This window comes from Algoriphagus sp. A40, assembly GCF_002002735.1.
Classification (GTDB): Bacteria; Bacteroidota; Bacteroidia; order Cytophagales; family Cyclobacteriaceae; genus Algoriphagus.
In genome coordinates, this window is sequence record NZ_MUNY01000042.1 from 173015 (window position 1) to 230685 (window position 57671).

Below are 57671 nucleotides of genomic sequence, written 5' to 3' on the forward strand. Positions count from 1 at the left end.
CAAAAAACCATGATTTCTCCCTTAAGCAATCAATCGGGTCAAGTGGTAGATTGGTGGTTTAGCTACAAGTTACCGGTTAACATCGGCCCTAAAAAAAACACCACCGGGTATGAATTTTTATATTCCGATTCGATTGCTGAGAATGGACTTTCCCAATCCCCTATTTCGCTGGATCATCCGGAATCCGCTTTGGGATTGACACTTGATCAGATATTTTCCCCTGAATCCGGCTATGGCTACATCCTTTGGAATGATGAAATCCCTCCCACCCCAGAAAATCCAAATCCCAAAAACAAAGGAACGAAGGGACATACAAAGGGCGTTTTGGCTTTTTCAAAAAAGACAAACAGCGGGTTTTACCTGCTTCACTCCACTCCCAGATTTCCAACAGAGGGAGCAAAAGTACTTCCCGACTATGAGCGAAAGTTTGGACAAACCTATTTGTGTGTAAGCCTCAAGGATTACGACACCGCAAATCAACTTGCAGAAATCCTGAATGCACAGCATGAAGCACAGGTTTATGCTAGTCATTTACCGGAAACTGGAACTGAGGAAGCCCTATTCAAATTTGCCAATGGTGTACCAACTCCCAAACCAACAGCACCTGTTCACTTTCAATTTGAAACTCACAATGGTGTCCAATTTAGCCTGATCGCAAAAAATAAATCTTGGAGCATGCCTCCCAAAGGAACCAAGATCGGTAAGGACTTTTGGAAAGATCTAGTAGGGCCTACCCTGAAATGTGATATCGATGTGGAATCCTGGAGAAGAGGAGTCGTTTTTGCAGACTTGGATGCTGGAATCTCGGATATCACCGAAGATATTGTAGACGTAGATCTGAGCCAAATTGGAATGAAAGGCTTCACTTGGGCTTTTGAAAAAGACCATGCCAAATGGGGTATCGCTATCAACCTACAACCTGGATTCATCATCATCTCGGACATCAACAGGCAAATCAGTCAGGCGAATCGTGGCGGTGGAGGACTTGCTTTTCAGGCGCCCGAACTTTGGAATTTGCTGGACCAAATTCAGATCAAAGAGAAAAACGTAGAAACCGATCCACACAAAGACCAATCCTAAAACCGAATTTTTTGATAATTCATGGAGAAACCTATTGAAAAACTAAGCCCAGAAATATGTCGGAATTACATTGAAAAGGTGCTTTTTGAACCGACTCCTTCCCAAAACAAAAACTCAAAAGGACCGGGGTTTGTGGGGATAGAATTGGAGGTATTTCCGGTTCGATTCACGGAAAACAGTCAAAATAAAGTCCTTCCCGTGCCGCTTCTGGGCAATCCATTCTCACTTTTTGAAGAGCTAGTAAACACTTCAAAAGGATTTGGAGGCACTGCAAAATCAGCAGAAAAAAAGTGTGTTTCTGACATCGAATTCCCAAACGGAAACTCATTTCAGTTTGAACCGGGAGGACAGGTAGAAATCGTCACAGCAGCCTGTGGCTCTTTACAGGAATTAGTTTCCCACCTCCAGTTCAGCCAAAATATTTTGGATCTCATCTCGGAAAAAAGTCAGATCAGTTTCGCTCAATTGGGCACAAATCCCTGGTTTGATGCTGATCAAATCGGACTTCAACTCGATAAACCCCGATATCGGGCATTGCAAAGGTATTTTTCAGGAATCAGCCCATACGGCATCCAAATGATGCGTCAAACCTGCTCCCTTCATGTCAACCTTGACGTAGGCAAGGATCAGGAAACAAGGGTCAAACGAATGACGGCGGCTAATCTGTTGGTGCCATTTGCGACAGCGATTTTCGCAAACTCAGGAATAATTCAGGGGAAAGTAATGGAGAGAAAATCCCATCGCAGCTTTATCTGGCAAAACCTGGATCCAAGCAGATCGGGGATTTTGGACTGGGGGAAAAGTTCTGGATTTCCAACCCAAGAAAACCTGATCGATGCATATTTGGACTTGGCCATGAAGGCTCCAATTATTCATATTTTAAGTTTGGGGGATCGGGTTTTTCCAGCAAATATTACCTGGGATTATTGGTTGAAAAATCCAACTGAAGGAATTTCCCCCACTTTGGAAGACCTTGACAACCACCTTTCTTTGCTTTATCCCGAGGTGAGACCCAAAGGCTTTCTGGAAATCAGAACTGCGGACGCACTTCCCAGAGATTGGCAATTGGTACCGGCATTTTTCTACACTGGCCTTCTCTATTCGGAGAAATCACTTGACAAGACGCTTGAATTGCTCTTGCCTTTGTCAAATGAAATCAACACGCTTTACAGGGAAGCTTCTTTTGGATTTGAATCAGCCCAGATTTTGAGCCTTTCCAAAACTTTAATGAGCATTGCTTTGGAGGGACTTTCGGGCTTGCCTGAGGAATTTGTCGGGGCAAAACCTCTTGTAAACCTCAACTCATTTTATGAAAAATTCACGGCACAGGGCAAAACTGTAGCTGAGGAAACAAACGCCAGGTTTTCCAAGGGCAAGTCATTGATTTATTGAGAGATTCACTTATCTTCTTTTCTTTTTTAAAACCCATTAAACAACCAAAAAACCATGAGTGATTTTTCACAACTTCAAAAAGTTATTCCTGCCATCAAATCCCAATCCCTTTTGCCAATTGTAGTTTTTGACCTTGACGACACCCTGTTCTCAACTGCGCGGAGAAACCTGATCATCATTCAAAACTTTGCCGCAGATCAGGGCGATGAATACCCGGATTTTGCAAAAGTCGCTGCCAATCTGAAGCTTTCAGACATGAATTGGAGCGTCAGCTATGCGCTTACCCAAGCTGGTTTGGATCCGAATAGCGCTTCTCTGAAACCTTTTATCACCTATTGGGGCAATACGTTTTTTACAGACGACTATGCCTCGATTGATCTTCCAAACCCCGGAGCAGTCGATTTCGCCAATGCCTGTTATGATGCCGGGGCAATGCTTTTTTACCTCACGGGAAGACATATAGGCGATCCAGGACTCAAAAACGGGATGGGTTTGGGAACTGCACTGGACATGACAAACAGGGGATTTCCCTATTGGAAAGGCCGATGTGAGCTCAAACTGAAGAAAGTAAAAACCCAAACTGATGTAGACTACAAATCCGAGGCACTGGCTGAGATCAACTCCTTGAAGGGAAAAGTGGTGGCCACTTTTGACAACGAACCCGGAAATTGCCATCTCTACTTGCAGCATTACCCGGATGCAATGAATTTTTGGGTGAAAACCACCTGGAATCCCAATGACAAAGTCAGCACAGACGGGCTTTTTGTGATTCCTGATTTTTCTGAATGGAAATCTCCGAGCACCAATCCAAACTGCTGAATTATGACCACTCACCGATATTCATTGGGTCCGGTTCGGGCCATGAACGAGCTTTTTCCCGCGGCAAAATTTGCCAACAAAGACCTGAACTTCAAGACTAGAGCCGATGTCATTCGCCATTACACCCAAAACTCCCTAAAAGCAGACCGCATTTCCGGAGTGGATCAGGTCAAGGTCATCAAAGAAAATGAGGAATATTTCATCGAACTCTCCGGCTCAGCATCGGTAGCCATTTTGAAGACCTTTGGCGATCGACATAGCCAGATTTTCAATTCAAAAAATGCCAGAAAAGCCATCCGGGGCAAACGGCTGATGGAGCGTTTTGGAGTTTGGAATCCCCTGAACAACTATTCGGTCAACAAAAACCCATACGACGGCACCTCCAAATGGACGCTTTTTCCGCCTTTGGGACTGAATGTAATCGGTCAAAAAGGGCTTCTCTTGCTTCATTATCCGCCCTGGGCTGTGCTTCAGGCAGGGACTTTTGAAAACGCCATGACCATGCAGCGCTGGGGCAGGATGCTCTCGGCTGCAGGGGTTCCGGCTGACGAGGTGGATCTGTACAAGACCTTTATCGATGTGAATCCGGTTGCCGCTCCGGGATCGGGTGAAAGCGAATACCCGAACGACTACATGCCTATTATGATGGCTTCGGCTTTTTTTGACGGGCCTGAGGACCGGGACTATATCAAATCAATGCTGGAGCTGTACCTAACTCCTCCGGGTTGGCCCGAGGATAGCAAGTACACGCTGCCCCTGCTGATCTGCGGTTCTCCGCTTTATGATCCTCAGGCACCGGGTTGGTTTCGGACAGCATACACAGATATTCTTCCGACGCTGAAAGGAGAAAGCAGCGGCGTCCCCTACTCCATTCCCCTGGTGGATGTGATGCAGACAGGCAAATTTAAAGTTCGGCCTGACTCCAAGCGGGAAACCCCCTATTTCATCGGAAACCACATGATTGCAGCCGGAGTGACTGGAAAATGCACCAAAGATGCTTCCCAAATACCGGACATACGCCAGTATGAAGCTCAGGATCTGGTTGCAGCGACTTTTCTGAAGCTCTACACCGAAAACCCCAATTTGGAACCGGAAGATGCCAAAGCTCAGGCTTGCAAAAGATGGTATGGAAATGAATCCGGAACCGGCGTCCCCGCTCCTCCCGATCCAAATGATGCGCTGACTTTGTGTGCGCTGGCCCAGATGGATTTGTTTTTCAAACCAAATCCGCCCAGTCCACTTTACAATTTTGAAGAAGCTTGCAAGCGATGTCAGGAGGCAAAAGAAAAGAACAATCCCTGCGGAAGCCCGATCGGGCCGACTGATCCGAATAAACTTTCTTGTTGATCCCGTAATGGATTAGTTGAAGGCAAAAATATGGGAAACCCGTCTCCAGAACAGCATAATGAGCAGGGGAAAGCTTAGAAGTCATGATTGAAATTCCAGGCCATTTTCAAAATGCCAGTCGTTACGCCCTAGCGGTTCGAGAATATGACTTTTGTCGGTTTTCGATGCACTTTCTTGTCGGCTTGTACCAAATTTACTTAAATGCACTAAGCGCTTGAATTTACCACCTTATTATATACACTGTTAGGCGGTCAGCTTTCTATTATTTCTTTATTTTAGATATTGTCTGTCCAATAGATTTAGTGGGTTTGTCCATATCTTTTATTGCAAATTCGATTGCTTCTTTTATCAATTCAGTCACTTTAGGGTTTCGATAGTCACTTGGTTTTTTTACATCTATATGTCGTATTAAATTTCCTGTTCCGGTCAATAGTTGATTCGGGTCTTTTAGAAGTGTCCCTTTGTTAAAACCCAAGTTCAAATGGTTTGTGTAAATCGGCAACATACAAAATGCATCTGATAGCCTATCAGAAATTGAAAAAACTGCCGTCAAGGCGTGAGTGTGATAAAGCAGTTCATTACTATTTGGGTACAATTCCAAAATAAGTTCTCTCAAATCTTTAAACAAGTCTATGACTTCCTGATCTTTAAAGTCCAACAAGAATTGAAAGTCTGGGGGTATCGGTCTTGACTTTGTCATCTTGCCCTGTTGTCATTTTGGATTGCACAAATCAGGTTTCCTTCTGTGTCCAAAAATTTCACAATCCAACCCACAAAAGGAATGGCTGTTTTAGGGATTAGAAGTTGTCCACCGTTGTTATTTACACTTTCAACAATATCATCAACGTTCTCAACGCCAATGGTACATTCCAAACCAATTAGATTTTCAGGAACAGGTGAATAATTCCTTGATTGCAAGGCTCCGATGAGTTCTCCGTTCTCTGTCTTATCGGTTTTTATCTGTAAAAAGTCTGATTCTCCGTAAGAGTTGAAACCCCAATCAAAAACTCCATCATAAAAACTTTTTGCCCGTTCAATGCCATCAATGTGAATGGCAAAATGGGTCAATCTATTTTTCATATCTCTGAATTTAAATTGTTACCATGTCGTTTTTTTAGCCATCGCATAACGTCAGACTGTGATAAAACTAGTCTATTTCGGTAAAAAACCCATTTCTAAGCCGTTTAGACGGGTTCCGTAAATTGAAAACTTGATCTTATTCAAGATAGTATTTAGTATTAATACTTTTTATCTATGCCAAAACAGTCCAAATAATCCGTAATTGGCTCTGTTAGGTGTGATTTGACATAGCAAGACCAACTGCGAAAAAGCCGAAGCACACGGAAAGTAAAGTTGTAATCTCCCAAAAAATAGACATCAAGGGATGATCTAATTTCTTTTTCAAAGCATCCGAGTCTTCCAAAGATGGCTTTCACTCTCCTTTAAGCACATCCAAGACAAATTGATCGTCATTTGAAACAGCCATCCCAAATAGTTAAACTTTCAATTACAGAAAAAATCATGAATCAAATTAGCCCGTCAGAATCAAATTAGAGAACTGGGAAACCGATATAATCAGCGCATTTGGAAATAAAACCTCTTGCTTTGAAATCTTCCGGATACACACCCCAATGAACTTTTGACCACTTAAAATTTCATTGCTTATTCAACCTGCCCAGATTGAATCGGATAGCCACGCTGCGCCCAGACCAGAACACCCTCGTCCAGGATTGCAGTATGCTTGTAACCAAAACGTTTCAGTGTATTTACCACCCGCTGCGATGCTGCATGGGGACAAGCGCAGTAGACAACGATCATTGTACTGTCATTGGGAAGATGCTCGATAAATGTATCCGGCTCTTCGTAATAGGGAACAGAAACAGCCCCCGGAATATGTGTCTGGTGCCACGCCGCCTTGGAACGTGCGTCCAGCATGACGAATCGCGCACTGTCCTGCAGAGCTTTCAGAAGTTGCTCAGAAGATACATAAAGCCCTTCACGAAGTGTAAATTCTGGAGTCTTGTTCTCTGGGTTCAATACATAATCTTCGGGAAGCGGTTCCGTCACAGTAATCGCCCCGGGAGCATTCCATCCTGAGGCCCGGCTTCGGAGATAGGCAGTGAGTGCATCTATTTCTGCGGATTTTAGACTGTCCTTGAAAGCGACCATCGGTGTGCCTTCTCTTCCTTCGGAGATCGCGTACCGCAAAAACGCATCGCTTGCCGTCGCCAGCAGCATGGGATTCCCCAGTGCTGGAGCGTTGATTCCCTCACCTTTTTCACCATGGCAACTTGCACAGTATTGCGTATAAAGTTCCTTTCCGATTGCCAAGTCTCCGGTTACAGATTCTGTCGACAACTCAACGGCCTTCTCCACCCCGCTCAATTCATAAAGCCATTGCAACAAAAGGTCTATGTCAACTTCGTTCAAGGGGCCACCCTGACTTTTGGCATAGCCTGCCATGGCGGTTCCCTGGCGTCCGTAAGAGACTGCATGCCGGAGGTAATTGGAGTTTTGCGTGGTGGCCATCAATGAAGGTGAACGCAGCGAAGGGGCAAAATCTGCCGCATAGCCTTCCCTGTCTTTGCCATGGCAGAGCGAACAATATTTTATGTACATGTTGGACGCAAATTCTATCGAAACACTGTCAAGCTTCTTACCTTTTTCGAAAGTGTAGATCCGGGCCATGGCAGCCTGCTCCTTGGATTCTTCAACAAATTCAAGCTGAACTCCCCGAGCGTATTCCTTCAACACCACCAAACGCTCCGGTAAGGTTTCCATACGCAGCGCTTCTGCCGGCAGGTTTTTCTTCAGAAACTCCCTGGTCTCTGTCAGATTCTTCACTTCAAATCGCAAAGCAAACACACCCTGCCCGCGTGTCTTCAAGAATGTATCAATTCCGTGTTCAGGGGTTTGGGAAGTCATTAGATGCAGTTCCTGGTTATGGGCGATCTTAAAGCGCGCCAAATGCTGAGCTTCAGTGAATTCCAGTTCGGTCAATCCGAATTTTTTGAACTCTTTGCGAGCTTCCTTCAGATTGGTCACCGCAACACGTACGGCTGACATGCCTACTACGCCATTGGGATGATTGTAGTATTGACGCCACGAACTATGAACGGACTCCCATTGATCTTCGAATTCAAAATACGGAAACCCAACGTATTCCATAAAGTTGGGAAGGTGCGCGGAAGGATCTTTATGGTCAAAATCCGCACTGCGCCACTCAGGCCCACCGCTATCCCAATCCCATCCTTTTGGCAGTTCTGCCTTGGTGCGACCTGATTGGAGCGAGTCCATCGCAAAACCCACCGAACTGAGCCAATGTCGTGTCTCTTCTGCTGAAGAAGTGGAAAGTGAATACGTCCGAACGCCTTCCTGCAGTTTCAAAAACGACTTGATGAACGACGGGGCAGAAACGGCGGCAGAATCGCTGATACCAAGAAGTTCGAAAGAGGACATATCTGCAAATCCAACAGAGGCACTGCGTGTACCGGGATAAATCCCGTTTTGAAATCTCTCAGGCGGAGGCATATCAAATCCAAGAACAGCCGCATAGAAATTTCTGGCACTGTCCAAGTCTTCGACCAGAATAGTCGCATTGCTTATACCAAATCCCAGTCCAAGCAGCCGCTTGCCGGGATCCTCTTTGTCCTGATTCGAAGTGCAGGATGAGATCAATCCAAGCAGGAGCATCCCTGCAAAAGTTGAAGTAAAAAGTGTTTTCATAAGGATGTGTTGAGGTGTTTTGGATTCTGAAATAACTATTAAAAAGTTTGCGGCACGGCTATAAACGGGTTACTTGAGCATTGACCTTCCTGCGTACATGACTGAAATCATTCGATTCTTCCAGGAATAGCACTTTGGTAAAAGTTTGACTTATCCATGGAATATAGATCAAAAAAATTAAATCTTGGAGTCTGGAGAACAGCAAGTTGAACATTTTCGCCTAGTGTATTAATTGATAAGCATTAATCTGATGTCCGAATGCAAAATCAGGGAAATAGAAGATGGATGTTCAAATCTCAAGCTCAACTGTAGTCAAGTTGGATCCTGCTGGAGAAACCAATAGCCGAAAGAGACACCATCCCGAAAAGTGTGTAAATAGATTTTAGGGTTAGTTAGAGTTTTAAGCCTACTCAAATCCCACCAAAAATCCCGACTCAATCCCCATAAGAACTTCACGGTTTCCCCGAAAGAATCGGGGCAGGCAGTGCAACAGCGGTTTCAATGTTCGTGCTTCGCACACAACGAAAGCTTAGTTGTTGGCAACTGGTGTTGTGTCAATCGTCCTTGCAAACCATTGTCAGTGTTGGGTTTGAGTGTCATTGTTCGTTTGATTTTTTGTCTTTCTGTAACGGGTTGTGCGTTGCGTTTTTTATTTTTTTTAAGGGTCTGGAAATTTTTTAAAAGCAATTTTGTCCAGCGTTGGCTTTGCAAGTTCTTTGACAAAGCTTTGATCTTTGCGTGGGCTTGCGGGGCTTTGGCAATGTGCCTGCAAATTGGGTAGGTTTTATTTATTAACTCTCATTTTTTAATTTTCCAAATATTCTTCCATCTTTAGTATGTTTAACTTTACCAAAATAAACCGCCTCAAAATATTTGTTTCTTTTGTTGAAAACAAACTTCAAATTTTCTCTTAATTTCTTTTCAAAGAATTCAGACTCAGTAAATCTCATTAAAACTTGAATGTTTTCATTTATGAAATCTGGGTTATATTCATAATTCAAAATTGATTCAAAGTCTTGTTTTATTATTAAACGCATAATCGATTTTGGAAATGCCAATAGGTATGGAACGATTCTTTGTTCCTCCTCTACAAGAAAAATTCGTCCAAATGCCTCGCTTGTGTAAACAATTGCTAATACATTTCCTTCCATATAAAGATAATAACCACTTTTTACTGGAAACTTGTCGTCTAGTTTTTTGAAGTTGAATTGATTGTAGTCTTTTGAAGTTTCAATTTCCTTAATTCTTAACTCCAATGCATCAGTTATTTTCTTCTTTACGCCAATGTTTCTGAATTCGTCAAGATAGTACCTAAGTCGAGCCAATAGCTTGTATTTTCTTGGTTCCATCTCGATTTCAAATGCAGGAGGGTCAACTAGCCAAATTTTTGCATTGCTATTGGGTCTATTGTCTAAAACTCCAATTGTTCCATAATACAAGTTTTGATGAATAGGAATTTGCAATTGTGCTTCTTGTTCCCTAACATATCTTTTCTTTCTATTGATACTTGAATAATGTGCTTCAATTGAATTATTCTGAATAGAGTTGTCTGTAACTGCACTTCCTTTGTTTTCACCTTGGATAAAATTATTGCCAGTTGATGCAATTGGAAGGTCAAAATCAAATGTTGGGTGTCCGTTTCTTCCGGGAACTGTTGGGATTTTTTTCCAATCAGCCGCTGTTAAGTTGTGGATTTTGTTTAATAAGCATAAACCAAGTGAAACTCCAATTCGTTCGGTATATCCAGTTTGCATTAAATCGTTGCCAATTACTCTTGCTTGTATGCTACCATTATTAAACGATAAAAGTTGATTAACAGCACCTAGATTGTCTTGCACCAACGCACTTAACTCGGCATATGTTCTAAATCCATTAACATCCATTTGCCATGTAAACATCATATAGGCAAGAAACTCATCATCAGTTATTGTAAGTCCATTTTCAACAATTTGATTTAAAGCATTAGCATTAGGAAAACCTTGAAACAAATTTTTTTGCTCTTCATTGTAATATGCTATTTCAAGATGCAAATTAGGCATACTTACAATTCTCCTTTAAAGGCTTTGTCCAACAAACTCGGCATTAGTTCGGTTAATTCTTGCTCTGTTTGTTTGTGATGTTCTTTGATACCGTTTGTTTTTTCAAGCAGCTCAACAAATTCTCTTTGTTGTTCAAGTGATGGAACTGGAACTGATAATTTCATCAACTTATCTAAGCCAAGAGTTTTATTTCTACCAGCACCGCCTGGACTGCAAGCATTAATTTCTTCTAATCCTTTTTGAGATAGAAAATGATAACACAAAAATTCCGCTATTGCTTTTTCTTCGTCTGCTATACACGAAATAAAACGATGTGAACCGTAACGGTCGTTATCATCTTCTTTTGCAACTGCAATTCCTCCTTCCCAAGCGAATACATTACTAAAAACTAAATCGCCTGTTTTTATTTGGAAAATCTTTTTTGTAGCTACTTCTGTTCCTGTTAATGCAGGTTTATGAAATGTGCCTTTCCCAAAACAGCGAATACCCAATTCAGGATATAATGCTTCATCTTTTAAAACAACTGGTCTGCGAACAATTGGGGCGACATCTTTCATTGGTAGCCATTCCGAATTTTCTATTAGGTCGGTGTATTTGCTAAAAAGTAAATTGTTTATGTCTTTGGTTTGTTGGGTAGTCAAATCAAAAATTTTGTTTCGTTTATTTCTTATGGTTTCAATCTTCGAAACAATTTGTTTTTGCGTCTGAAGGTCAGGAAGATTAATCGGAAAGTCTAAAAAGAACTTTTCTTTAAATCTATTTCGACTTGCTTTAGTTACACCAATGCAAAACTGTTCAACGGCTTTCCAAGTTTTGGCTTGATTAAAATAGTAATGCAGAAACTGAACATCTGCTTTTTTATCATCTACTTTAAATGTGGGATATTCATCTGATACAAAAAATCCTTCAAATTCATCTTTTACAAAGTCAAATGCACCTTTCCAAGCAAAAAGGCGACTGTATATAAAATTGCCTGATTGTAATTTATTTAATGTTTTACTTCCAATTTCAGAACCTTTTTTCTGTTCACGGACAAATAAGCCTCTACCTTCTAAACTCATACCCAACAAAGTGTATGTTTCAGTAGGAATAAGCGAAATTGTATTATTGACTTGTTCTACAAAATCGCCAACTGTAGTTTGCTTCCAATTACCCTTCATAGCTCAAAGCGATTTTTATTTCTTTTTCAATTTCTTTCATTAAACTGAAAATTTCCTTTTCTCTTTCAATGATTGATTTAGCTAATTCGGCTGGTTCACGATACTCAAATTCGCCTTTTCTGTTCGGGTTTTTGATATCAAGGTTTACGTTAGTCAGTTTTCCATTTTCATCATTCTGAATAATGTCTGCTATTTTAACCTTCCAAGCATTATCATTTTCTTTTCGCTTGTTCCACCATTTTTTTAGCTCGTCAAATTCTTCAAACTGTATGGGTTTTGTTTTACTGTATTTCTTTTTATCAGCAGGGGGCAACAATTCGTAATACCAAATTTGTTTAGTTGGTTCGCCTTGCTGAAAGAATAAAAGGTTGCAAGGTATGTCTGTGTAGGGAGCAAAAATTCCTTCGCCTAATCTTACAATGGTGTGCAAATTAAAATCTTCAACCAATTGTTTCTTAACTCTTGCAGCAATTCCGGGAGCAAACAAAGTGCCGTGAGGCACAACTATAGCGGCTCTGCCGCCTTCCTGTGTTGGCTTTTTGCGTTTTAGTTTTCGCATTATCAATTGCAAAAAGAGTAACGCAGTTTCAGTGGTTTGCCTGTCGTCAGGAAAGTTGTTCAAAATTCCTTTTTCTTCTTCGCCTCCAAATGGTGGATTGGCTAATACAATGTCAACTCTTTCACTGTCGCCAATATCTTTTAAAGGAAAACGCAAGCTGTTACCGCTATCAATTTTCGGATAGTTTAATCCGTGAAGCAACAAGTTCATTTGTGATAGCAAATAGGGAAGTGGCTTTGCTTCACCACCTATGATTGACCTTTCTTGCAGTAGTTTTTTATGCTCTACGGTTTTGGCTTGTTTCTTTAAATGTTCAAATGCTTCAACCAAGAAACCACCTGTTCCGCAAGCTGGGTCTAAAACTGTTTCGCCAATTTTTGGGTCAAGCATTTCAACCATAAATTTTACAACAGGACGAGGCGTATAAAATTCTCCTGCATCACCGCTGGCATCTCTCATTTCTTTTAAGATGCTTTCATACAAGTGTGAAAGTGAGTTTAGTTCTTCGTTGCTTGTAAAATGGATTTCATCAATTTTGTTGATGATGTCACGTAGCAAATAACCGTTAATCATTCGGTTTGTAACGCCTTTAAAAACCGTTGCTATTACGTCTTTGCGTTCTGCACCTGTTTCACTTTGCAAGGCTCGTAAATAGTAGAACAAACCTGTTCTTTCTTTTCCATCGGCAAACTTTACTTTTTCATTACTTACAAAGGCCAATAAATCATCACCTGTCAAATTTTTGTCTTTTGCCCAATCTCTCCAACGGTATGGTTCTTCAATGGCTGATTTGTATTTCTTTCCTTCCAGTTGTGCGTTTACTTCTTGCAAGTTTTCGTTGTCATCCAAGAATTTCAAAAACATTATCCAAGTCAACATTGGCAAACGGTCGCCATCACCGTTCATTCCTTTGTCCTTTCGCATGATGTTTCTGCACGTTTTTATAATGCCACTTAAACGCTGTGCAGGTGTTTCAATAACAACTGGTTTCGCTGCTTTCTTTGGTGCTTTTTCTTTTTTGGTCTTTGCCATTTTCTAGTTATGCTGCCTCTGCGTATAGCAGGGTTTGTAATTCTTCAATCGCTTTTTTGAATTCGTCTATTCCGCCAAATTCATTTACTATTTCTATAGGGTTTCCTTGCTGTGCAATAGGTTCAACCGAAATGATGTCGGGGCTGATTTGATTTAAACCATAGTCCACATATTTTTCTAAAATCAAATTCAATACTTCTTTGGCTCTTTCGCTGTAATTGGAGAAAAGGTCAGGTTTGTTCTTTTTTAATAATTCAGCTCTTTGTTTTCTTGTTAATGGCTTTAAATCAAAGGCGATAAAGCAAATCAAGTCAAAGGGGTCTGCATCTTGTTGCTTCGTTATCTCCATCAATTGATCAATAGAAATTCCGTTGTTTTCCAAGTCTTCCAGAATACCTTTCCTCTCTTGCAAGTCATTCCATTTGCCACGGAAATCATTCAAAGAGGGAAATATTGTCGTGATTTGCTCTTTTGCATACTGAGTAAACTGTATGGTTCTTAGTTTTCCATATGCATCAAGAATCTGAACATTTTCAGCAACAATTGAAACTGTTCCTTCGCTGATATAATATTTTTTTCTTGGGTCCCCTTCGGTTCCGCCTGTGGGTGGATCGTCTGAATCGTCCTCATCTTCCCAATCTTCAGGTTCGTGTATTGATGGGTCTGGTATCCATTCATCACCGTCAATAATGTTCCCGTCTCCGTCAATTTCATCCTCGGTTATCAATGGTGGTTCTCCATCAAAGTCAGGGTCGGCAAAATTTCTTGTTGCACTCCCCGTGTAGTCTAAAATGGTGAAAAAGAGTTTTTCTTTATCTTCTCTTACTCTCGTTCCTCTACCCACAATCTGTTTGAATTCGGTCATCGAATTGACCATCCTAAAAATCACAATGTTTTTGCAAGTAGGAACATCAACACCAGTGCTCAATAATTTGGAAGTGGTTACAATTACTGGAATAAGTTCGTCAATGTCCATAAACCTACCCAAATGCCCTTTTCCAATGTCGCCTTCTTCTGAAACAATACGAACAACATAGTCGGGATATTGCTGAACTAAGTCAGAATTTAGGTTGCTTATTTCTCTGCGGAATTGGTCAGCGTGTTCTTGGTTTACGCAAAACACGATGGTTTTATCAAACCTGCCGTATTTTACCATAAAGTTGTAAAGGTGCTTTACAACTGCTTTTGTTCTTGGCAAATAGGAAAGAGTATTTTCAAAATCGGGAGTTGTATAAATGCCGTCGGGAATTAATTCTCCATTGTCATCCAGTTGTCCTTCTTCCGGTCTGAAACCTGTTGCATCAGTTTCGGTTACTACACGATGAACCAAATAAGGAGCTAAAAATCCGTCCTCAATCCCTTGCTTTAAACTGTAGATGTATAGAGGGTTTCCAAAGTACGCGTAAGTGTCTTTGTTGTCGTCCCGTAAGGGTGTTGCAGTTAACCCAATTTGCACCGAAGTATTGAAATAATTTAAGATTATTCTCCAATTGCTGTCGTCTGAAGCACTTCCTCTGTGGCACTCGTCAATTACAATAAGGTCAAAAAAGTCTCTCGGTAATTTCCTAAAGGCTCCCGGACGGTTGCTGTCCTCTGCCAAAGAGTGATAAGTTGAAAAATATACTTCTCTGCTACTTGGCAAACCTTCTTCGGTAACCAAGCATCTTGCATCTCCAAAAACTGCAAAGTCTTTGGCGTGTGGATCCGTAACTAATATACTTCTATCGGCTATGAATAAAACTTTTGGTCTGCGGTGTTCACCTTTGGTGTTCCACCGGTTATTCCAAAGTTTATAAATGATTTGAAAAGCAATTGTTGTTTTTCCTGTTCCAGTTGCAAGAGTTAATAAAGCTCTTTTTTTTCCTTCCAAAACTGCTTTAACTGCTCGGTTAATTGCAATGCGTTGATAGTATCTGACTTCTTTGCCACTTGTGGCAAAGAATGGTTTTAAAAATGTTTCTTGGATTTCGGGCTTGATAGGTTCGGCTTGGTTAAGTCTAAGCCAAAGCTCTGTCGGTGTTGGATATTTTGAAATTTTCCTTTCAAGTCCAGTGATAAAATCAAATTCTAAAATTTCAGTTCCATTTGTCGAGTAGGCAAATTTAAGTCCGAGTATTTGGGCATAGTCTTTTGCTTGTTGGATTCCGTCCGCAGCTAACTTATATTTTTTCTTTGCCTCAACAATTGCAATCGGGAAGTTTTGTGAATAGCGAAGCAAGTAGTCAAAGCGTTTCGCTTTTTTTCTTCTTGCCTTTCTTCCTATCACAATAATTTTTCCGTCAGTAAAAGTCCGTTGTTCAAGGATTAAATCGTCTGTCCATTGGCTGCCATACAGTTTGGGCAACACTTCCTTTCGGCAAGTGTCCGCTTCACTGTCGTGAGCTTCAATATGTATGGTTTTATCACTCATTTATTCGTTATAAAATTATTGGCAAAATACAGTTTTTATTTAGTGCCATGGCATATAATGGCTCTTTTGGCTTGGCGAAGTGTGGGCTTTGTACGGTGAGGCAAACCAAATGTACCACTTGTGCATCTAGCGAAAAGGAATTTTAAAAAATGCAAAGTGGGGGCTTTTTCATTTTTTCTGCCACCTGTCCCAATAGCAAAACACGGTCAGTTTGTAAGTCAGTCCGCTTGATCGATAAAGTATGTATGTCGAGTCCATTTTCAGTCATTTTATTGCTGTGTTGTCTGTCTTTTTAGCATTGGTGGTAAGGCCAGTATACCCGCAATCTCGCCTATTTCTCTTATCTCCCCCACTCCTCTTGCTCAACCTACTAAATTCTATTGAATTAAAAAATAGCCTCTATCTTCTCCAATCGCATTTTACCCGACAACAAACGACTACAATCGAATACAAACGACTAGCTACCGACTTTTTCTTTTCCCTCCTCCCAACTTTGGTTCATCAACAAGCCTCTGGCGAAAATCTTTATCAAATCTTTCACATCTAATCTTTTAAAACCATGAACGCGCTAAGAAACAAAGTTCAACTCATCGGCCACCTAGGTGCCAAAGTCGAAATCAAAAACCTCGAATCCGGCAAATCTATGGGCCGCGTCACACTCGCTACCAACGAAGTGTACAAAAACGCCAAGGGTGAAAAAGTCACCGAAACCACCTGGCACAACCTGGTCATCTGGGGTAAAAACGCCGAGATCCTCGACAAGTACACCGACAAAGGTTCTGAAATCGCCATCGAAGGCAAGCTCAGCAACCGCTCCTATACCGACAAAAACGGGGAGAAAAAGTTCATCACTGAAGTGGTGGTCAATGAAATCCTCCTGATGGGCGGAGGAAAAGCTGAAAAGAAAGCCATGGCGGAAGCTGACCTTCCCTTTTGACAAACCAAGCTTCCTTCAATAATTCCCAAAAAAAACAGGCGCCGAAAGACGCCTGTTTTTGTAAGAAAAGGACTCAGATTTAGTTGATTAATTGATATAAACAGTAATTCTGCCGTCGCCTTCTGAACTGACGATCAACAGTGGCCGGCCGTTTGGACTTTCCTCAGCCGGAATAAAAAAGAGTCCTTCGGGAGCATCATGTCCTGAGTCTCCCAAGCCCTTAATTCCGTCCAACAGCTGAAGGAACCTGACCGATCCGCTCCCAGAAATTTCATACACCATAACAGCATCGGACCGTTCCAAGCCCACAAAGACCAGATTTCTTCCCCGGATTTGGCCCATCTCTACCTCTTCGGGCTCTACGCCTTTGTTGTCACTTCTCCCATCGTCGTACAGGGAGGAATTGGCGGACAATAGGTCACGCTCCAGGTCGACGTAGTCTTTGACCATCGCACCGTTACCTCCATTCCAAACGGTCAGCGACCTTCCTCCGATCCCATACAGCACATCAAAATCCCCGTCTTTGTCCACATCCCCAGCCGAGGTAGTTACAGTATATCTTCCCAGGTTTTCGTCTTCTTGCAAAGCTTCGGCATTTGGAAAAGCCGTCGGATCCAAGTCCAGGTCTTTGACCCGCTCCTCTTCCCCATATCCGTCATAGTCCCGGGTGTCTCCTTCATTCGCTGTAACCAGATAAGTATTGGCACCTACATTCATGGAAGCAATCGCATCGGGAAGAAAATAGCTCTTCAAGGGCCAATTTTGCAGATTTCCTACGATATCATCCCGATCGCTGACGTCCAGTTCATTGCCTGCAAGACTGTTGTCTTTGAGTCCCAAAGGAAAAATATCAGTGATCTTTTTTCTCCTCAGATCGATCTTGGCGATACCGTTGTTTTCCTGCAAAGTCACCCAGGCATAGGAGGAACTGTGGTCAATCGTAACGTATTCCGGCTCAATATCCTGGGCAAACGAAGCACCCGGTCCGAAGATCCGAAAACCCTTTGCCTTCAAGGTTGGGTATTGTCCCGCAAAAGAAGCGAAACCCAACGTTTCGACTGCATAGCCCTTTTCTACATCGATGATGGAAATGCTTCCCTCGGGATCAACAGTATAATCCGCATTGGGCTCAGCTTCGTTGGCTGACACGATGAATCTACCGTTGGGACTAAACGTCACCATATCCGGTAGGGCTCCAACCAGAATCTGAACCGGACTTGCAGCAAGATCTTTGGTTTTATACACCAAGACTTTTCCCAGGTCGGTCTTTTCGAATCCTTCCACTGCCATAGCCAAAAGACCGTTTTTCACGGAAACAGAATTGACACCGCCCCCATAGGCATCGATGTAAATCGGGGAAAGCTGGACCAGATTACTTGGATCAGAAAAATCAATCACATCTACACGGGATACTCCGTCATTGTTGACAACAAACAAACGCTTGGTCGACGGGTCAAATGCCGTGATTTCAGCGGCAGTCGCTCCGCCGATTTGGATACTGGACAACTCTGCAAAAGTGATATTGCCGGGAAAGGGCCTATTCATCCGCTCGGTACAAGCAGCCAAAAGGAGCAATGAAGCTCCCAGTACATAGATTTTTATCATGAAAAATTAGAATAAGGTTATCAATGAATTGCCATTGAAATTACCCACTCCCTTCTCGAAAGCTTTTAAGATGGGATTACCCTTTGATTATGAAAAAATGAATCGAGCCAACAGAATATTACCCTATGAATATCAATCTGTTAAATATCTTAGAAAGACTGCTCTTTCTTGAATTGCCGCCTGCAAATGACCCCCGCTAATTTTCAATCACAAGATGTGTTATGCCCGATTCTAAGGATATGCCCGTCGGGACATTCGACCAACATCTCCCGCATATTCCATTCTTTGGTCACAGGTTTGGAAAGAATTTTGGCCCCACTATCCTTGATGAGCTCGTAATACTCGTCCACATTGTCCACCACCAAGCTCAACCAAGTAGAGGGATTTCCCTGATCCTGTTTACAAAAAAATATCTCAACTTGATCTCTGTAAACACCGCCAAACGTAGCAGGACTGTCCCATTCCCATTTATTTTCAAACTTCAATTGCTCGGTAAAATAGGCGATGGTTTTGAAAACATCCGTGGAATAGAGGATCGGAATGGCCTTGTCAAATTTCATAGTCAAACGCTTTAGAGATTTCGCTTTTCTCCCAAAAATACCAAAACCAGACCGCAGTCTGCCTACGGCCAAGCTGGAGGCAACACTTCTTTTGGAAAGGCTTTCTCTACAACCTCACCTCCTACCAATGACACATAGTATGCGTTGCTTTTTTCATCAAGAGAAACTACTTTTTTGACTTGTTCATTCTCAAAATAGATTCCCGCTTTATCATCACACGCATGCCCTGCTTTGTATTCACCGCTCTTGATTTTAGACCAGTAAAGTGGTTTCCGCTCGCCTTCGCCATCGTAATGTGGACTGTGGCTTCCGCTTATAAGACCCAAACCTTCTACCGTGGTTAGACTTCCTGGCCGCGAGTCTGTGGTCCCCTGCTCAAACCAACACAGAGATCCTGCACTGCCACCACCTAAAATCACTCCACTTTCATAGGCTTTGCGTAAGGCAAGGTCGATTCCCTGCGCCTTCCATATTGCCATCATATTCAAGGTATTGCCACCTCCTACCAAGATGGCATCCATGCTAAGAAAAATATCCTCAAAGGATTCTTTTTGATTGTAAGAAGAAATAAAGGAGCGTTGAACAAAGGCGCTTAATGGCAGATTGGCGCAAGTTTCAAACCAGCGCATGACATAGCCAGGAGCGTCACCGGTTGCTGTGGGTAAAAAGCAGATTCTGGGATTTTCCTTCCCTGTGAGAGACGCTACATACTTGGTAAATCCCCGATCAAAATCTCCCCCATAAGCAAAAAGCTTCCTGACATTTGGTTTCGAAATTACAGGCTGCGATTGAAGTGATTGAAGAGGAAGTGCTGATGCCACCATGGCGGATTTTAGAAAATTTCTCCGTTTCATTCTTGCTGGTATTTTAGGAAGTGGATTTTAGTTTTCTCACCTATCCATTTGAATAGATGCAAATCAGGAATTGGTTAATATGCTCTTTTTGATGAAAAGATTAGCCGCTACATTTCCGGTATTCAAATTGATTTTTGATGGCACCTTGACTTCGCTCGGTGTCCGTTGGGATCTTTGTTTTGGATGGGGGAGAAAATGCGGCTTCGCCGCATTTTCTCCCCCATCCCTCAAACTTAAAACTCCGGTGGCCGAGCGAAGTCGAGGCCACCTTGTAGCTTATAACCTACTGTCAAAGGGGATATTGCCATTACTCCGTTTTCAAACTCCGCACAGGATTGACATAAGCCACGCGAAGTACCTGATAGCCCACAGTCAGGGCAGCGATCACCAAAGAACTACCTATGGCCACGACGAAGGTCAATGCGTCCAGTGTGATCTTGAATTCAAAATCCTGCAGCCATCCGCTCATAAACCACCAGCCGACCGGCGCCGCTATCAGAAACGCAATCAGTATCAGCCGCACAAACTCCTGCCCAAACAGCCAGATGATGTGTGGGACTCCCCCGCCCAATACTTTGCGGATGCCAACCTCCTTGGTCTTTTGCGAAATCATAAAAGAGATCAACCCATACAGTCCCAAGCAGCCAATGAAAATCGCAATAAAGGAAAAGAACTGAATTCCTTTGAGTAAAGTATCCTCAGCTTCATAAAACTTGGCGATATCCTCATCCAAAAAGGAATACTCAAACATCTTGTCGGGATATTGCTCTTCCCAAAGCGCTTGAATTTCCTCCATTGTAGCCTTCACAGAATTACCATTGATTTTGATGGCAAAATTGGAATACATGTCACTCGCAGAGGTGATCAAAGCAGCAGAAATCGGCTCGTGCAAAGATCTGTCGTGAAAATTGCGTACCACGCCGACGACTTGACCACTCATCGTCCCTCCATTGGCATAGACCGTTTCACCCAAAGCCTCCTCGTAGGAGGTGATACCCAGACTTTGAAGCATGGCTTCGTTGACAATAACCTCCCGAACGGTATCCGAAGGCGTGAGATTCCTGCCAGCCAGTAGTTCTAAATCAAAAGTGGAAATGTAATCCGCATCTGCCAGTTTCATATTGGTCAGGAAATTCACTTCCTCTGAGTCAGTTCCAAAACGGATGGAATTATTCCAGGAGTCATAAGAGGACGGAGCCTGATAGCAGAGAGATACTTTTTCTATTCCAGGCAGGCGCAAAAACTCATTTTTCAACACATTCATCGTATTCAGAGAATCGCCTCCGAGCTTCACCATCACAACGGATGACTTGTCAAAACCGAGATCTGCCTCTTTGGCAAACCTCATCTGATTCATGATCACAATCACGCCAATGATCAAAACCTGAGAAATGGCAAACTGGGTAACGATCAGAGAACGCCGGGTATTGAAGCCGCCCAATTGCTGGAAGGAAAGCTTCCCCTTCAGCGCAGCTACCGGTTTGAACCCAGTCAAAATAAAGGCCGGATAACAACCTGCCAAAAGTGTAATCAGGATATCCAATCCTAAGACAAACAGGACCAAGGTGCTGTCTGCAAGGAAATTGACGGGGATTTGAGTATTGAAGAAATCATTGATATAGGGCACCAAAGCATATCCCGCCAGTACTGCCACCAGAATACTGATCGTCGCGATAATCGCCGTTTCAGCGATAAACTGCCAGAAAAGCTGCCCACGGAAACTGCCCAACACCTTTCTCACACCCACTTCCTTGGATCTTTTCAGCGCTTGCGCAGTGGCGAGATTGACGAAATTCACACAGGCTGTGATCAGCAAAAAGATCCCAATTGCAATCAGAATTCCAATGTCAGACTTTTCCATTGCCCCACCATATTTACCATCGAAGTGGATGTCTTGCAGAGCCTGCATTTTGTAGTGATGGACATTTTTGCTGGTTGGCCGAAACTGCTTCACAAAAGGCTGCATGGCTTCTTCCACCTCGGCAGAACTCACGTCTGGTCGAAGTAGCACATAGCAATACATCCCGGACATTATTCCTCCCCAAGCCTCATCACTGGCCAGCCAGGGATTGAAATCTTTCATCGTGACATAGGAAACAAAGATCTCCGGCTTGATATCCGTATTGGAAGGAAGATCCTCCAAAACTCCGGTAATCCTGAAAGGCAAAAAATTGTCGTAAGTGATCACCTGACCGATGGGGTTTTGGTCGCCAAAATATTTCTTAGCCAGCCTTTCGGTGAGAATGGCTGTATTGGGTTCATTCAGCGAAGTTTCGATGGATCCTTTGGACAGCGGGAAATTGAAAATCTCAAAAAAAGCAGGCTCCGTAAATGCAAAACCATCCGGCTCTTTGATCAGCTGCTTTTCCCCATTCTGCTCAAAAGAAATCACAGCATTAGATTCATGAAACATCCTCGCGACCTTTTCCCCATAGGTATGGTTGTCTCTCAAAACTGCCCCCAAGGGTGAAGGGACATTATTGGTAAATGAAACTGTTTCCCGGTGTTGCTCCGTGACGACGCGGTAGATTCTGTCTTTGTTTTGGTGAAAATCGTCAAAGCTCAGGTGATGCTTCACCAGCACAAAGATAACGATGCAGCAGGTGATGCTGAGTGCCAAGCCGGCAATATTAATCAGAGCATATTCCTTGTTTCTCAGGAGCGTCCGCCAGCCAATTTTAAAATAACTTTTATACATACCGTAATTGTTTAAGTTCTGATAGGGTCTTCTGGGCCGAATAATGCCCGGACGAAAAAGCAGGAGTACATCGAGCGCAAACTTCCAGTCTGCTTTCCGCTTCCCAAGCTTCTCGAAATTTCTGTCGTATACCTCAAACAGATCACCCTCGATATAATCCAGCATCCTGGGATGGCAGAACCATCGTAAGAAACTCAGGAAAATTCCGGGTGGTGAGGGATCATGATTTTTCATAGCCTAGATGCCGGCAAGATTTGATTGCCATATCGTCTTGGGGATAGCAGACCAGAGTTCGTCTCGGGTTTCTTTGGCATGCTGGATCGCCTTTTTGCCCAAGGCTGTGATTTCAAAATATCTTCTTGGCCTCCCTGCCCGTTCTTCGGTACTTTCTCCGGCAAAGGATTTTAGGTAGCCTTTGTCTTCCATGCGGTTCAGCGCCGTGTGAAGCGCCCCCATACTCACAGTCCGCTTGAGTCTGGATTCGATCTCGTCTTTGATCGCCACACTATATGCGGCATTGCTGAGAATCCCCACCGTCAGGATGACGATTTCCTCAAACTCCCCTAACTGATAATCTTTCATAGGCATGATAGTATTATCTAAATGTAGGAATAATATTCGTGCCAATTTTAAAACCGTTTCCATAGGCTCATTCAGACACATTTTAGGAAAACAGGCTGTTCGGGAACGGGCAAATCCGGGCGATGATGGACTATTTGGAAACCTCTGATCAACCTTTGTCAGCTCAAAATCTCATTCCCAAAACTCTTCCCATTCAGTACCTGGAATTATTAAAACCATTCTCTTTTGTGGGTGGATGAATCTTGATACACCCATTGAAAAAAACGGGTTTGAAAAAAAATCATTTTAAATCAGCCCACCGAGAATGCCCAAAATACAAGAAACAAAAAAACCGAAGCTTTCGCTCCGGTCTTTTGACTTTATCAAACAGCTGTGGTCCGATAGCTATCGGACTGCCGTCCGTTGGCAGATTTACTTCAACGAATTAATCCATCTGGCGATCTTCAGCGCTTCCTCTTTTGGTACCTGAGGCATGGCTGCCATCGGTGTGGCATATCCTGGCCAGTTTTCAGGCTTTGGATTATAGATCAGCTCGACCATCTTTTCGGGGGAATAGTTACGCTTGGCAATCTCGGTAAAGGGCGGACCAACCACCTTCTTGTCTTGCTGATGACAAGCTGTACAGGTGTTTTTGGTCAACAAGGTTTTGATTTCAGCTTCCGTTGGGACTGCTGTGGCAGTTGGTTTGGCAGCAGTTGCAGCGGGTTTTGTCGCTGCAGTGGCTGGCTTCACAGCCGCAACTTCAGCTACCACCACCGGCTTGGGTTTGATCACCATCTTGTCTCCTGAAGGAATCTGATTCAGTGTGTAGTAAGCATCTGTATGGACCAGTTCGTGGGAATTGATTGCCTCACGGATGCCGGGCAGGCTGATTCTGTGGACATGGTACTGCTGAGGATCTTTGATGGCGATCCTTACTTTTCTGCCGTCTTCAGAAACCTCCACACCCAGGATTTCATGATCCATTGGTCTGACAGGCGGACTTCCATAAACTGGGAAATACTTGTAGGTAAAGCTGGAGATCATGTAGGAAGTCAAGTCCTCGGCTGATTTCTTGTCAATTGGCTTGGTAAACTCGATTTCGAATCCGTCCGGCTTGGCCTTCACCGTTCTCATTTCAAAAGGAGCCTCACGGTTCCAAACCAGGCGCTGCAAACCTTCATTGGCATCGCCGGCAGAACCCCAACCACGGTTGGTTTCTCCCACAAAGAGTGACTGATCTTCTGCGAAAACCATTCTTAAAACTCCGGATTGAAACCCAGCTCTAAAATCAATGGAAGCACCTTGATAGACGCCGTTTACCTTTTCCAGCATGATTCGCATGATCTTGCTTTGGCCTTGATCACCTACCAAGATCTGCCCGCCGAATGGTCCCCAGTAGTTGTCCGGGATCATGATAGGCTCGGAATTGGAAATCCCGTGGATGCCATGCGGTAACCAAACCGCCGGAAGTTTAATTGCAGGCAGAGATTTTTCGGCTTCTGCCAAGGTGATAAATGGAGCGTTTACGTCATTTGCCGGTTTGATATATCGACCGTTGGCATCCTTGTTTTTCATCGGATCTATCACTGCATCAAACTGCGCGCGGGTGATATTTACCGGAGAATTCGGGAGGTCTGTCCAGCGAAGTCCCGCAGGGTTACCGGAGAAATCTCCTTTTTCCAGATGCCAAAGTCCACCGGAACCCATGTAATCGCCCTGGTTTTCAGTGTAAAACACTTCTCCATTCAAGATACCTGGACCCGCAGGAGACCTCATACCCGTAGCAAAGGGTTCGATTCTTCCATCTGGATAAATTTTCAAGGTCCAGCCTCTGTAAGGAACCCTGCTTTCTCCTCTCCACCATTCTTCATCCCCAAAAGCCACATTGGTGGTAACAATAAACGCCCCGTCCGGAGTGATTTTGGGACCAAAACTGTACTCGTGGTAATGAGCTGAAAGTGGCCAACTTGCTATGGTCTCATACCAATCCGCTTTTCCATCCGAGTTCAGGTCGGTCAGTTTGGTCAATTCGCCCCGCTGTACCATGTAAAGCGACCCTTCATGATAGGCCAAACCCAGGATTTCATGAAGACCGGAAGCAAACTTCTTGAAATAAGGCCTTTGGGAAGTGGGATTTTCTACGATAAAAACATCCCCTCGACGAGTAGATACGCCAAGGTTTCCGTTGGGAAGCATGGCCAATCCACCGACTTCCAGCAGTGTGCCTTCAGGAGCGGGAACTCTGAGGATCTTGAAGAAATCCTCTTCTTTTGGTGACTCCTGAGCAAATAGAGAAAGGCTCATCCCTAGCGCTACTGCACTCAGAGTCAACGTTTTCAAATTAATATTCAATCGAAACATATCTTTTCTTTCTATTCAGGATTAAAACAAGAGGCTATAAGTAAGCGAGGTCGTGACAGGCAAATAGATGCCGTCGGCACCGACTTTGGGAGCATTTGCAGAAACAAGAAAAATCCCAGTCTCTTCGATCAGATACATATTATCCGACACTTTGGTGAGCGTTTTCCCCGGTGCAACAAACACCAGCAAAGAATCACTATTGCCGGTAAGCTGCAGGATACGGTCAATGCCCTTTCCGTCAGTTTTTGCCTGAATCTGGTCGTTCAACCCGATCCCGTCCTTAGACTGGGAAGTAAATCTCAGCGCACCGTCACCCAAGATCTGGTAGCCTTTGGCCTGCCACTCTTTGGTCACCGCACTGTAATCCGCATTGTGAAGTAAAGGTGATCCTTGGTTCAGTTCGGTCACCACACCCACTGGTCTGGAAACTCCATTGCCACGGCTGTCCCACATCGGTGTAGCATCCAAAAATCCACCTCTCCAAACTCTTAGGAGCTGGTTGGAATTCAAGTCATAGGAAAAATTCGCTCCGGATGAGGAAGAAACAGAAATCCCATGGGAAATCTTTTTGCCGCCCGGCAGCTCGATAAAGGATCTGAGCACCGGAGTTTCGCTGGCATTCACCAGGATCGGATCAGTGGACCAAAACTCCGCACCTGCAGGTTGACTGTAAGTCTGATCCCACATCCCCTCGGATCGGGCGCTGAGCATAAATCCCTGAGCAGTCCAGTCGGTCGGCTTGGACACCCAGATCACATAGGAAACCTCTCCGGCCTGAAGTGCTTTCTCGGTTTGGATCATTCCCCCCTTTAGCACAGGAGCTTCAGTGGAATTGCCAATCTGGATTGCTCCAAGACCGTTGGGAACCGACATTCTGAAGGTATAATTACCTGCTTTTTTCACTGATATTTTTCCTTCAAACTTGCTCAGGGAAGAGGAAGTCAAACCGGCTACAAACTCATCGAAAGATTTGATTTTGCCAGATGAAGAAGCTTTTAGCGTATTTTCAGCCGGAAGCTCAGTATAGGCACCTGGAAATACCTGATAGGAAATCTCACCAAACTCAGGCGCAGGCGTATCGTATCGCTTCACTTCCAAAGACTGGATCGCAATGGGGCCATGGTCACCCTGAATCCGAATCGGGCCTTCGGCGACTTCACCGCCAGCCATGGCTCCACGGGTTGGGCCGAAAAGCTCCACGTCTTCGTGGATGGTCACTCCGTTGAGGGAAGCGGATATGATACGGGCATTTTCAATTTTTTCACCGGAAGGAGAAAATCTCGGGGCTTTAAAATACACCTTCAAGGTCTGCCAAACTCCGGGAGCTTTGCTGGCATTCAGACGCGGGGCGTAGCCTTGGTAGCCTTTTTGGCCATCCGGCTTGGACTCGTCCCAGCGCTCATAAATTCCGCCGTTGTCTCCGGCTTTGACTTGAGTTTTTGCCCAGCTGTCCAACAGCTGAACTTCGTATTGTCCCTGCAGATACATGCCGGAATTTGACCCCGGTGCCATCATATAGACGAGAGTCACTTCTGTGTCTCCAAATTTCTCGGTGGAAACAATGTCGGCTCCGGGTTTCTTTTTGGTCGGCGCATTGAGAATAATGCTTCCTTTTCCTTCGGAAAGGAGCTCATGGCTGGACTGAAGGGGATCAGCCCAAACCTTGGCTACTTCAATCCAGCTTCCTTTGTTGCTTTCGAAGGAAGCCAGCTTGAGCTGGGTTTGCGCTTGAACGGAGACGGCCGAAAAAATCAGGGCCATTCCCATCCAAGTCGATTTGTGGTTTGAGAACATAAAACTTTGAGAATAATGAATTGGGGCGGAAATTAGCTTCGGAAGCCTAGACTGCCAAGCTAAAATGGAAAGACGGTGAAAATAAGGTTGAATTTCAAGTGAATACTGCCTGTGAGCGGGGAGAACTCCTGCTGGATTTGGGTGTCAAAACTCCTCTTCAGACCGTCAACTTTCTTAAAGCTGTTTAGGAAAGATCGACCTGATAAAGCGCCTCCAGTTGCTTTTCGGTCACTTTTTTAGGTATCATCCGGAAAAAAGAATTCCTCAAACCCATCAGCAATGGGTTTTCCAATTGGGCGATTTTACCCAGCCTCCAGGAATCTTTGACAATCTTTTGTGTGCGGGGAAGTCTTCGCTTTTCAAATTCCAGAAAAGCCAGGGCTGGATCTGAATTTCTCTTCAGACAGCAAGCCAAAACTGCCGCATCTTCGATGGCCATACAAGCTCCCTGTCCCATATTTGGAGTGGTGGCGTGAGCCGCATCACCGATCAGAACAGCGTTACCAAAAGCAAATTGAGAAAGCGGTTCCAGGTCGAGGATATCATTCCAGATGATCTGATCGGGTTTTGTCCCAGCCAGGACTTCGGGGATGGGAAAATGAAAGTCCTTAAAATTGGCTTCCAGGTCTGCCTTAGTATAGCTTTTTAGAGAAGAATTGGGAGTTGGAGCATTGATGCATGCGTACCAGTACACCTGTTTTTTGGATAAAGGTGTAACTCCAAACCGTCCATTTTTGCCCCAAGTTTCGGAGGTTTCGGCAATGTTCAATCCGGAATTGTCCATTACTCCTCTCCAGCAGGTATAGCCGGAAAAGCGGATTTTCGCATCCGGCAGCAGTTGTTTTCCGATGGAAGAGTGGATCCCTTCCGCCACGATCAGGTACTTGGCTCTGATCTGCTCACCGTTTTCAATCCGGACCAAATAGCCCTCAGAATCTTCGCTAAAATCCACGGAGCGCATCCCGGTAATGACATTTTTTGGTTCAAGCTGTGCCAATAAAACCCGGTGCAAATCTGCCCGATGGATGGTGAAATTGCTGATGCCAAAGCGGGAATGTGCCGGATCTGTATCCGTTCGGGTGATAATTTGACCTTTTTGATCATAAATGGAAAAAGCCTTCAATTCCCTGCCCTCCGGAATCACCTGATCCGCAATGCCGATCTGAAGGAGTGCCATCATCGCATTGGCGGCCAAGGCCAAACCAGCCCCGACGGGCTTGATCTCGGCGGCTGCTTCGATTACGACAGCTTCAATTCCGATTTGCTTCAAGGCAATGGCCGTGGTCAAGCCGGCTATTCCGCCACCGAGAATGACATAAGGGTGTGATTTCATTTGATCTTTTTAAAAAGGTGTATTCAAAAAACTACGCCAAGTTTTAGAGATTACCGACAGAGGTTCAGATTGACCTATTCCCCCTTTTTTTAATGATACATCTCCAAATTTGGACTAGAATTCAAAGTGGAACTCGCCAACCCAAATCCGAAATCCCAATCTTGTGCTGAGCCCAGTCGAAGCATCCGACATCCGAAATCAATTTCCCGTCTCAAATCCCCCCGCCCTTTTTTCCATGAATCATTTCCAAATCTAGACTAAAATTCAAAGGGGGAGTTGTCCAATCCCAAATCCGATTTCCGAAATCCGAAACTTGTGCTGAGGGTGTCGAAGCATCCGAAATCATCAGTCATCCGGCATCTGACACCGGAAACAGTTCCTTCTCGAATCTTCTTCGGTCTTCCGTCTCCGGTCTTCCGTCTTGAATTCTCCTTAAAGCCTCCGATACATCACATAGACCGGAATCATGCCCAAACTGGGATGGTCAAAAGCCTCAGGAATCTCGCCCACAATCGAAAAACCCAGTTTCTTCCAAAGATTGACTGCCACCGTATTGCTTTTCACCACATAGTTAAACTGCATGGCCAGATAACCCAAGCGCTTGGCTTCCGCAAAGGAAAACTCTGCCATGGCTTTTCCAACACCTTTTCCACTCGAATTCGAACTTACCATATAACCTGCATTGACCACATGGGATCCACGGTCGGGCTGATTGGCTTTCAGGAAAAAAGTCCCTAAGATTTCACCTTTCAGTTCAGCTACATAGGTCTCTTTGTCCGGAGCTAGCCAATAAGCCAGCATTTTTTCTTTGGAAGAATCCGGAGAAAACACGTAGGTCTCTCCCGCTCGAATGATCGGCTCGATGATCTCCCAAAGTTTGGAGGCGTCTTGAGGAGTGGCTTTTCTAAGAATTAGGTTTTCCATGGCTTTTTCAGAAATCCGGTTGACAAAAATAGTTGCTGGAAATCACTTTAGTCACACCCAAGTCATCCACGGAATCATCCCAAAATACATCAGATAAATTGCTGCGATCAAATGCAGGCAACCTAATAAAAACATGGGATAAAAAACCATCCTCTTAACTTTCACCCCTTTCCATCTCCAAAGCATGACAACCGAGGTGATCGCTCCAACCGCAAAAAGAATCGAAGTGAGCATCAATCCGACAGATAACAGGGTGGGGCTTGAAAAAAGAATATCAGCATTTTTCAATCCTGTCCTTTGGAACAGTACGATCATGCAGAAAAACAGCGATGTGACCCCAGGTATCCCGCAGACTCGCAATGCATTCCGAAAGGCTTTTTTATTGAAAAAAAAGGCGATGGTCGAATATCCCCAAGCAAGAAATCCATACCCCATCAAGGCTATCCAAAGTCCGAGCAGCAGAAATTGGCTGATGACACGGACACCCGAGATGTGTTTCAACACCAACTGATCTGTATACAACACGGTTCCTGCAATCGGATCTTCGGCAATAACCAAACTAATCTTGCGGGAATTATCATCTGTAAACGTGGTTGCAGAAATTGGTGTGTAGCTCGTGGTCGGGCCGGGCAATATCCAGGTCTTGGTCAAACGACCTTCGGACATGGCTATTTTTTCGATGTTGAAAAAAACATCCTGGTAGAAGCGATTTTGACTTCTCGGGTTGATCGCCAAATAATATCCTTCCTGAACTGAGATTGTACCCTCATAAGGAACAGTATCTGGTGGAGTCGTTGAAAGTCCATTCTGCTCAAATTCCCTGACGAGGGTAGCCAGTTCCTGCATCGCCCGACCATGGTTTGCATTAATCAAGATGACGTGACCTGTGCCCTGTTCAGGCAAGTATGCCAATTCGGACAAGCCTCCGTCAATAGCTCCCTGGTGACCATGGTAGGTAAAACCGTTCGAAATGCTCGTGAAATTACCCAAGCCATAGCCAAGAGCTAATCCAGCTTTGGCGCCTAGCGTGCTTTTGGGTGTTTCCATCCTGGCGATGGAAGTGTCTTGAAATAGCACAAGCGATTCTATTTTCCCTCTATTCACCAGTAATTGTAGCAATCCGGCCATGTCTGCAACAGAGGAATTCATTGCTGAGGCAGAACGATAGAGTTCATGTTTGTAAGGCACTTCCTCCATCTGCCAATTGTAAGTTGGGGCGGCCCATTGGCTGAACAAATCATCCTTGAAAAATGTAGAATGGCTCATTTGTAAAGGGCTCCAAATTTGATTCGCGATAAATTGCTCGTAGGAAGTTCCCGCTATTTTTTCCACTACCGCCGCCACTACTCCGTATCCCACATTGCTGTAGGCAAACCTCGAACCCGGAACCCACCTGGAAGTCCTCGTACGTGGACGAAAATCCAGCGCTTTTCCCAGGGAGACGGGAGGGAATTGATTGTGCGTCATTTCAGTCACATGCATCTCATCCCAACCTGTGGTGTGTTCCAATAGGTGAACGATTTTGAGTGGATCGGTTTCTTCCCATGGATTGTCAAACACCAGTTCGGGCAAGATGTCAGCAACTTTATCGTCAAGAGAGAGTTTGCCTTGTTCTTGAAGTTTAAGAATAGCCAGTCCTGCAAACATTTTGGAAATCGATCCGATTCTAAAAATAGTTTGCCCTGTGGCGCCCTCCTTCGAGTGCCGCGGACATGCACCGATTTCTTCAATCCAAGGAGCTTTATCCGATCTGACCAATGCAACTCCGACACAAAGTCCGGGATATTGATCCACGATTTGTTGGAGATCAAAACGAAAAGCCTCCAATCTTCTGATCCTGGTGCTATCATCAGAAACAGGCTGCTTGGATTCAGCCAAAGCCTGAAAAAAACACCAACTAAAAGCGAAAAAAAGCAACAACTTCCGCAAGATTAAAGGCATTGGATTGCTAGAGATTTGTACCGATTCCAAGTCAAAGGGGACAATATTACCAAGCTAGGGATATTTCCAAAAAATTTCGCCTATCATCAATGCATTCTGTGTGGCCATAGATACAAAGTTCAATAGTTCCTTTCCACCCATTGAGCAATCCGCTTCAAATCCCCCTACCCCCTTTCACTGAGTTTTTGTTCCAAAAAGCATTTTTGAATAAAGGGGGAGTTCGTCCCAAATAGCCCGATTGTCTTAATTCCTGGATCTGTCGTCTTAAATCTTATGTCTTGATTCTTGATTCTCAAAAAAAACCCAGACTGAACTTTCAATCCGGGCGGGTAATTAAACAACCTTTTGCCTATTTTATTTTTAGGACACAAACTCTTCCATCAAGCTGACCGGTCTGAGTTCAAGTTCTCCGAATTCCTTCTCCAGATTCTTTTTGGAGACATATTCCAATTCGAAAATCAGTCCGTTGATGAAGACCTCATCCATGTGGAGGTCATTTTTCAGGTGGAGATTTCCCTGTCTTCCATTCAGGTTGATCCCGTAGGATTCAAATACCTTGAATAGTTTTTTAGCAACATTCATCCCTTTCATATCAGTTGGTTTATTTTCAATATTCATTCTTCAGTTTCCAATACAATTCCAATACAGCTCCTGTGCCTGTCAGGAAATAGGCCAAAAAGACCCATTCTTTCGCTCCCCAATGTCCCACTAACAATTCGGACAAATTCAGGAGCAAAGGCAACAACCCCACTAACAAACACCCTAAAGCCACCCTAATTCGGAAACGCGGATCAGCTGCACCTGACCCTATCCAAAGCAGATAAGTCAAAAAGGCCAGCATCAACCCTCCAACGGCTTTCATCGAAAAATCCAAAGCTTCAAACCCAAATCCCGCACCTATAAGAAGTAGGTAGGCCAGGAAAAGTTGAAACAAGGCCAGGGCCCGAATCCCCAATTTGAAGAAATCAGGCCCCTGCTTAGTCTTCATCATCAACCAATCCGGATCAGACGTAAGCTGCGGCCTCAGATTCAAATTCCTCCACAGGAGTATCATCCAGCTCGATTTGCTTCTTCTCTGCCTTGCCGATTTTCACCAGCATGCGATCAAAGAGGTAATATATCACCGGCACCACGATCAGTGTCAGGAACATGGACGAAAGCAAACCACCGATAATGACCCATGCGAGACTGTTTTTCCACTCGGCTCCGGCACCACCTGCCAGGGCGATCGGAAGCATACCGATCACCATCGCAAGCGTAGTCATCAGGATCGGTCTGAATCGGATCTTCACCGCTTTCAGCAAGGCTGTCTTCACCTCCACTCCAGCTGCTTTGAGCTGGTTGGTAAAGTCAACCAAGAGGATCGCATTCTTCGCTACCAGACCCATCAGCATGATCAGGCCCATGATGGAGAAAATACTCAGGGTTCCTTTGGTCAGTGCCAAAGCCAACAACGAACCGATCAATGCCATCGGAAGGGAAAACATCACCACCAGCGGGTACACATACGAATCATAGAGCGCCACCATGATCAAGTAGATCAGAATGATGGAGGCAAGCAGGGCAAGCCCCAAGCTTCCAAAGCCTTCACTTTGGTTTTTCATGTCCCCGTCATAGTTGATCTGAACTTGCTGAGGAAGATCCATCTGGTTAATCGCCGCTGTCAATTCTGCTCCAACTGTTCCTGAAGGAATACCTGCCACCTGAGAAGTGATCTTCACGGAGCCTACCCTGTCACGGCGCTCTAACTTGGTCGGCCCTTCGGACTGATTCACCGCAGCAAACTGCTCCAACTTGATCAGCTGGCCTCTGCTATTGAGGAAGGTGATGTTTTGAACATCAGAGATGGATTGACGATCAAACTCGTTCAAACGAATCTGAATATCATACTCGTAGTCACCATCGGTATATTTGGAGTCTTCGTTTCCGTTGAAAGCCACTTGGAGCGTTCCACCAACCTGATCCATCGACAATCCCAATTCATTCATCTTGTAGCGATCTACCTCGACACGGATTTCGGGGTTACCCGCTTCCAGCGAACTTTCGATCTTTCTTGATCCCCGGATTCCAGCAAGGATATCCATGATTTTTTCCGCGGTCACCTGCACCGAATCCCTGTCAGGACCAGACACAATCACCTGAATCGGAGCGTCGTTGGCCGTACCCATGATGGAGATCGGAACAGCGGTATATTCCGCTCCGGTGATTTTCTCCTCCAGGTCATTTTCCACATTTCGGGCAAAATCAGGTCCTGAAAGGGCTCTTAGCTCCTTTGGAACCAACTTCACAGAGATCTCAGAAGTAAAAGGAGAAGACTGGGAACCAGTAAACTGACCACTCGCCATACCCACTGTGGTAAACACCTCAGTCACTTCCGGCAAGGATCGCAGATACGCTTCGACTTCCTGGGTTTTGAAATTGGTCTGCTCCAGCGTCGCGTCTTTTGGCAGCTCCATTCTCAGGATAAACTCCCCACGATCTCCCTCAGACACGAATTCACTTCCTATAAATCCCATACCTACCAGGAAAAATGAAGAGACAAAGAGTGCGAAAGTCAAGATCAACAGGACAGCTTTGTGCGCAAATCCCCATCTCAGGATACCGAGCAACCAATCCACAAAGGCATCCAAAGCGCCTTCAAATCCATAGACGAACTTTCCGAAGAAAGAATCCTTGCTCAAATGCTCGAGTTTGGAAAAGCGGGAGGTCAGCAGTGGAATCAGCGTAAATGCCACCAGCAAACTGAAGACTGTCGCCATCGCCACCGTGATACTGAACTGCTTCAAAATCCCCCCGATCAAACCTCCGGTCAAAGCCAGCGGTACGAATACCACCACAATCACAAGTGTAATAGAGACGACCGTCGCGCCGATTTCGCGGATACCATCGTAGGATGCCTGAGCGATAGTCTTGCCCATTTCCAGGTGACGGTAGATGTTTTCGATGACCACAATCGCATCATCTACCAGGATACCTACCACCAGCGAAAGCGCCAGCAAGGACATCAGGTTCAGCGTAAAGCCCATCAGGTACATCACCGTAAACGTCGCGACAATAGACGCTGGTACGGCGATCATCACGATCACCGCATTTCGGATACTGTGTAGGAAAAGCAGCATAATCAAAGCCACCAACACAATCGCAATCACCAAATCCTTGATCACATCATTGGCTGCCTCCAGGGTAAACTCAGAAGCGTTCTGGGAAATCTGGAACGAAATCCCCTCTGCTTGATAAGTATCTTCCAACAGCTTGAGCTCATGCTCGATGAGCGCAGATACTTCCACCGCATTTGCATCAGACTGCTTTTGGATGTTCAATCCGATCGCGTCATTGTTGTCCAGTCGGGCAAGAATAGAAGCATCCTTGAAGTCATCGGTCACCTCGGCTACTTCCTTGAGCTGGATCGGAGATTCGTCAGGTCGGTAGGCGATCACCAATTTTTCCAAATCAGAGACATCCTTGAATTTCCCAGCCAAACGGATCAAGACCTGACCGTCGTTGTTTTTCAAGCGGCCGGTCGGGAAGTCCAGGTTACTTGAATTGATCTTTTGCACAACCATAAGGGGAGAAATCCCATAGGCTTCCAGCTGATTTCTGTCCAGGTTTACTTTGATTTCACGCTCGGTTCCGCCCATCATGTTGACTTGCGCTACTCCGTTGATTTTGGCAATCGAAGGCTGGATTTTGTTTTTGATCAAGTCAAAAAACTGCGCCGGATCGAGATTGGAATAGACCGCCATCTGCATGATCGGCAAGTCGTCCAAGTCAAATTTTCCCAAGCTTGGAGGATCTGCGTCATCCGGCAGATCACCCAATATCGCATTGATCTTTCGCTGGGCATCCTGCATGGAAATGTCCACGTCGGTGCCAGCCTCCAGTTCGATGGTAATGATCGAGATACTCTCCTGAGAGATGGAGTTCATGGATTTGATTCCCTCAAGAGAGGCCACCGCATCTTCTATCTTTTTGGTCACCGAGGTCTCTACTTCAGAAGGCGCGGCACCGGGATACACCGTGGAGATGGTCACCACGTTGGTTTCCATCTTTGGCAACAACTCGTACGACAGCTGGCTGTAGGAAAACAAGCCCATCAGCGTCAGCACGGTAAAGAGAACGACGACCACCGTCGATCTCTGTATGGATAGTTTTGTGATATTCATGCTTACTGTACTTTTACTTTAGTACCTTCTTTCACATTGATCAAGCCGGAAGCAATCACTTCGTCACCTGCTTTCAAGCCTTCCAAGACTTCCACCATTCCATCGTCCAGAGGATTGATTTTCACCGCGCGATAGACGGCTTGGCCATTTTCGATGAGGTAAACTCCCGGATCTTTCAGGCTTCCTGCGATAGATTTTCGGTTGATTTTCAACACTTCTTCATCTTGGGAAAAATTGAAATGAGCCGTGCCAAACATACCTGGCTTGATTTGCTCCGGATTGCCATTCATGAGAAGCACGACTTCGTACTTGAATGCGCCGTTGGCTTTGTCGGAGATGAAGTCCACTTTTCCGCTAAATTCCTGTCCCGAAATCGCGTTGACTCCGACTGTGATCAGCTCGCCTTTTTTCACTTTGGAGATCTCCCCTTCGGTCACACCGACAGAAAGCTTCAGCGGGTTCTTATTGATGATGTCTACCAATGCCATTCCAGGGCTTACCAAAGTTCCCAGCTCGAAGTAGTCTTCATTGATAAAACCTGAAATCGGAGCTTTCACCTGAGTGTCTTCCAGTCTTTTTTGCAGAGCAGAAAACTGTGCGTCTGCAATCTGGAATGCGGTTTGATTTTCCTCTACCTGCTTCTTGGTCACGGCGTCGGTATTGGCCAGATTCTCGAATCTCTTCAAGTCTTTTTCAGCCTGGTCACGGTTGAGCTTGGCAATCGTATAGTCAGAGCGGATCAAACGATCATCGACCTGGACGATCAGATCGCCCTTTTTGACGTAGTCCCCTTTTCTCTTGAGGATTTTGGTGATCGCACCTGAGGTCTCAGACATGAGCTTGAGCTCCTGAGACGGCTCAAACACACCGTTTGCTTCGAAGTTTCTATTGACGATCTGGTTCTCGACCTTTTCCACAGTCACAGAGATAAACTCACTCGACTTCATCGCCGACTCAGCAGCTTCATTCAGTTCCGTTTTGTTGTTGTAAAGCGTAAAAGCGATGGCGCTGACGCCAATGAGCAAAAATCCGATAATAAGTATTTTTTTCATGATAGGTAGGAGTTGGCGTTACTGAATGAGGTTTTTGATCTTGCCTGTAGAGTTGAGGATATCCAGCTGGGCAAGTCGCACTTGGATAATCTGATTGTTGTAGTTTCCTTGAGCTTGTCTTCCGCTGGCTTCTGCAGCCAAAAGATCGGTCAGGGGACTCAGCGACTCTTTGTAGAGCAACTGCGTCTCGGAGAGGACATCATTGGACAGCGCCAGGTTATCTTCCAGTGACTTCAGCGTGCTCAGGGAATTGTAGTATTTATTTAGCGCGTTTTGGTACTCAAGCTGAGCAGCATCAGTCGCCTGGAATTTATCCAACTGGAGCTGCTCGGCATTGACTTTGGATTGAGCGGCTTTGTACTTGGTCTGTCCGCCGTTGAAGATTGGGATCTCCAATTTCAAACCGATCAGGAATCCTTGGTACCAACCGTGGCTGGTGCTGAGGAAATCAAAATCCTGAGAAAAAGCACTTTTGTTGAAATCTGCGAATCCCACCAACTGAGGCATGTGTTCCGACTTGATGTTTTTATACTCGTATTCGTAGAGCTGCTCCTGCACACCCAGGATTTGGATGTCCTTTCTGTCTTCGACATGCAACTCCGCAATCTGAAACTCCTGCACCATGTGATTCATGTCCGTCACCTGGAGGTCAAGGCTGATCTCTGTGTCCACCGGAATACCCATCACCAGTTTCAGATAGCCTTCGCGCTGGTAGATAGCAATCTCCAAATTCTCCAGCTCGGCGCGAACTGAGGTTAGATTCACTTTGACCCGGTTGAGATCCACCTTTCGTGCTAGGTCATTGTCGTACTGTGCCTGTAGGATTTTTTCCAATCCCTCGAACTGGCTGATAGTCGCCAGGAGGTTTTCCTTCTGAAGCTCCAGTTGGATCGCTCCGAGATAGTTCATAGCGATCTCGTGGATCACATCTTCCTCAGACTGTTGGGCTAGGAGGTTGTAAAACTCCTCCCCTGTTTTGGCAGCTTTCAGGCCGATCAGATAAGAGTTGCTGTAGATCAACTGATTGACTTGCACTCCAGCCTTCAGGGTATGGGGCACGCCCAGAGAGATCACTTGAATCCCCTCAGGATCTCCTCCGAAAACTCCCCCAGGAACCGCCTGTGGATACACATCAAGGAAATCGTTGTAATCACCGTAGGCGGAAACCTGAGGAAGTCCAGCCCCTCTGATCTCGTTGCGCTGATACTTGGCCTTGTCTTCATCGAGCAAAGCCTTCTTGTAATTCCTGTTGTTCGCCAATCCGATTTGGATGGTTTCTTTCAATGTCAGCGGATCCGTGAAAGAAAATTCAGGAGCCGAATTTTGAGCTGACAATACTCCCGGAATCAAAAGAGTGATTGCGTAAATCAGGTATTTTCGAAACATTGTCTTACTTGGTAGTTATTTTTGATATTAATAGTTGGTTCTGTTTTTAAAGAACTTTTGGTTCAAATTTTTTTAAGCCTTTTGGCCTCTGAAGTTTTTGAAAAGGGTCGGAATTTCCTTTTTGAAGAAATCCAGGAAGCTTGAAAATTCCACTAGACAGGTTTTAAATTCAGTACAAGTAGATCCCTCCCGCACTTTAATCACGTCATCGATAAACTCCTTCATCTTGGTGATTTCAAGCATTTCTTTCTCCAGATCCTCACTCCAGTTTTTCATCTGGAGCCTAAAATATCTTTTCCGGTCGCCAGGTTTGGTATAATAGGTAATCCTGTCTTTTGCCTGAAGAAAAGTGAGTGCATTGCTCACGGCACTCTTGCTCACTCCGAGCATCTCAACAACCTCCTCAAAGGTTGCCTCTGCCTCTTTGTGCACCAGCAACAGTCCTATGATTCGACCGACCAAGGGCTGCATGCCTTTATGCTCATGGAAGACTCCGATTCTTTCAATCAGTTCTTTCTGTTTTTCAGTTAGCATAATTTGTGGGTTTGCCTTCATTAACGCAACAAAGATAACTTGGTTCAGTTGGTTCTCAAAAAAAAGAACCAACTTTTTGTTTTAAAATTTATTCCTGAATTATAAGGTAAAAAATAAAACACACTTAAATGCAAGATTCCCAGATTCTCGATCTTCATTGAAATTCAAAGAATCTGACAAAATTAAAATTGGAGGGTCTCGAACCAGTGTCGAGAAATATTGCATTTTGGAGATATCTTCGCAGTCAATATCACCCAAACCTACATGTCTTCATCCTCCAAGTACCAAAAAATTCCGGGCCTTATTATGGCTATTTCATCCGCGGTTTTATGGGGGGTATCAGGCACCTGCGCACAATTTCTTTTTGAGCAGAAGGGATTTGATCCTGCCTGGCTCGTGTGTTGGCGAATGTTGATTGCGGGTTTGATTTTGGTGGGATTTTCTCTTACCCGAAAAACAAAAGACACTTTCACAATTTGGAAAGATCCGATGGATGCCATGAAGTTGCTCTTGTTTGGAATACTGGGAATGGTCGCTGTCCAGTTTACGTATTTCTACAGCATTTCCCTTTCCAATGCCGCCACTGCCACGATTTTGCAATACATCGGACCTTTGTTGGTCGTGGCTTTTTATGCAATCAAGAATCGAAAATGGCCGATAATGGCTGAATATGCATCACTGACTTTAGCTTTAATCGGTATTTTTCTATTGGTGACACATGGATCATTTGATCAACTGGTCATCTCAGAAGGTGCTCTTTTCTGGGGCCTTTTGTCCGCATTAGCCTTGGCTTTTTATACCATCCAGCCTGTTGGACTGCTCAGAAAATATTCCCCTGCCTCAATCACAGGTTGGGGCATGCTGGTAGGTGGATTAGCTTTTGCGTTAGTCAGTAAACCCTGGGAATTTCAGGGAACTTGGGATTTTGAAGCAGGAGTTGCATTTACCTACATTGTCATATTAGGAAGTGTGGTTCCCTTTTATTTTTTCCTAAAATCGGTGACTATTATTGGAGCCACTACTGCTAGTTTATTGTGCAGTGTTGAACCTTTGGCGGCAGCAGGAGTAGCGGTGTTTTGGCTGGGAGTTTATTTCGGACCGATGGATTGGTTGGGCACGATTTTCATTCTGATCACCATCGTCTTGCTTACCCTTAGCACCAAAGGGAAAGAAGTGAAGGCAACTTCCTTAACTTCCTGAAACAACTATTTTTCTACTTCCGATTTCAGGCCGAAGGTTTTCCTTTTGCTCACTTTCGCTCAGAATCGAATAGCCCAACTCCTGGGGAGAAGATCCAATCCATTGAGTTTTTCTGCCTTCGATAAAAATTTTCTTTGAGTTTGGATCAATACTCAAAACTGCAAAAAGCGGTTCAAAATAAGGGCAGGTGAATTTCAGGGAAGGAAATTTATTATGGACTTCTGAGGGTAGACTTTCATGGGAAAGCTTTTCCCCTACCCAATAATAGGATGCTGAGTTGATATGCACATAATTTACCCCTCCGACAAAAATTTGCTGGTCGACATGTGTATGGCCATTGATTGCCAATAGAATTTTTGAGGAAAAACGGCTCAATATCTTTTGGATCTCTTGGGGATTATCGATGGTATAAATTCCGGCAATTGGCTGATGGGAGACAATCAAAACAGGTTTCTCAGCCTTCTCAAGTTGATCGATCAGCCAAGCTTGTTGGACAGGGCCAATGTAGGAGGCATAACCACCCTTGTTTTTGGAAGATCCGGGATCATTTCCGTCAAGAACTATCATCAGAATCGATCCCAGCTCAATGGAATAATATAAATCCTTCATTCCAAAGGCCTTGGCCACTTGTTCCCTAGTAAAACCTCCGTCCATATCGTGATTTCCCAATACGTGGAATGCTTTCGGATGGGAAGCATTATAAGCCTGAATAACCTTTAAATTTTCCGTTTTGGGAATGGCAAAATCACCCATTTGGACCAAAGCATCGGGATTTTCCCCTGCCATGCTTTCCAAAAAAGTGCGGAGCCTGGTCTCACTGTCATGGATGATATCGACATGCAAATCTGAGATCAACCCTATTTTAAGCTTTTGATTTGAGGTAAAAAGTCGAACTGTGGGCTCCGGAATGGATAAACCCAACAATGAAAAGGAACTTGTTTTGAGAAAATCTCTTCTGGAAAAGTGAGCCACGAATCAATACAGGGTTTCGGATGAAGCGATAATTTACTCCGCCAAGGTACTGCAAAACCGGTCGAAAACCTGTACAAATTCGAGGTACTGGTCTGCCTCAGAAGGCTTGACAATATAACAACTAGCCTGCTCTTGGTAGCTTGTCAAAATATCGTCCTGTGTAGATGATGTGGTAAGCATGATGACCGGTATCTCACGGGTCAGGATATTGGACTTGATTTCCTGAAGTACTTGATGACCGGATTTGAGAGGCAGATTGATATCCAGAAAGACCAGGTCTGGTCGTTTGCTGTTTTTAAATTCTCCTCGTTGGAAAAGAAAATCAACCCCGTCTTTTCCATTGGTGACGACTTCGATATCGACAACATATTTACTTTCCTCAAGTGCTTCAGAAGTCAAAAGCACATCCCCTGGGTTGTCCTCAATCATCAAAATTTTTAATCTCTTCATTTGGACATGTTTAAACAACAAGATGCATTCTAGCTCAGACAAAAATAATTCTTTCTCGATTCCTAATCCTTCTTAGGCTTGCCTCTCCCGTTTAGACGTTTAATTTTTCCATTAATTCCTTGTACAGTCCGCGTCGGATCGGAATACCAGTATCTCCAAGATTTACTTTTTTAGCATTGAAAGAAATAATAAAAGCAATATTTACCAAAAAGGATTTGTGGACTCTCAAAAACTTATCCTGGGGAAGTTTCTCTTCAAAACTTTTCAAGATATCCCTTACCAGGTAGGATTTGGCTTTGGTATAAACTTTAGTATAGAGGCCGTCGGCTTTAAGATAAGCAATCTCTGAAAAGGGAACGGGCACCAAATAACCTTTGTCCATGATTTTCAGGGATCCTTTTGATTTTTTCTCTTTTCCGGACTTTTCTTCATGACGTTTCAAACCAAAGAAAACCGCGGTTTTAAGACTGTCCAGCGTAAACGGCTTGAGTAAATACCCTTCGTGAATGTCAGAGGAAATTCGCTCAAGATATTCTGTCCCCGAATATGCCGTACTGAATACTATTGGAAGATTATACTTTTCACGGATTTTATAGGCCAGATCGATTCCGTCCAAATCACCGTGAATCAAAATATCCATTAGCACAAGGTCTACTTCATTTTCCTCCAAAAACTCCAATGCACTTTTGGCATTGTCAACCACAGAGGCGACTTTGTAGTCCAGGTTGGAAAGGATTTCACTGATATTATTAGCCAATTCTACCTCGTCTTCGACGATCAGGATTTTTTTCATGAATTCAATTTATAAAACTATACCCATACTATTCCCCGAATTACTATCCATTGATCTACCATTGCCGACTAGCTGCAACAAAATGTAAATGTACTGGAACAGTGAAACTTTGATAGTCGCCCTACCCTCTATAAATTTCGACTAGATGCAATACAAGGGCCTCAATTGTAGGCTCAATCTATCAAAAGTCTTGATCTCGCTTATTAATTGATTAAATATTACATTGTTATCAAACGCCTTGACCATCGCAGACCAGGATTCTTTTCGGCCTCCACTTCCCTCCGGTTTTTCGGAGGAAGAAATCTTCCAGTTGTTTATCAATCAATCGGAAGACATTCTGGTATTGACTAATGCCGCAATGGAAATTGATTACATATCCCAATCCCTGGAAAAGCATTTTGAATTTTCAATTGCCGATTCAATAGGCAAAAGAATCGACCAGGTATTGGAAAATTTCCCTCCACTTCCTCTGATGAAGACGGATCAAAAAATGGTCATTCCTGTGGTAACTCCATTTTCCAAAAGAAAATTTCTTCTGGAATTCCAATTCAAACCTCTTTATAATTCCAATGGCAAAATCCAGGCAGTTTTTGCCATTGGGCGCAACGTGACTGACAGGGAGATTTCCCTGAAAAAATTCAAGGATACCGCCTTCAAAGAAAAGGAGCTCAATCAGCTAAAATCCCGCTTTGTCTCGATGGCATCACACGAATTCAGAACACCCCTTGCCACGATTTTGAGCAGTGCTATGCTGATCGAATTGCTTTTGCAAAAGGAGTTTGGACCAGATATAAAAGCCAGGATCATCAACCACGTGGAAAAAATTGTAACTCAAACCAACAGATTGACTGAAATCACCAGTGATGTTCTTTTACTTGAAAGGAGTATCCAACATGAAATGAAGATTCAGGTAAAGAAAATTCCGATCTCGAAGTATGTCAAAGACCTGGTGGAAATAATCAACCAGGAAAATATGGAACGCAGGATAGTGAAATATTTTGGACCGGATATCGATAAAATTGTCCAAACCGATCCAAGTTTGCTGAATCATATCCTTCGAAATCTAATTCTGAATGCCTTGAAATATTCTGAGGGAGCGATGGAGCCCGAGGTTCACCTGCAATTCCAGGCAGGATTTTTCGAAATCAAAATCAAGGATTACGGGCTGGGTATCCCGAAAGAAGAACAAGAACATATTTTTGGGTCATTTTACCGAGCCAAAAACGTAGGGAATATCAAGGGAACCGGCCTGGGACTCAATATCGTCAAGGAACTAACAAAAAAATTAAACGGGGAAATCTGGTTTACCAGCAAATTGGGAATGGGATCTGAATTTTATGTTTCTTTTCCGTTTCGCTAAACTTTTTAGCTCTATTTAATCTTTGAATCGGAAAGCATGTCTTCGATAATATGGATTCCGGGGGAAATTCTCGCTTCCCTGCCAATCCTTACTCCCTGAGAAATAACTGCTTCTTTTCCGATGACACTTTCTTCCTCCAAATAGCTATACCCTCCAAATCTTACTGACTCTTCCAGGTAGCAATAGTTACTGATCACTGTCTCATGTCCTATGGAACAATTCCTGCTGATGGTATTGAAATCACCTATCAAAGTACCGAAATTGATCAGGCTTCCATCCAAAATGAGATTCCCTTTTCCAAAAATACAATCTTTTGAAACCCAGGCATTACTGGAAAACAAATTGGGGAAATCAAGGGAGGGATGATAAAACAGTCTCCGAACCACATCGACCTTTTCATTTGGACTTTGAACTGCCAATACCATGGCAATTTTTTCCATTTCCATCACTGATTCAATGGTTCCCAACACCGGCAAGCCACTTAGCATTTTGCCCTGAAGTTTGGGATTGTCATCCACAAAACCAATCAATTCATGGCGCAAACGGAATTCTGGATAAGTTTCCACCAGGTATTCTCCTAATTTATTTGCCCCGGCTATGATCAGTTTCATGTAAAGATTGGATTGGATCCTATCAACCCTTTGAGAAATTAGCAAACTAATTTTAAAATATATCCAAAACGGCAAATTATTTTAAAAAACAGGAAACAAGGTTGCGAGAAGTTTAAGCTGTTAAATCCTTGCCTGATAAGTATATAACTGATAGTATCTGCCCTGAAGCGCAATGAGTTCATCATGGACACCTCGCTCCACAATAGCACCCTGCTCAATCACCAGTATCTGATCGGCCTGCCTAATGGTACTCAATCTGTGTGCGATAACAAAAGTGGTTCTACCTTTCATCAATTCTTTCAAACTCGCCTGGATAAAGGCTTCTGATTCAGTATCAAGATTAGAGGTAGCTTCGTCCAAAATCAGAATTCTGGGATCGGCCAACAAGGCTCTTGCGATGGCAATCCGTTGCCGTTGACCTCCGGATAGTTTTACACCCCGCTCACCAATCAGCGTATCCAAGCCCTTTTCAAATCTTTCCGAAAATTCCCGGACATGGGCTGCCCGGACAGCATTTTGAATTTGTGATTCGGTAGCTTCCGGTCTCGGAAAGATGATATTCTCCCGGATCGTACCTTCAAACAGAAAATCATCCTGTAAGACTACCCCAAGCTGAGAACGGAATGATTCCAAAGTCACTGTCTGAAGATCTTTGCCATCAAGCAGGATCTGGCCTGAATCGGGATTCAAAAATGAAGCCGCCAATCCAGCGATAGTTGTTTTGCCTGAACCTGAAGTCCCTACCAATGCAGTGACCGAACCTTCTGGAGCTTTGAAACTGATTCCTTTTACTACTTCCTTGCCTGATTCATAGGCAAAAGAAACGTCCCGAAACTCCACCTCCCCAGCGATTTTCCCAAGTGTTACGGTTCGCTTTCGATCGTCTGCCTCGAGAGGAGTGTTCATGATTTCCTCTGTTCGATCCAGACCGGCAAACGCCTCAGTCAACTGGCTGCCGATATTGGACATCTGCACTATCGGTGCGATCATAAATCCCAGGTAAAGGGTAAAAGCAAGGAAATCCCCAAATGTCATTTGTCCTTCCATGATCATGTATCCTCCGATACCCATAATTCCGGCTGAGGCCAATCCCAACAAAAGTGCTCCTGCTGAAGTCACAAAACTGGTGGCAGTGAGACTCGCTTTCACATTGAGAAACAACTCTTCCACCCCTTTTTCAAAGGTTTTTATTTCTTGGTTTTCCGCATTGAAGCCTTTGATGACCCGGATTCCGCCCAGGGTTTCGGTCAGCCTTCCGGTGACTTGAGCGTTGATTTTCCCCCTTTCTCTAAAAATCGGGCGGATTTTGGCAAAGGCCTTTAAGGATACCAACCCAAAAACCAAAACCGGCAAAAGGACATAAAGCGTCATCATCGGACTGATCGAAATCAGTAAGGCCAGTGAGATAACTGCCGTCAAGACCCCACCGACCATTTGGGCAAAACCGGTTCCCACCAAGTTCCTGACTCCTTCCACATCGGTCATGATCCGTGAAACCAACTCTCCTGTTTTGGCATTGTCAAAGTAACGGATGGGGAGTTTGATGATATGTTTTTGAACCTGAGATCGGAGCTTGGCTATCAAGTGCTGCGCCTCCACGCTTAGGATCTGGGTCAAAGAATAGGAGGTGACAGATTGGATCACAATTGATACCACCACAGCAAAAATGAGCCATTTCAGCATATCTATGTCATTGCTGGGAATCACGTCATCTATTAAGTATTTGCTGGCACCGGGCAAAACCAAGCCAGCAAGCCTGCTGATGATGATTAAAAAAAGACCTAAAAAAAGGTGCTTTCTTCGGGGCCAAATGATGGACTTGAAGACTTGACCCATTGTGACCTTACGCTCTGTTGTTTTTGCCATAATTGTATTAGCTGAAATGAGAAACCCCGGAATCTCTTCCGGGGTTCATTTTTACTTTTCTTCGGTCATCCTTGGTCTCAGTTTGACAGGTTTACCTGCTTTTCCTTTCATTCTCAAATTGACCATTTCCACTGCAAGTGAGAAGAATACAGCAAAATAGATGTAGCCTTTTGGCACTTCAAAATGAAATCCCTCCAACAAAAGCATGAAGCCAATGAGAATCAGGAATGACAAAGCAAGAATCTGCAAAGTCGGGTGTTTGTTGATAAAAGAGCTGATTCGGCCAGCAAATGTCATCATAACCCCGAGTGAAATGATGACTGCAATAATCATGATACTTACATGCTCCACCAATCCGACTGCAGTCAGGATCGAATCAAAGGAGAAAATGATGTCAAGAAAAACAATCTGTATCAAAACTGAACGTAGGGTTTTTCCGGCACTAACCTTAATCTCCTCAGGTTCTCCCTCCATTTTATGGTGAATTTCCATGGTGGATTTAAAAAGAAGGAAAAGTCCCCCAACTAACAAGATCAAATCCCTTCCGCTGAAATCATGGCCGGCAATATTGAACAGAGGTTGGGTGAATTTGACGATATAGGAGATCCCCAAGAGCAACCCGATTCTGAAGAAAAGGGCCAAAGTCAATCCCAAATTCCTGGCCTTGGCTTGTTGCTCAATAGGCAACTTGTTGGAAACAATAGAAATAAAGATGATGTTGTCCACTCCGAGAACAATCTCAAGAAAGGTGAGAGTGAGTAAAGCGATCCAGGTATCGGTTTGCAGAAAGATTTCCATTGGTGATTTTATGTTGGGCTAAAAAAAAAGCCTGTCAAAAATAGGACAGGCTTTAGGATTTTTAAACTAATCGAATCAGTTTGTTTTTGGAAGAACGTTAGAAATCAAAGAAACTTTTTCAATTGGCTCAGAGGCATTAGAATAGATTCTTACCACTGAATTTTGCGTTCCCATTTTTCCGGCAGAATTAAACGAAACTTTAATTTCGGCAGATTTACCGGGAGCAACAGGTTCTTTGGGCCAGCTTGGAACGGTACATCCGCAAGTAGCCGCCACATTTGAAATCACCAGAGGAGCAGTTCCGGTGTTGGTTAGGGTAAAGGTGTGCTCCACTTTTGCTCCCTGCACGATATCACCAAAATTAACCTCTTTTTCCTTGAAAGTGATCACCGCGCCAGAAGCTTGCTCTTGCGCACTTGCCTGGAACACCAGCATAAAGGCAAATAGACTGAATAGAATTCCTAGTTTTTTCATGGTTATGTCTGAATTGATTATCAAATATTTCGATTTTTTACGAACCATCAAAGCAACAATTTACTTCTGGGTTTCATTCACAAATTGAAAATAACATGCCAAATTAAGATTTCTAGGTAGTTAATAGTTGTGAAAGCCAATTGAACGACCTCAGTCAGCATTGGTATTCAGTACTTTCACAAAAAAAGTCGGAGAAAAATTCACCAGATATAGCTCCTCGGTTGCCCTTGTAATAGCAGTGTACAGCCATCTGACAAAATCTCTGTCGACCTGGTCTTCCTGAAGATAGCCCTGGTCAACAAACACTGCTTTCCACTGCCCACCCTGGGCCTTGTGACAGGTCAAGGCATAGGCAAACTTGACCTGAAGGGCATTCAGATACGGGTCTTTGCGAATGAATTCCATCCGCTCCGTCTTATTTGCCACATCGGCATAATCCTGTGAAACCAGGTCATAGAGGCTTCTGTATTGCTCTCTCGTCAAGGAAGGACTGGGAGAATAAAGTGTGTCAAGGATCACTTTGGCCTCAAAAAATGGCTCCTCAGGATAATCCAACAATCGAAGTTCCAGTGTGGCAAATCTTAGTCCGTACATTTCCTCAAAGCCGCGGATCTTCATCACTTCCACCATGTCTCCATTGGCCAGAAAGTTGACCTTTTCTGATTCAGCCATGTAGGTATAATTGTTTTTCACAATCATCAGTAAGTCCCCAGCCGTGATTTCGTCCTCGTAGAAGTGAATGGCCCTTCGGATATATAGATTGTATTGCACCGCTGCCTTATTGGACCGGGTGACAATCGTGGAATTTTCCGTTCCATATTTCTCATAGGCATAGCGAAGTCCATCTTCCAGCCTTTCAGAGGTCATTTTAAAAATATCCCGGAACGTACCAGTTTGAATTTTCACCTTAGGCTCCTGCTGCAAAAGCTGATCCCTCAAAGCAGTCGCATTAAAGAGAATCCCGGATTCCAACCGCTGGCGCATCACTTCCCAAAGTTCAATTTGATCTGCTTCAAGTCTATAGTGCCGCAACAGGTATCCTGCATCCAAAGCTGGACTGTATTCACTCCCTACAGGAGGTAGCTGGGCGGTGTCACCGATCATCAATAGTCGGTTGTCTTTGCCTGAGAAAACATACTGGATGAGGTCCCAAAGCAGATTTCCGGACATGCCCCCGTCGTCAGCCAGCATGGAGGATTCGTCCACCATAAATACGGTATCCTTGTAATAATTCTTCTGGAGGATAAAACCTCCCCCCATAGTCCCGGGGTCCCCCTTGGGTTTGTAGATGATTTTATGGATGGTGTAAGCTCCCCTCCCTGAATAATTGCTCATTACCTTGGCGGCCCTGCCTGTCGGAGCCAATAAGAGTGATCTCATATCCAAATGAGGCAAGACTTTGACCAACGCAGAAATAACCGAAGTTTTACCAGTTCCCGCATATCCTTTGAGCACAAAAACTGGCTTCTCAGATGGACTTTTCATTAAAAAATCATCCATCTTTCTGAAAAACTCCGCCTGGCCGGTTGTGGGAGCAAACGGAAAATACCGACCTAGCAATACCGATGGCTTTATTTCAGCCAGTTTAGCTTTACCCATAGAGACGAATGTAAATGTCAAAAGACAACATCAGCAAAGAAATCGAAGCAAAATTTGGAAACCAGCTCAGGACCAGGGTAAACGGTATTTTGATAGAAAACGACCGATTGCTAATGGTCAAGCACCAGATGGGCAATGGGGGAATTCTTTGGTCAGTGCCTGGGGGTGGAATGCATTTTGGAAGCAATGCCCCCGAAAACCTGGAGCGGGAATTTCTGGAAGAAACCAATCTGACCGTGAAAGTAGGCAATTACTTATTTGTCCACGAATACCTTCACCCCCCACTTCATTCGATGGAACATTTTTTTGAAGTAAAAAGGATAGACGGCAGTGTTAAATTGGGAAAAGACCCCGAGCTTTCCGATGACATTCAGATCCTCCTGGATGTTGCCTGGAAATCCGCCCAAGAAATACAAGCGATTCCCCGGGGTTCACTTCATCAGGTCTTTTGGGGAATTAAATCCCTATCTGAGCTGGGATTGTGGAAAGGTTATTTTAATTTTGAAAATAAATCTCTAAAATAGCACGTTTAAAAAACCTTCAACCTTAACCTGATTTCTTAATCTCTATCAAAATGAATCTTACAAAAGTTCTCTCAGTTGTTTTCTTTGCAATTGCTGCGTTTCTCGGCTACCTACTTTGGAAAGGTGTAGATGACGTTGTTGAGGAAGAAAAAAGAATCGCACTCCTAGAAGCTGCTGCTATCGAAAAACTTGAAATGCTCCGTGATGCCCAATTGGCATACCAAGCTTCAAACGGGAAATACGCTAGCACCTGGGATTCATTGAAGATGTTCATCGAAAACGGTACAATTTGGATGGTCCAAAGAACCGAAACCACCAAATTGCTAGATTACGGTGCTGAGGAGATCAATGTTACCTTTGATACTCTGGGTTCTGTCAGCGTGATTGACTCTCTGTTTAACGAAAGAAAATTCCCTGATTTCAACCTCGACCTTTTGCCAGTAGTGCCAGGGTCCGGTGGAAAGCAGTTTGAGTTTTTTGCAGACAAGGTCGAAAAAACAGGAGGCTACTTGGTGAACGTATTCGAGATCAGAGACCCATCTCCGATCAATCCAGACAGAAGAGCAAACAATAACGAAAAAGCATTGAAGGTAGGATCCAGAACCGACGCTTCTACAGAAGGTAACTGGAAATAATCCCTTTGGATTTTGGAAAACAACCTTAAGGTTTATAAAAGTGATAAGTTTGATGTGGAAGACACAGCGAGCTTATCACTTTTTCTTTATCCCCACACACTTTTCATTTTTGCCAAAGACAGTAATCAGGCAAATATTGGAATTCATCACTACCAGAATTTCAAACTGGATGATCTTGAAGTACTTTTCAGTACCGATCCCTTATTGAGAAACGACGTCCCTGTTAAGTTTTATTTTCACCAAACTGCCTTCTCTCTGGTTCCAGGTGTTCTATTTCAGCCTGGAAAAGAAAAAGAATACCTTCAGTTTTCGGATGAAATCCACGAAAATACTTTTTTCTTTTCTTCTCCTTTAGACAGTAATAATCTGCAGGTGGTCTGCTGCATTTCTGCCAAACTCAACAAAAATCTGGAGGCAAGATTTTCTGAAATCACCCTGCATCACGGCAGTTGTTCATTTCTTTCCTTCCTGTTTAAAGAACGGTTTAATTTGATCGGCCAGGAGGTTTTGGTAAGCTATTTCAAAAGCCATATTTACCTGGCAGCATTTACCGATCAGGATCTCAGTGTTTTCAATCTATTTGAAATTTCGGAGAAAGAGGACATACTCAAATACATCGCGATTACAATTAGCCAATTGAATTACGATCGCAATCACGTCAGAGTAACCATCTTCGGAGCTACCGAAAAAAGTGGCATAACTGAGGACTGGGGCTTGGATTATTTTCAAAATTTCAGATTGCTAAATCCGGTCTCCAATCAAAATTACTCCCATGGATTTAAGCACCTCAAGTCAGAACATGTCCTGGAGGCCTTTTGGCAATATGATTAGTACATGAAAAAAACAGCCATTTTTCCGGGATCATTTGATCCATATACCATGGGACATCACGACATTGTGTTGCGGAGCCTCAATCTTTTTGATGAGGTCATCATCGGCATCGGCTATAATTCCACCAAAAAGAACCGTTATTTCGACATAGACCTAATGGTTTCTAAAATTGAGGAGGTTTACCAGGGAGAAAGCCGCGTAAAAGTGATGGTGTACAATGAGCTTACTTCGACATTTGCAAAAAACACCAAGGCGAATTTTTTGATCAGAGGACTTAGAAACACTACTGATTTCGAGTATGAAAATACGATCAGTCAGATGAATCGATATCTCAATGATGAGTTGGAAACGGTGTTTTTGATCACCTCCCCACAATATGCAGCCATTAGCTCCACAGTAATACGCGAAGTACACCGATATGGAGGTAATGTCAGCGAATTTCTTCCCTACACGATTTAAGTTTTGATGTGATTTTTGAGGTATTGCTTGAACATGTACCTCATCGAAGGATAAGAATTGATAAGAGCAGTCTTGGCATCAGCCTCTGACAGCCATAATATCTCCTCAATCCCCTCTTCCTGCTGGGGCTTCATACCCGAATCATTCACCGAATCCATTGCAAACCAGTACGTTTTCTTCAGGATGCTCTTGCGATTTTGGGTGTATGTATGCCAAGTATTGCAGATATGTGGACCAAGCTTTACTTTGATATTGGTCTCCTCCTCCACTTCTCGTTTTGCGCATTCCTCCGGAGTTTCGCCTTTGTCGAATTTACCCTTTGGAAAATCCCATTTTCCAAGGCGGAAAATCATCAGGACCTTGCTTTTTTTGGAAACCACGCCTCCCGCAGCCTTGATGATCGAAAACCGGCTTTTGATAAAATCTTTGAGTGCCTTTTTATCTTTTGTCACCAGGGTAATCGAATCCAACTCCTTCATTTTCCTTGTGCGGAGCAAGTATAGCATCCGGATAATCATGTCGTGGCTGGGCTCATGGAATAGGATGTCTTCTTCCCAATGAATGTCTACCGGAAATTCTTCAAGATTAGAAAAAATAAAATCATAAGACTTGGCAGGATCGAGTTCCTCATAGCTGAGCAATTCCACCGGCTTGTCATTGACAAAAATTTTCATGATTAAAATCCGATAATAAAGGTGTCTTGGCCAAAAATGCATAAAAAAATCAGGCAGTACAATCTTCAGGCAAATGATTCCACTAAATTTGGGCCCATGGAAATTTTAGACCAAAGCATTGCGGCCGAAGTAGCCGGCAAACTCCTGGATATCCAGGCTATCAGACTTCAACCGGAAAAACCATTCACCTGGGCATCTGGCTGGAAATCACCCATTTATTGTGACAACAGGCTCTCCCTTTCTTTCCCTGAAGTCAGAAATCTGATCCGGGATTATTTGGTAAAAAGTGTCAGTCATTTTTTTGCAGATGTGGAGGCAATCGCAGGTGTAGCGACTGCAGGAATACCTCAAGGCGCGTTGATCGCCAATGAACTTGAACTTCCCTTCATCTATGTCAGATCCAAGGCAAAAGGCCATGGTATGGAAAATATGATTGAAGGAAAAGTAGTTCCGGGTCAAAAAGTGGTAGTGGTCGAAGATTTGGTGTCTACAGGAGGAAGCTCACTTAAGGCTGTGGAAGACTTGAGAAATGCCGGATTTGAAGTTCTGGGAATGGTGGCAATCTTTACGTATGGTTTTGATGTTGCTGATCAAAATTTTTCAAATGCCGGTGTTAAGCTAGTTTGTTTGAGTCATTACGATGCCCTGTTGCCACAGGCAGTTGCTAAAAAATACATCACTTCAGAAACGCTTGAATCACTCGCTGAATGGCGAAAAGATCCAGGAAGCTGGAAACAAGGATAAAATGAAAGCCGGTTTTTCCGGCTTTTTACTTTTCAAACAAACCGATCGATCCGCCAACCCAATCCTTGTCCCGGTTAAATTTCACTCCGATCATTTCACCTCTGCTGAGTCTGACAAGATTCCCAACGATTGTCGGGCTTTCATCCAACTCAGGCCACAAACACAGGATCCTCACTTCCACTTTCACTTTCCCTTCCGGAGATTGGATCACAGGAACGTAGTGTACTTTTTTCTGCAAAATATACAGGTCCTTATCGGCCACAGCCTCCACATCCCCTTTTTTCACATGAAAGATCACTCCTGCTCCCGAAAAAGAAAAGAGTGGCTTCAGTACATAATTTTCCAAATCTTCGGGAATTGCCTCCAATTCACTCAAAAGCCTGGACTCAATAAAATAGGGCCCGTGCAGGTATGGCAGGATAAATTTTGAAATTCGGGTGTACCAATTGGGATGTCCTGCCCATTCCACGTCCAACTCCTCTTCAAAACTGAATTCAAGCTTTAGATCTTTTCTGGCATTCAATTCATCAAAAATAACCCTGTTGTATATCCTCCGAATCTGGACCACTTTCCCCTGAGCATTTTTGTAAAAAAGCTGATTACCAACTTTTTTCACACTCGTGACACAAACTCCAGGTAAACCCAGGTCTCTCGTGGCATAATAAAAGTCAATTTTGGTGTTTTGCTTCTCTGGTTCTATCTCTAGTAAAACCACTTCCTCCGGATCAAAGTCTCCTAAAATCACCCTTTTCAAAATCTCAAAATAAGCCATTTCGTCCATCCCATCAGGGTAAGGTGACAGATTATTTAGAAATGGATAGTACTTGAGTATTTTCCGGTAAAGATTAAACTGGAAATTGAAAATGGAAGGAAATCCCTGGACCTCAATCAGTTTTGGTATAATTTGGCCGTCCTCCTCACAGATTCCAAAGTCGATTGCCAAAAATTGAGTGTGGGCATCCTCGTTGGCAACAGAGGTATTTAACTCAATCGAACGCTGAGTCAGATTTTTGAAATCCGGCCTTTTGATAAAATCTATAACCTGGTGGCATCCTTCCAAAATTTGATTTTTCAGAACTTTTGGAATAAAAAATGGAGTTTCGGCAATCCGAAATGTAGGGGCATAATCAAAATCTGATGCAATATCCTGAAGAAAAGCCTGGTACTTTTCCTGTGAAAAAGCCTCCTTAAACTGCCTTCTGTAGGATTCAATCATGTAAAATCAAGTCAACGATGGAGTATTTGCCACTTTCTGACTTCGGATCGCCTGTTCGAGAAAGTTGGGAATCAGAGTCTCATTGGTCCTGTAGATTTTAGATTCATCGACGAGATCCTCCAGCATGGTTCTAAACCTTGCCTTTCCTTTGAGTTCGATGATTTTTTCGCGGACCATGGGTTTTTTCAGGTGCTCTAAAAAACTCACTGGATCTGCCTCAGGATGAAATTGCGTTCCGACAATTTCCTCAGAAAAACGGATCGCCATAATAGCCCGCTCGTATTCTACGTGATTTCGGATTTTCTCCAGGGCAATTAGCTTTGCTCCAAGAGATTTAAATTTCCTGGTGTTGGGCTGGACTACTTGGTAATCCCTCGAATCAACCGCCCAAAATGGATTTTCCAAATTCACAAATAGGGGGTCATTTAGACCTTCTGGGGTTTTGTGGATTGTCGTCACCCCAAAGGATGTCGATTTTCGCTTGGTAATCTGACCCAAACCAAAATGCCTGCATGCCATTTGAAACGAATGACAGATAAGCAACAACTGTTTTTTACGGGAATGATTCTGATTCCAAATCCAGATTTGATCTAAGAAATCATAGTAACGTAGGTCCCAATTGCCATCCCCTTCCTGGGGATTGCCTGGACCTCCTGTAGAAATGAAAATGTCGAAATTTCGGATATCCGGAAGTTCAGCCTTCCCTCTAACATCAAATTCCCTATAACTGACTGATTCCGAAAATCTGGATAGAATATCATGGATACAACGCAAACCCTGATTGGGCTCTCCGTCATACATATCCAAAATCGCCAGATTTACTTTTTTCTTTCCCACTTTAATCCATCGGTTTTTCTTGGCTCAAAGGTAATCAATCACTCAAATCCCTTCTGTAAACTTGCCAGTAATAAAATCCACGACAGCTTCCAGATTGCCTGTTTTTTCAAAAACATCCAATTGCTGGTCGGCTCCAGTGCCTCTTTCGAGAATTTTGTGCACGTAATTGATCTCTTCTCTACTTCCCAGTTCATCCACCACATCATCGATAAATTCAAGCAATTCCATTATCAATTCCTTGGTGGGAACTTCAGTTTTCTTTCCAAAGTCAATCAAAAGTCCCTCTATTCCATTCCGGGCTGCCCGGAATTTGTTTTCCCGTATCAAAGCAATTCGATAAATATTAAAGCTGGTATTGCTCATCAGGAGTTTATAGAGCTTAGCTACCACTGCCTGGATGATGGCCACGATACAAATCGTCTCATCCACTGTCAGGCACATGTCACATATCCTGAATTCGATTGTGCTGAAGAACGGATGCATGCGCAGATCCCACCAGATCTTTTTGGGATTGTCAATGCAGTTGGTCTTGACCAGAATTTCGAGAAAATTGTCATAAGACTGAACAGAATCGAAATATTCCGGGAGACCGGTTCTTGGAAATTTGGCAAAAATCTTTGCTCTAAATGCCTTAAATCCGGTATTTCTTCCTTCCCAAAATGGCGAGTTGGTGGTTAGAGCGTAGATATGTGGCAGGAAATAGCATGCCTGATTCATCAACTGAAGGGCCGTTTCTCTATTTTCTATTCCCACATGGACATGCAAGCCAAAAATCAAATTTGATCTGGCGATATCCTTCAGTTCATTGACAATGTTGTGATATCGCGGGTCATCGGTGATTTCCTGATCCTGCCATTTGGCAAAGGGATGGGTACTGGATGCTCCTACCACCAGTCCTTGGCCGGCAGCGAGTTCATGGATTTTTCTCCGTAGAAAAGCTACTTCCTTCCGTGCTTCAGCTACATTCTGGCAAATATTTGTCCCTACTTCCACCACGGATTGGTGCATCTCAGCCTTGACCTGCTCCTTCAGAAATATTTTGCCTCCTTCCACAATTTTGGACATGTGCGACCGCAAATCCCTGGTTTTGGGATCAATAATCATGTATTCCTCTTCCACTCCCAGCGTGAATTGGGGGAGTTTTTTCAACACATTTGACATATGCTTGACTTAAAATCTTTTGGCTACTTCGACTGAATTTTTCACAAAAGTTCCCCAGGTAAGATTCATCTGTCCGGGTTTTTGAGCTTTGGCATAGGCTATCGCCATTTTGGCGGCTTCCTCCACTACCCAATCAAAATTTTCCTGACCTACAGAATTGACATCCGCATCCGGAGCTGGGTTGCCAAAATCTATGGCATATGGAATCCCGTCCCTTACGGCAAATTCCACCGTGTTGAAATCATAGCCCAATCCTTGACAGAGTCGCAGCGTATAGTCTTTGACGGTGGCCAGAAGTTTTTTAGAAGCGGGAGCTTTGTCGACCACATAGCGCAAGTGATGGGGGTTTCGAGGCTCATACTCCATGATCCTTACAGCTTTTCCGCCAAGACAATAGACTCGGAAGTATTCGTCAAAGACAATTTCCTCCTGAAGCAACATTACCAGTTGACCTGTTTCTGGATGTTTTTGGAAAAATTCCTCTTTGTTTTCCAGTCGATATACATGCTTCCAACCTCCACCAGCATAAGGTTTCATATAGGCTGGAAATCCTGTATAGCCAAAAATACCTTCCCAGTCGAGAGGCGCCACGAGGTTTCTGAAAGACTTTCCAGTAGTATCGTCAGGATGTTTGGCTGAAGGCAATATTACCGTTTTGGGCAATGGAACCCCCAATTGATCTGCTAGACAATTGTTGAAAAACTTGTCATCCGCGCTCCACCAAAACGGATTGTTGATCACAGCTGTTCCGGTTAGCGCGGCATTTTTAAGATAGGCCCTGTAAAATGGGACATCCTGGGAGATCCGGTCTATTATGACTGAATATTCTGTCAATTGATTTTGAATCACCTTGTCGATCCGAACAGGTTCAGCGAGAATTCCTTTCTCAGCTTTTTGATTCACTTGCTCTACGAAGGCCTGGGGAAATGTATCCTCCATTCCGAAAAGTATCCCGATTTTTTTCATGGTAATGGGTATTAATTATTTAAATGATTTTCTTAGTCAAATTTGATTGTGGATAAATAATGCGGGAACATCTCACGCCAAATGGGCCAGTCATGCTGCTTATTCTGCCTAACATCTAGCCAATGGGGTACTCCTTTTTGCTGAAGCACTCCGTGGAGTTTGAGGTTGGAATCGTAGCAAATGTCCCAATTGGAGGTTCCGAGGATGATTTTCATATTCCAAAGCTCATGATCCTGCAGGCCAGGAAGGTATTCAAGAGGACTGTTGTAAAAGATATCGTCATGGATATATCCGTCCATGAATGACCGGATGTCAAAAGCTCCGCTCATGCTAAACAGATGACTCACATACCCAGGGTGCCGAAAGGCAAAATTGGCTGCATGATATCCCCCAAAACTACATCCAGCCATTGCCACCTTGGCCACCGCGGTATTTAGCCGAATTCGTTCGACTAACTCATGACAGATCATTTTGTCAAAGGCCACATGATTCTGGATTCGTTGGTGAGGGTGAATTCCTTTGTGGTAAAAACTCTGCTTGTCATTGCTTTCCGGGCAGAAAATCTGAATCAGACCCTGTTCTACAAACCAATGTGCTGATCCGATCAGCCCCATGTCCCGATTTTCATGGAAGGATCCCATCGAGGTGGGAAAAAGCACGACAGGAAAACCTGAATGACCAAAAACCAGCATTTCAACATCCCTGTTCAGATGTGGGGAATGCCATTTAAAATGTTCTTCTTTCATAGTTAGATTTTGACCGAAAAATATGGATTGGTTCTGTTACCAAATACTAGTCAAAATTCAGTTAAAAGAAAAGAATCAAAAGGAAGCCTTTGTAAAGGAATAGTTAAATTCTTGCTTCTGCAGAATTTGCGGGAGAATATTTTCTAGCACTAACAACCAAGAAAAGTCCGATTAGAAGAACAAAAATCAGGATTCCGACCAGGACCCATTTGGTTGTAGTGAATCCGGAAGCTAAAACTGCAAGGATCTCATTTTGGACAGGATAAAGCTTTAAAATTCTAAGAACCAAGAGGTTTTCAAAGAAATCCATTACCAGGATAGAGACCGGTAACCAGGCTACTTTCTTGTTCTTCCAAAATTTTATAAGAATTCCGGAAAAAAGCAGGCAATAAACCGCCATATACGGCATATCTAAAGCCCAAACTCCAAACCTGTAAAGTTTTCTCTGATCCAAATCCAAATGACTTAAAGCCCCATAGGCCTCC

Annotated in this window: 51 protein-coding genes (2 of these 51 running past the window's edge); 13 read left to right on the forward strand and 38 right to left on the reverse strand. The window is 43.8% G+C overall.

Annotated elements, in window-relative coordinates:
* The 5 genes in view from gshB to B0E43_RS27100 are tightly spaced (at most 54 nt apart) and all read left to right on the forward strand, a layout consistent with a single transcriptional unit that may run on beyond the window.
* A protein-coding gene (gene gshB / locus B0E43_RS27080; RefSeq protein WP_077347634.1) for a glutathione synthase crosses the window boundary here: on the forward strand, positions 1-13 show its final stretch. 965 nt of this gene lie to the left of the window's left edge; only the last 13 of its 978 coding nucleotides appear in the window; the start codon falls outside the window, past its left edge; its stop codon occupies positions 11-13.
* Positions 10-1080 carry a deoxyribonuclease II family protein gene (locus B0E43_RS27085; RefSeq protein ID WP_077347636.1) on the forward strand — a complete coding sequence of 357 codons (1071 nt, stop codon included), beginning with the start codon at positions 10-12 and terminating at the stop codon, positions 1078-1080. The genes gshB and B0E43_RS27085 overlap by 4 nt, the downstream gene beginning before the upstream one ends.
* 21 nt (positions 1081-1101) lie before the next feature.
* Positions 1102-2472 carry a glutamate-cysteine ligase family protein gene (locus B0E43_RS27090; RefSeq protein ID WP_077347638.1) on the forward strand — a complete coding sequence of 457 codons (1371 nt, stop codon included), beginning with the start codon at positions 1102-1104 and terminating at the stop codon, positions 2470-2472.
* 54 nt (positions 2473-2526) lie between these two features.
* A complete protein-coding gene (locus B0E43_RS27095) occupies positions 2527-3291 on the forward strand; it encodes a hypothetical protein (RefSeq protein ID WP_077347640.1) in 765 nt (254 codons plus the stop codon).
* Positions 3292-3294: 3 nt separating this feature from the next.
* Positions 3295-4638, forward strand: coding sequence for a hypothetical protein (locus B0E43_RS27100; protein ID WP_077347642.1), 1344 nt, complete (start codon positions 3295-3297; stop codon positions 4636-4638).
* Positions 4639-4900: 262 nt separating this feature from the next.
* Here B0E43_RS27100 and B0E43_RS27105 read toward each other — a convergent pair whose 3' ends face one another.
* From B0E43_RS27105 to hsdR, 7 genes are all read right to left on the reverse strand, one after another.
* Positions 4901-5338: a DUF1801 domain-containing protein gene (locus tag B0E43_RS27105; protein WP_077347644.1), complete on the reverse strand. Its 438-nt coding sequence runs from the start codon at positions 5336-5338 to the stop codon at positions 4901-4903.
* On the reverse strand, positions 5335-5718 hold the full coding sequence (locus B0E43_RS27110) for a VOC family protein (protein ID WP_077347646.1): 384 nt from the start codon (positions 5716-5718) through the stop codon (positions 5335-5337). The genes B0E43_RS27105 and B0E43_RS27110 overlap by 4 nt, the downstream gene beginning before the upstream one ends.
* Before the next feature lie 582 nt (positions 5719-6300).
* Complete coding sequence (locus B0E43_RS27115; protein WP_077347648.1) at positions 6301-8364, reverse strand: c-type cytochrome; 2064 nt, start codon at positions 8362-8364, stop codon at positions 6301-6303.
* 791 nt (positions 8365-9155) lie between these two features.
* Positions 9156-10403 (reverse strand): hypothetical protein, encoded by a 1248-nt coding sequence (locus B0E43_RS27120; RefSeq protein ID WP_077347650.1) that lies wholly within the window; start codon positions 10401-10403, stop codon positions 9156-9158.
* Between the two features lie 2 nt (positions 10404-10405).
* Entirely contained in the window at positions 10406-11563 is a 1158-nt protein-coding gene (locus B0E43_RS27125; protein WP_077347652.1) for a restriction endonuclease subunit S, read from the reverse strand.
* Positions 11553-13154 (reverse strand): N-6 DNA methylase, encoded by a 1602-nt coding sequence (locus B0E43_RS27130; protein WP_077347654.1) that lies wholly within the window; start codon positions 13152-13154, stop codon positions 11553-11555. Before B0E43_RS27130 ends, B0E43_RS27125 begins: the two co-directional genes overlap by 11 nt.
* Positions 13155-13161: 7 nt before the next feature.
* Positions 13162-15564 (reverse strand): EcoAI/FtnUII family type I restriction enzme subunit R, encoded by a 2403-nt coding sequence (gene hsdR / locus B0E43_RS27135; RefSeq protein ID WP_077347656.1) that lies wholly within the window; start codon positions 15562-15564, stop codon positions 13162-13164.
* Between the two features lie 559 nt (positions 15565-16123).
* Here hsdR and B0E43_RS27140 point away from each other — a divergent pair.
* Positions 16124-16501, forward strand: a complete 378-nt coding sequence (locus B0E43_RS27140) for a single-stranded DNA-binding protein (protein ID WP_077347658.1) — start codon at positions 16124-16126, stop codon at positions 16499-16501.
* A gap of 87 nt (positions 16502-16588) precedes the next feature.
* On the opposite strand, the gene B0E43_RS27145 is transcribed toward B0E43_RS27140, so the two are convergent.
* From B0E43_RS27145 to B0E43_RS27220, 16 genes are all read right to left on the reverse strand, one after another.
* Positions 16589-18106: a choice-of-anchor I family protein gene (locus tag B0E43_RS27145; RefSeq protein ID WP_077347660.1), complete on the reverse strand. Its 1518-nt coding sequence runs from the start codon at positions 18104-18106 to the stop codon at positions 16589-16591.
* A gap of 203 nt (positions 18107-18309) precedes the next feature.
* A complete protein-coding gene (locus B0E43_RS27150) occupies positions 18310-18666 on the reverse strand; it encodes a VOC family protein (protein ID WP_077347662.1) in 357 nt (118 codons plus the stop codon).
* Positions 18667-18728: 62 nt separating this feature from the next.
* Positions 18729-19520, reverse strand: a complete 792-nt coding sequence (locus B0E43_RS27155; RefSeq protein ID WP_077347664.1) for a peptidase E — start codon at positions 19518-19520, stop codon at positions 18729-18731.
* 307 nt (positions 19521-19827) lie between these two features.
* Positions 19828-22452 carry an ABC transporter permease gene (locus B0E43_RS27160; protein WP_077347666.1) on the reverse strand — a complete coding sequence of 875 codons (2625 nt, stop codon included), beginning with the start codon at positions 22450-22452 and terminating at the stop codon, positions 19828-19830.
* Between the two features lie 3 nt (positions 22453-22455).
* Positions 22456-22800 (reverse strand): PadR family transcriptional regulator, encoded by a 345-nt coding sequence (locus B0E43_RS27165; RefSeq protein ID WP_077347668.1) that lies wholly within the window; start codon positions 22798-22800, stop codon positions 22456-22458.
* A 411-nt stretch (positions 22801-23211) separates the two neighbouring features.
* A complete protein-coding gene (locus B0E43_RS27170; RefSeq protein WP_254423367.1) occupies positions 23212-25086 on the reverse strand; it encodes a c-type cytochrome in 1875 nt (624 codons plus the stop codon).
* Positions 25087-25164: 78 nt separating this feature from the next.
* Positions 25165-26904 (reverse strand): DUF1080 domain-containing protein, encoded by a 1740-nt coding sequence (locus B0E43_RS27175; protein WP_168171899.1) that lies wholly within the window; start codon positions 26902-26904, stop codon positions 25165-25167.
* Positions 26905-27121: 217 nt separating this feature from the next.
* Positions 27122-28270 (reverse strand): FAD-dependent monooxygenase, encoded by a 1149-nt coding sequence (locus tag B0E43_RS27180; RefSeq protein ID WP_077347674.1) that lies wholly within the window; start codon positions 28268-28270, stop codon positions 27122-27124.
* Between the two features lie 432 nt (positions 28271-28702).
* Positions 28703-29194, reverse strand: coding sequence for a GNAT family N-acetyltransferase (locus tag B0E43_RS27185; protein WP_077347676.1), 492 nt, complete (start codon positions 29192-29194; stop codon positions 28703-28705).
* Between the two features lie 51 nt (positions 29195-29245).
* Entirely contained in the window at positions 29246-31135 is a 1890-nt protein-coding gene (locus tag B0E43_RS27190) for a serine hydrolase (protein ID WP_077347678.1), read from the reverse strand.
* 360 nt (positions 31136-31495) lie between these two features.
* Positions 31496-31753 (reverse strand): hypothetical protein, encoded by a 258-nt coding sequence (locus tag B0E43_RS27195; RefSeq protein WP_077347680.1) that lies wholly within the window; start codon positions 31751-31753, stop codon positions 31496-31498.
* Complete coding sequence (locus B0E43_RS27200) at positions 31743-32126, reverse strand: hypothetical protein (RefSeq protein WP_077347682.1); 384 nt, start codon at positions 32124-32126, stop codon at positions 31743-31745. Before B0E43_RS27200 ends, B0E43_RS27195 begins: the two co-directional genes overlap by 11 nt.
* Before the next feature lie 13 nt (positions 32127-32139).
* On the reverse strand, positions 32140-35298 hold the full coding sequence (locus tag B0E43_RS27205; protein ID WP_077347684.1) for an efflux RND transporter permease subunit: 3159 nt from the start codon (positions 35296-35298) through the stop codon (positions 32140-32142).
* Positions 35299-35300: 2 nt separating this feature from the next.
* Positions 35301-36350: an efflux RND transporter periplasmic adaptor subunit gene (locus B0E43_RS27210; RefSeq protein ID WP_077347686.1), complete on the reverse strand. Its 1050-nt coding sequence runs from the start codon at positions 36348-36350 to the stop codon at positions 35301-35303.
* 18 nt (positions 36351-36368) lie between these two features.
* Positions 36369-37736, reverse strand: a complete 1368-nt coding sequence (locus B0E43_RS27215; protein ID WP_077347688.1) for a TolC family protein — start codon at positions 37734-37736, stop codon at positions 36369-36371.
* 72 nt (positions 37737-37808) lie between these two features.
* Positions 37809-38270 (reverse strand): GbsR/MarR family transcriptional regulator, encoded by a 462-nt coding sequence (locus B0E43_RS27220; RefSeq protein ID WP_254423368.1) that lies wholly within the window; start codon positions 38268-38270, stop codon positions 37809-37811.
* 306 nt (positions 38271-38576) lie between these two features.
* Between B0E43_RS27220 and B0E43_RS27225 the strand changes: the two genes are divergently transcribed.
* Positions 38577-39470, forward strand: a complete 894-nt coding sequence (locus B0E43_RS27225; protein ID WP_254423369.1) for a DMT family transporter — start codon at positions 38577-38579, stop codon at positions 39468-39470.
* Here the strand turns inward: B0E43_RS27225 and B0E43_RS27230 are convergent.
* The 3 genes from B0E43_RS27230 to B0E43_RS27240 all read right to left on the reverse strand — a co-directional run bounded on the left by B0E43_RS27230 (position 39459) and on the right by B0E43_RS27240 (position 41685).
* Positions 39459-40442, reverse strand: coding sequence for a metallophosphoesterase (locus B0E43_RS27230; protein WP_077347691.1), 984 nt, complete (start codon positions 40440-40442; stop codon positions 39459-39461). The genes B0E43_RS27225 and B0E43_RS27230 overlap by 12 nt on opposite strands.
* Before the next feature lie 33 nt (positions 40443-40475).
* Positions 40476-40892, reverse strand: a complete 417-nt coding sequence (locus B0E43_RS27235; protein ID WP_077347910.1) for a response regulator — start codon at positions 40890-40892, stop codon at positions 40476-40478.
* A 91-nt stretch (positions 40893-40983) separates the two neighbouring features.
* Positions 40984-41685 carry a LytTR family DNA-binding domain-containing protein gene (locus B0E43_RS27240; protein ID WP_077347693.1) on the reverse strand — a complete coding sequence of 234 codons (702 nt, stop codon included), beginning with the start codon at positions 41683-41685 and terminating at the stop codon, positions 40984-40986.
* Positions 41686-41923: 238 nt separating this feature from the next.
* On the opposite strand from B0E43_RS27240, the gene B0E43_RS27245 reads away from it, so the two are divergent.
* Positions 41924-43045, forward strand: coding sequence for a PAS domain-containing sensor histidine kinase (locus B0E43_RS27245; RefSeq protein WP_139352672.1), 1122 nt, complete (start codon positions 41924-41926; stop codon positions 43043-43045).
* A gap of 11 nt (positions 43046-43056) precedes the next feature.
* Here B0E43_RS27245 and B0E43_RS27250 read toward each other — a convergent pair whose 3' ends face one another.
* From B0E43_RS27250 to B0E43_RS27270, 5 genes are all read right to left on the reverse strand, one after another.
* Positions 43057-43656 (reverse strand): hypothetical protein, encoded by a 600-nt coding sequence (locus tag B0E43_RS27250; protein WP_077347697.1) that lies wholly within the window; start codon positions 43654-43656, stop codon positions 43057-43059.
* A 120-nt stretch (positions 43657-43776) separates the two neighbouring features.
* The gene (locus B0E43_RS27255) at positions 43777-45522 is read right to left on the reverse strand and encodes an ABC transporter ATP-binding protein (protein ID WP_077347699.1); all 1746 of its coding nucleotides are present in this window, start codon (positions 45520-45522) and stop codon (positions 43777-43779) included.
* A 51-nt stretch (positions 45523-45573) separates the two neighbouring features.
* Positions 45574-46320, reverse strand: a complete 747-nt coding sequence (locus tag B0E43_RS27260) for a TerC family protein (protein ID WP_077347700.1) — start codon at positions 46318-46320, stop codon at positions 45574-45576.
* Positions 46321-46395: 75 nt separating this feature from the next.
* Positions 46396-46794: a DUF1573 domain-containing protein gene (locus B0E43_RS27265; RefSeq protein ID WP_077347702.1), complete on the reverse strand. Its 399-nt coding sequence runs from the start codon at positions 46792-46794 to the stop codon at positions 46396-46398.
* A gap of 150 nt (positions 46795-46944) precedes the next feature.
* Positions 46945-48393, reverse strand: a complete 1449-nt coding sequence (locus tag B0E43_RS27270; protein ID WP_077347704.1) for an ATP-dependent RecD-like DNA helicase — start codon at positions 48391-48393, stop codon at positions 46945-46947.
* Positions 48394-48407: 14 nt separating this feature from the next.
* Between B0E43_RS27270 and B0E43_RS27275 the strand changes: the two genes are divergently transcribed.
* From B0E43_RS27275 to coaD, 4 genes are read left to right on the forward strand one after another with little or no spacing between them, the layout of a single operon-like run.
* On the forward strand, positions 48408-48917 hold the full coding sequence (locus B0E43_RS27275; protein WP_077347706.1) for an NUDIX domain-containing protein: 510 nt from the start codon (positions 48408-48410) through the stop codon (positions 48915-48917).
* Positions 48918-48967: 50 nt separating this feature from the next.
* Positions 48968-49552: a hypothetical protein gene (locus tag B0E43_RS27280; RefSeq protein ID WP_077347708.1), complete on the forward strand. Its 585-nt coding sequence runs from the start codon at positions 48968-48970 to the stop codon at positions 49550-49552.
* A gap of 12 nt (positions 49553-49564) precedes the next feature.
* On the forward strand, positions 49565-50383 hold the full coding sequence (locus B0E43_RS27285) for a DUF3822 family protein (RefSeq protein WP_168171900.1): 819 nt from the start codon (positions 49565-49567) through the stop codon (positions 50381-50383).
* Positions 50384-50386: 3 nt separating this feature from the next.
* Complete coding sequence (gene coaD, locus B0E43_RS27290) at positions 50387-50842, forward strand: pantetheine-phosphate adenylyltransferase (protein WP_077347712.1); 456 nt, start codon at positions 50387-50389, stop codon at positions 50840-50842.
* On the opposite strand, the gene B0E43_RS27295 is transcribed toward coaD, so the two are convergent.
* Complete coding sequence (locus B0E43_RS27295; RefSeq protein WP_077347912.1) at positions 50839-51516, reverse strand: NUDIX hydrolase; 678 nt, start codon at positions 51514-51516, stop codon at positions 50839-50841. The genes coaD and B0E43_RS27295 overlap by 4 nt on opposite strands.
* A gap of 96 nt (positions 51517-51612) precedes the next feature.
* Between B0E43_RS27295 and pyrE the strand changes: the two genes are divergently transcribed.
* Positions 51613-52260, forward strand: coding sequence for an orotate phosphoribosyltransferase (gene pyrE, locus B0E43_RS27300; protein WP_077347914.1), 648 nt, complete (start codon positions 51613-51615; stop codon positions 52258-52260).
* A 25-nt stretch (positions 52261-52285) separates the two neighbouring features.
* Here pyrE and B0E43_RS27305 read toward each other — a convergent pair whose 3' ends face one another.
* The 6 genes from B0E43_RS27305 to B0E43_RS27330 all read right to left on the reverse strand — a co-directional run.
* Positions 52286-53476, reverse strand: coding sequence for a hypothetical protein (locus B0E43_RS27305; RefSeq protein ID WP_077347714.1), 1191 nt, complete (start codon positions 53474-53476; stop codon positions 52286-52288).
* 6 nt (positions 53477-53482) lie between these two features.
* Positions 53483-54313 (reverse strand): type 1 glutamine amidotransferase, encoded by an 831-nt coding sequence (locus tag B0E43_RS27310; protein WP_371454554.1) that lies wholly within the window; start codon positions 54311-54313, stop codon positions 53483-53485.
* A gap of 42 nt (positions 54314-54355) precedes the next feature.
* Positions 54356-55474 carry a carboxylate-amine ligase gene (locus B0E43_RS27315; RefSeq protein WP_217349140.1) on the reverse strand — a complete coding sequence of 373 codons (1119 nt, stop codon included), beginning with the start codon at positions 55472-55474 and terminating at the stop codon, positions 54356-54358.
* Between the two features lie 9 nt (positions 55475-55483).
* Entirely contained in the window at positions 55484-56440 is a 957-nt protein-coding gene (locus tag B0E43_RS27320) for a RimK family alpha-L-glutamate ligase (protein ID WP_077347716.1), read from the reverse strand.
* 32 nt (positions 56441-56472) lie between these two features.
* A complete protein-coding gene (locus B0E43_RS27325) occupies positions 56473-57186 on the reverse strand; it encodes an esterase family protein (protein ID WP_077347718.1) in 714 nt (237 codons plus the stop codon).
* A 103-nt stretch (positions 57187-57289) separates the two neighbouring features.
* Positions 57290-57671: the 3' portion of a hypothetical protein gene (locus B0E43_RS27330; RefSeq protein ID WP_077347720.1), read on the reverse strand. It continues 140 nt past the right edge of the window; the window shows 382 of its 522 coding nt (coding positions 141-522); the start codon falls outside the window, past its right edge — the gene reads right to left on this strand; the stop codon is at positions 57290-57292.

Excerpts from the sequence above, each read along its gene's own strand:
- B0E43_RS27160 (WP_077347666.1), bottom strand. The coding sequence starts at position 22,452 with ATGAAAAATCATGATCCCTCACCACCCGGAATTTTCCTGAGTTTCTTA.
- B0E43_RS27255 (WP_077347699.1), bottom strand. The coding sequence starts at position 45,522 with ATGGCAAAAACAACAGAGCGTAAGGTCACAATGGGTCAAGTCTTCAAG.
- B0E43_RS27195 (WP_077347680.1), bottom strand. The coding sequence starts at position 31,753 with ATGAATATTGAAAATAAACCAACTGATATGAAAGGGATGAATGTTGCT.
- B0E43_RS27095 (WP_077347640.1), top strand. The coding sequence starts at position 2,527 with ATGAGTGATTTTTCACAACTTCAAAAAGTTATTCCTGCCATCAAATCC.
- B0E43_RS27130 (WP_077347654.1), bottom strand. The coding sequence starts at position 13,154 with ATGGCAAAGACCAAAAAAGAAAAAGCACCAAAGAAAGCAGCGAAACCA.
- B0E43_RS27235 (WP_077347910.1), bottom strand. The coding sequence starts at position 40,892 with ATGAAGAGATTAAAAATTTTGATGATTGAGGACAACCCAGGGGATGTG.
- B0E43_RS27085 (WP_077347636.1), top strand. The coding sequence starts at position 10 with ATGATTTCTCCCTTAAGCAATCAATCGGGTCAAGTGGTAGATTGGTGG.
- B0E43_RS27325 (WP_077347718.1), bottom strand. The coding sequence starts at position 57,186 with ATGAAAGAAGAACATTTTAAATGGCATTCCCCACATCTGAACAGGGAT.
- B0E43_RS27225 (WP_254423369.1), top strand. The coding sequence starts at position 38,577 with ATGGCTATTTCATCCGCGGTTTTATGGGGGGTATCAGGCACCTGCGCA.
- B0E43_RS27260 (WP_077347700.1), bottom strand. The coding sequence starts at position 46,320 with ATGGAAATCTTTCTGCAAACCGATACCTGGATCGCTTTACTCACTCTC.
- B0E43_RS27175 (WP_168171899.1), bottom strand. The coding sequence starts at position 26,904 with ATGGCCCTGATTTTTTCGGCCGTCTCCGTTCAAGCGCAAACCCAGCTC.
- B0E43_RS27250 (WP_077347697.1), bottom strand. The coding sequence starts at position 43,656 with ATGAAACTGATCATAGCCGGGGCAAATAAATTAGGAGAATACCTGGTG.
- B0E43_RS27155 (WP_077347664.1), bottom strand. The coding sequence starts at position 19,520 with ATGAAACGGAGAAATTTTCTAAAATCCGCCATGGTGGCATCAGCACTT.
- B0E43_RS27320 (WP_077347716.1), bottom strand. The coding sequence starts at position 56,440 with ATGAAAAAAATCGGGATACTTTTCGGAATGGAGGATACATTTCCCCAG.
- B0E43_RS27185 (WP_077347676.1), bottom strand. The coding sequence starts at position 29,194 with ATGGAAAACCTAATTCTTAGAAAAGCCACTCCTCAAGACGCCTCCAAA.
- coaD (WP_077347712.1), top strand. The coding sequence starts at position 50,387 with ATGAAAAAAACAGCCATTTTTCCGGGATCATTTGATCCATATACCATG.
- B0E43_RS27120 (WP_077347650.1), bottom strand. The coding sequence starts at position 10,403 with ATGCCTAATTTGCATCTTGAAATAGCATATTACAATGAAGAGCAAAAA.
- B0E43_RS27180 (WP_077347674.1), bottom strand. The coding sequence starts at position 28,270 with ATGAAATCACACCCTTATGTCATTCTCGGTGGCGGAATAGCCGGCTTG.
- B0E43_RS27205 (WP_077347684.1), bottom strand. The coding sequence starts at position 35,298 with ATGAATATCACAAAACTATCCATACAGAGATCGACGGTGGTCGTCGTT.
- B0E43_RS27105 (WP_077347644.1), bottom strand. The coding sequence starts at position 5,338 with ATGACAAAGTCAAGACCGATACCCCCAGACTTTCAATTCTTGTTGGAC.
- B0E43_RS27275 (WP_077347706.1), top strand. The coding sequence starts at position 48,408 with ATGTCAAAAGACAACATCAGCAAAGAAATCGAAGCAAAATTTGGAAAC.
- B0E43_RS27315 (WP_217349140.1), bottom strand. The coding sequence starts at position 55,474 with ATGTCAAATGTGTTGAAAAAACTCCCCCAATTCACGCTGGGAGTGGAA.
- B0E43_RS27220 (WP_254423368.1), bottom strand. The coding sequence starts at position 38,270 with ATGCTAACTGAAAAACAGAAAGAACTGATTGAAAGAATCGGAGTCTTC.
- B0E43_RS27270 (WP_077347704.1), bottom strand. The coding sequence starts at position 48,393 with ATGGGTAAAGCTAAACTGGCTGAAATAAAGCCATCGGTATTGCTAGGT.
- B0E43_RS27100 (WP_077347642.1), top strand. The coding sequence starts at position 3,295 with ATGACCACTCACCGATATTCATTGGGTCCGGTTCGGGCCATGAACGAG.
- B0E43_RS27125 (WP_077347652.1), bottom strand. The coding sequence starts at position 11,563 with ATGAAGGGTAATTGGAAGCAAACTACAGTTGGCGATTTTGTAGAACAA.
- B0E43_RS27165 (WP_077347668.1), bottom strand. The coding sequence starts at position 22,800 with ATGAAAGATTATCAGTTAGGGGAGTTTGAGGAAATCGTCATCCTGACG.
- B0E43_RS27295 (WP_077347912.1), bottom strand. The coding sequence starts at position 51,516 with ATGAAAATTTTTGTCAATGACAAGCCGGTGGAATTGCTCAGCTATGAG.
- B0E43_RS27190 (WP_077347678.1), bottom strand. The coding sequence starts at position 31,135 with ATGCCTTTAATCTTGCGGAAGTTGTTGCTTTTTTTCGCTTTTAGTTGG.
- B0E43_RS27240 (WP_077347693.1), bottom strand. The coding sequence starts at position 41,685 with ATGAAAAAAATCCTGATCGTCGAAGACGAGGTAGAATTGGCTAATAAT.
- B0E43_RS27265 (WP_077347702.1), bottom strand. The coding sequence starts at position 46,794 with ATGAAAAAACTAGGAATTCTATTCAGTCTATTTGCCTTTATGCTGGTG.
- B0E43_RS27110 (WP_077347646.1), bottom strand. The coding sequence starts at position 5,718 with ATGAAAAATAGATTGACCCATTTTGCCATTCACATTGATGGCATTGAA.
- B0E43_RS27170 (WP_254423367.1), bottom strand. The coding sequence starts at position 25,086 with ATGAGCCTTTCTCTATTTGCTCAGGAGTCACCAAAAGAAGAGGATTTC.
- B0E43_RS27090 (WP_077347638.1), top strand. The coding sequence starts at position 1,102 with ATGGAGAAACCTATTGAAAAACTAAGCCCAGAAATATGTCGGAATTAC.
- B0E43_RS27210 (WP_077347686.1), bottom strand. The coding sequence starts at position 36,350 with ATGAAAAAAATACTTATTATCGGATTTTTGCTCATTGGCGTCAGCGCC.
- B0E43_RS27305 (WP_077347714.1), bottom strand. The coding sequence starts at position 53,476 with ATGATTGAATCCTACAGAAGGCAGTTTAAGGAGGCTTTTTCACAGGAA.
- B0E43_RS27115 (WP_077347648.1), bottom strand. The coding sequence starts at position 8,364 with ATGAAAACACTTTTTACTTCAACTTTTGCAGGGATGCTCCTGCTTGGA.
- pyrE (WP_077347914.1), top strand. The coding sequence starts at position 51,613 with ATGGAAATTTTAGACCAAAGCATTGCGGCCGAAGTAGCCGGCAAACTC.
- B0E43_RS27200 (WP_077347682.1), bottom strand. The coding sequence starts at position 32,126 with ATGATGAAGACTAAGCAGGGGCCTGATTTCTTCAAATTGGGGATTCGG.
- B0E43_RS27140 (WP_077347658.1), top strand. The coding sequence starts at position 16,124 with ATGAACGCGCTAAGAAACAAAGTTCAACTCATCGGCCACCTAGGTGCC.
- B0E43_RS27280 (WP_077347708.1), top strand. The coding sequence starts at position 48,968 with ATGAATCTTACAAAAGTTCTCTCAGTTGTTTTCTTTGCAATTGCTGCG.
- B0E43_RS27215 (WP_077347688.1), bottom strand. The coding sequence starts at position 37,736 with ATGTTTCGAAAATACCTGATTTACGCAATCACTCTTTTGATTCCGGGA.
- B0E43_RS27150 (WP_077347662.1), bottom strand. The coding sequence starts at position 18,666 with ATGAAATTTGACAAGGCCATTCCGATCCTCTATTCCACGGATGTTTTC.
- B0E43_RS27145 (WP_077347660.1), bottom strand. The coding sequence starts at position 18,106 with ATGATAAAAATCTATGTACTGGGAGCTTCATTGCTCCTTTTGGCTGCT.
- hsdR (WP_077347656.1), bottom strand. The coding sequence starts at position 15,564 with ATGAGTGATAAAACCATACATATTGAAGCTCACGACAGTGAAGCGGAC.